This window comes from Pedomonas sp., from assembly GCF_036515995.1.
Lineage (GTDB): Bacteria > Pseudomonadota > Alphaproteobacteria > Sphingomonadales > Sphingomonadaceae > Pedomonas.
Map to the genome: position 1 here is coordinate 1 of NZ_DATBUP010000256.1, position 47,921 is coordinate 47,921.

Sequence of the window (47,921 nt, forward strand, 5' to 3'; positions counted from 1 at the left end):
GCTGCGGGCAACCCCGATCTCCACATCTTCCAGAATGGCGCGCACCTGCACGGGCAGGCGGTCCCAGATGCCCCCGGCCCTCAATCGATGCGCCAGCACCCCCGCCAGCCCCTCACGCCGCGCACAGCGCAGCACGTCCGACCACAGGGCCGGAGACAAGGACGCGCTGTCGCCGGGTGTCCGCAACAGGCGGCACAGCAGCAAGGCAGGCGTTTCAGCCATGACGCTTCGCCTGCCGGATCTCGCCGCTGTGCTCCCACATCTGCTCGACCAGCGCCGCCGCCGCCTCCAGCGAGGGGTAGGTGATCTCATAGGCCGGGCAGGCATCCAGCAGATCGGCCATGGCCAGAAACCCGGCCTCGCCCAGTGTCTGGTAGTTGGTGGAACTGGCAACCAGCAGAATGTGCGCTTCCGGCTTCTCAACCAGCCGGATCGCAGGCGTGCTGCCGGGCGTGAACGTGGGGAACACCACGCAGCGCGGGCGCGCCGGCTCGTCCATGCGGGCAATGGAGTCAGGCGGCGGCATCAGGTAGCCGAGCGTGCCTTTGGGCGTGCCGTGGTAGCGACGGCTGAACCGATCCGCCGGAGCGCGCTCCGCCATCACGTCGATCGAGCGGTTCTTGAGCGAGATCGGCCGGGGATAGGGCAGCGCCAGCCCCATGCGAGGCTCGATGAAGGCGAACTCATCTCCCAGCAGCCGCCAGCCGCCATAGGACAGGCCCGCCGCCAGCGTGCTCTTGCCAGAGCCGGACTCGGCGGAGAAGATGACGCATTCCCCGTCCCGCTCCACCGATGAGGCATGGAGAATGAGGTAGCGGTTCAGCCCCATCGCCGCCTGATAGTTCATGCCCATCTCGAACGCGACCTGCCCCTGCGCTTCGGGCAGCGGCGCGAACGGACCCATGATATCGGCCCGGATGTTGATTTGCGGCCGAACGAACCGACGCCACCAGGAGGTTGGCGCAACCGCCACCTCATACTCCGGGCAATGCTGCGGGTCGTTTTGCGGATACTCGCGGTAGAGATGACCCAATTCCGCCCAGACGCGGCGGAGCGGAGAAGTCAGCCGATACTGGATCGGACCGATGCGAACCGTCATGGCGTGTCTGTGACGCAAAGCCTGGACGCTTGGATACGCCATTACGTCCCGGATCCCCCCAATGCAGTCATGCTCATCGAGGGTCCTGCCGTCGTCACGGCTTCGACCAGCCCGACAGCCTCGAGCTCACGGAGCAGCCGCTCCACGGACGCTTCCACGCCCTCCTCGGCTTCCGTACCGTATCGCTCAGCAAGGACGGCAGGGATTTCGGCAATGCTGAGCGCGTTGCCGTCCAGCACGTCCAGCAGGGCCACGGAGGTGACGGGCAGCATATGCGTCTGCCCGGACGGCCGGAAGAACACTAGAAACAGGTCATCCACCGGGCGCACCAGGCAATCCCGGCTCAGAAAGGATTGGAACGCGATGGACATTCAGCCAAGGGTCACTGCCACCTGAAGACGGGGAAGGGCCTTCCGAAGCACCGGAAAACCCTGCGCACGGTCAGCGGCCGGCCGTGTTGATGCTCATGAGGCACGACGCGCCCGGCAGGTTGTTGGCCTCAACCTTCTTCAGGTACTTCGCATAGGCCTCGTAGCGCTCGTAGGCGTCGCCCGACGTACTCCGGGCCGCGGCCACCGACTGGAGATTGTTCACCTCGTCGGCATTCAGCATCTGGCCCGGGCCTTCGTAGCAGATGTTCTCGCTCCCGGAGGCCGAGTTGGCACTGACGTTGCCCAGTCCATTGCCAAGGCCGTTTCCATTGCCGGGCTTGTTGCCGCCCGGCCAGCCGGAATTCTGGTGTGCATTGGAGCTGGCACTCGCGTTGCCGGTTGCGCTGGCGTTGCCATTGCCCAGCCCGGTGGCCTGGCTGCTCGGCGTGGCGCAGGCGTCACCGTTGGAATCCACGTTCTGGGGAAACGGTACCCGGCAGTTCAGAACGGATGCTGCGGCACGTGCACTGGCCGGGGCGAGGGTGATGACAGCAGGCGCAGCCATGGCACCCAACTTCAGAAGATGGCGGCGCGACGCCACGTCAGCTTTTGTATTCTGATCGTTCATCCTACACCTTCATTCCGGCTTGGTACTCATGTGCTCATGCTACGCACTCTGTCGGCAGAGGCTATACATTAGATCTGTCACTCGAAGTATCAAGCACTTACAAGTTTCGTTCAGACGCATTCTGAGCAAAATTCGTACCACATCCTCAACCAACTGAATCCTGTCGCCATTTTTTTACAGCGATGCATGTCTTGCCGCAAAAATGTAAAGAAAACCGACAATGATCGGCAGAGCCGGCTTCAGCGAGAAAAATATGGACCCGATTACCAGACGTCTGCTTCAACGACTCCTCTTTGCAGGCGTTTCCGCCCTGGCTGCATTTTTAACGGTCATGATCGTGGCCGAGGACATGCTTGCCGCCGCCATCTGCTCCACGCTGGCAGGAATCGTGGTGATTGCCGTCGCCTATGACAACGAGGCGCGCGACCTTCAGGGCGCACTGCGGCGCGTGCGCAGCCTGAATGATGAACTCCACACCAAGCTGGGCCACGACACCGTCCGCCAGATTATCGAGGCGCTGGACGAGCCCCTGCTCGTCATCGAGCGCGACCTGACGGTCCACCGGGTCAACGAGAAGGCCCGCACGCTGCTCGGCGGCGTGTTCGAGGGCGAGGCCCTGCCCATGTTCCTGCGTCAGCCGGGTGCCGTCGAGGCGATTCGCAGCGTGGTCGAGAGCGGCCGGCCCACCGAGCGGGAAGTGCAGTTCCTGACGCCGGTCGAGGCGCACTATATTCTCGGCGCACGCCCGCTGGAGGGCGAAGACGGCCTGATTCTGGTCTGGATGCGGGACATCACCAAGGCCCGGCTGACCGACCGCATGCGCGTGGACTTCATCGCCAACGTCAGCCACGAACTGCGCACGCCGCTGGCGACGCTGATCGGCTTCATCGAGACGCTCCAGGGCCCGGCCGCCAAGGACGAAGCCGCCCGTACCCGGTTTCTCAAGATCATGTCGGACGAAGCCTCCCGCATGGCCCGCCTGATCGACGACCTGCTCTCGCTGTCCCGTATCGAGATGGACAAGCATGTACGCCCCTCCACGCCGCTGGACGTGCGCCCCCTTCTATCTCAGATGGGCCAGAGCTATGCCGTGCGCCTTGAGGCGGACAACAGGTTCATCAACCTGCGCATTCCGGAATCATTGCCGCGCGTGATCGCGGATCGCGATCAGGTGTTGCAGGTTCTCCACAATCTTATTTCAAACGCCATCAAGTATGGCCGCTCCGGCACCGGCATCACGTTGGAGGCCGCCATCCAGCCCGGCACGTTCCCGAGCGATCCGGTGCATGTACGGATCTCCGTCACGGACGAGGGCGAAGGCATTACCCCGGAGAATCTTCCCCGCCTTACCGAGCGCTTCTATCGTGTCGACAGCGCCCGCTCCCGCAAAATGGGCGGAACGGGCCTTGGTCTGGCCATTGTGAAGCACATTGTGGAAAGGCACCGGGGCGAACTGACGATCGAAAGTCGGCTTGGAGTTGGCACCACCGTAGCCTTCACCCTGCCGGTTCTGCCCGCCGAAGATAACGCGATCTCCGCCTGAAACCTGGCACCTCCGGGCGCACCGCCCCTCTCTTCTGTGACAGCCAAGCCTGCAGTTGTCATAAATCTGTAACATACTCTTGTCACAGGGCTGCAACACAAAGGTCATAGAGGGGTTCTCGTCGAGAGACGGTGCCGGACCCAAAAGGCAGGATGTGTGAAGGGTCACAGTCCACGGGTTGGGTGCAGTCACGAAGTTATGGTGCGGGGGCACACCCGACCAATTCAGGAGATCCGAAAGTGCTTAAACAGAGCCTGATGATCGCAGCCGCGACTGTGACGTTGACGGCGGCCTACGCCGGTTCGGCCGAAGCCCGCGACCAGATCCGCGTGGTCGGTTCGTCGACGGTCTACCCGTTCACGACCGCCGTAGCCGAGCAGTTTGCCCGCGCCAACCCCAAGTTCAAGGCCCCGATCGTGGAATCGACCGGCACCGGCGGCGGCATCAAGCTGTTCTGCTCCGGCATCGGCCCCAACACCCCGGACGTTGTGAACGCCTCGCGCCGCATCAAGGCTTCCGAAGTGAAGCAGTGCGCTGACAACGGCGTGACCAAGATCGTTGAAATCCAGGTTGGCCTCGACGGTCTGGTTCTGGCCCAGGCCAAGAACGGCCCGGCCATGGATCTGAGCCGCGCTGACGTTTACAAGGCGATTGCCGGCCAGCCGCTGGGCAAGAAGAACACCGCCCGCACCTGGAAGGACGTGAACGCCAAGCTGCCGGCCAACAAGATCGAGCTGATCGGCCCGCCGCCGACCTCCGGCACCCGTGACTCCCTCAATGAACTCATCATGCTGGCAGGCTGCAAGACCTTCCCGCAGATGAAGGAGATGGAGAAGGCCGACAAGAAGAAGGCCGAGGCTCTCTGCACCACCCTGCGCGAGGACGGCGCCTACATCGAAGCCGGCGAGAACGACAACCTGATCGTTCAGAAGCTGGTCGCCAATCCGAAGGCCGTCGGTGCGTTCGGCTACAGCTTCCTGGAAGAGAATCAGGACAAGCTGCGTGGCCTCAAGATCGACGGTGTCGAGCCGACCTACGCCAACATCCAGTCCTTCAAGTACCCGGCTGCCCGCCCGCTGTACATCTACGTGAAGGCGCAGCACGCCGGTCCGATCCCGGGCATCAAGGAATTCCTGGCTGAGTACAGCAAGGAAAGCACCTGGGGTCCGCGTGGTTATCTGGCCCGTCGCGGCCTCGTCGCCTCCCCGGATAAAGACCGCGCAACGGCTGCTCAGGCAGCCAAAACGCTCAAGCCGCTTGACCCGGCAAGCGTGAAGTAAAATACACACGCAAAGGGAGCGATCACAGATCGCTCCCTTTGTCCTTATGCTGAACTGGTGGTTTGTATGCCTTCATCCGCGCTCGTGCTTCTTCTCCTTGGCCTTGCGACCATCGGATTCCTTGTCTCTCGCGGCCGTGCCGCGCAGTTTCAATCAGACCACCGGAGCGTACACTCCCGGCCGAACTACCACGGCTGGTACAGCTTCATCTGGGTCTTCCTGCCTGCCGCCCTGCTCGTGGTGGCCTGGAGCATCCTGAGCCCCAGCTATATCGGCCCGGCCGTCATCAACAGCCTGCCCGCAGACGTGCAGCCCGAAGCCGGCATTGCCCGCGACATGTTCCTGAGCGAAGTGCAGAGCCTTGCAGAGGGCCGCTCCGAGTACTCATTCAGCCCCGGCGCGGAGCAGGGCGCGGCGCTCTACAAGGAAATGGCCTCCCGCGGGAACTGGGTCGTCGCCGCTCTGGCCGGCGCCCTGGCCCTGCTCGGCTTCTTCTTCGCCTTCACCCGCGTGAAGCCTGATTTCCGCGCTCGCACGCGCGTTGAACGCTTCATGATGGGCCTGCTCATCTTCGCCTCCATCGTCGCCATCATGACGACGCTGGGCATCGTGTTCTCGCTCCTGTTCGAGAGCCTGCGCTTCTTCGAGAAGGTTTCGCCCTTCGAGTTCCTGTTCGGCACCCACTGGAGCCCGCAGCAGGCGATCCGCGCCGATCAGGTAGGCTCGTCGGGAGCCTTCGGCGCCGTGCCGCTGTTCTGGGGCACCGCCTTCATCACCATCATCGCCATGACCGTAGCCGTTCCCATCGGCCTTTTGTCGGCGATCTATCTGACCCAGTACGCCAGCCCGCGCTTCCGCAAGTGGATGAAGCCGATCCTGGAGGTGCTGGCAGGCGTTCCGACCGTGGTCTACGGCTACTTCGCCGCGCTCACCGTCGCGCCGCTGATCCGCCAGTTCGGCTACATGATCGGCCTGCAGGACCCGTCTTCGGAAAGCGCGCTGGCCGCAGGCCTGGTGATGGGCGTCATGATCATTCCGTTCATGTCCTCCCTGTCGGACGACGCCATCACCGCCGTGCCGAGCGCGATGAAGGACGGCTCGCTGGCGCTGGGCGCCACGCCGTCCGAGACCATCCGCAAGGTTCTCATTCCGGCGGCTCTGCCGGGCATCGTCGGCGGCTTTCTGCTGGCGGTCTCCCGCGCCATTGGCGAGACCATGATCGTGGTGATGGCAGCCGGCCTTGCCGCCAACCTCACCGCCAACCCGTTCGAATCGGTGACCACCGTGACCACTCAGATCGTGGCGCTGCTCACGGGTGACCAGGAGTTTGACTCGGCCAAGACCCTCTCCGCCTTCGCGCTGGGCCTTGTCCTGTTCATTGTCACGCTGATCCTCAACGTCTACGCCCTCCGGGTCGTGAAGAAGTATCGGGAAGCTTATGAATAACGCCACCACGCCCGAACGCTCGGAGGGGAACATGACCGTTCAGCAACCGACCGACTGGAATTCGCCGGAGATGGTGGCGCGCATTCGCAAGCGCTACCGTTCGGAGAAGACGTTCCGGACCATGGGCCTCGTCGCCCTGACGTTCGCGGGCGCATTCCTGACCTTCCTGCTCTACACCATGATCAGCAACGGCCTGCCCGGCTTCCGGGCGACCGAGATCCGCCTCGACGTGGCCTATACCGAGCAGGCGCTGGGCTTGAGCGCGCAGGACGTGCAAGGCCCGGACGGCATGGAGATGCTGCGCAACGCCGACTACGGCCTGCTGGCTGGCGATGCCTTGGCGGCCAAGCTCGGCCTCTCCGATCCGGACGACATCATGCGCGCCGAGCGCCTGGTCAGCCAGGCCAGCGGTTCGATCCTTCGTGACCATCTGCTGGCCAACCCCGGCCAGTTCGGCCAGACCGTGCCGGTCTGGGTGCCGGCCTCGTCTGACTTCGACATGCTCAAGAAGGGCAACATCCGTCGTGACGCGCCGGAAGCGGAGCGTCGCATCTCCGACGAAATGCTCGGTTACTTCGAGAAGCTGGAAGCCGATGGCGACGTGCGCACGGCCTTCAACACCCGCTTCTTCACCGGCGCGGACAGCCGTGACCCCGAACTGGCCTCGGTGTGGGGCGCGACGGTCGGCTCGCTGCTGACCCTGTTCGTCACGCTCATCATCTCCTTCCCCATCGGCGTTCTGACCGCCGTGTACCTGGAAGAGTTCGCGCCGAAGAACCGCGTGACCGACTTTATCGAGGTCAACATCAACAACCTCGCTGCCGTGCCGTCCATCATCTACGGCCTGCTCGGCCTTGCCGTGTTCCTCGGCACCTTCGGCATGCCGCGCTCCGCTCCACTCGTGGGCGGCCTGACGCTGGCGCTGATGACCCTGCCGACCATCGTGATCGCCGGCCGCGTCGCCATCCGCGCCGTGCCGCCGTCCATTCGCGATGCTGCCCGCGGCATCGGTGCCTCGCCGCTCCAGGTGGTGTTCCACCACGTGGTGCCGCTGGCCATGCCGGGCATCCTCACCGGCACCATCATCGGCATGGCCCGCGCGCTGGGTGAAACCGCTCCGCTGCTGATGATCGGCATGCGCGCCTTCATCGTGGACGTGCCGAGCTCCCTTGACGACCCCGCAACAGTGCTTCCGGTTCAGGTGTTCCTGTGGTCTGACAGCATCGAGCGCGGCTTCGTGGAGAAGACCTCCGCTGCCATTCTGGTGCTGCTGGTCTTCCTGATGATGATGAATGGCCTGGCGATCTATCTGCGCCAGAAATTCGAGCGCCGCTGGTAGAACCAGCTGGGAAACCCGGGGGCGACCGCCATGTATGTAACGAACGAGACGCCAATGACGACTTCTAGCAACAGCGCCATCAAGATGACGGCCCGCGACGTCAACGTGTACTACGGTGAGAAGCACGCCCTGAAGGGCGTCTCCATCGACGTGCGCGCTGATGAGGTAACCGCCTTCATCGGCCCGTCGGGCTGCGGCAAGTCCACGTTCCTGCGCTGCCTAAACCGCATGAACGACACCGTGGCCGCCGCCCGCGTAACCGGCGACATTCAGTTGGACGGCGAGAACATCTACGACCGCAAGATGGACGTGGTGCAACTGCGCGCCCGCGTCGGCATGGTGTTCCAGAAGCCGAACCCGTTCCCCAAGTCGATCTACGAGAACATCGCCTACGGCCCGCGCATTCACGGCTTGGCCAAGTCCAAGGCGGACCTCGACGAGATCGTCGCCACCAGCCTGCGCAAGGCCGGCCTGTGGGACGAGGTGAAGGACCGCCTGAATGACAGCGGCACCGCCCTCTCCGGCGGCCAGCAGCAGCGCCTCTGCATCGCCCGCGCCATCGCGGTAAACCCGGAAGTGATCCTGATGGACGAGCCCTGCTCGGCGCTCGACCCGATCGCAACGGCCAAGATCGAGGAGCTGATCGAGGACCTGCGCGGCCGTTACGCCATCGTGATCGTGACGCACAACATGCAGCAGGCTGCCCGCGTCAGTCAGAAGACCGCTTTCTTCCACCTCGGCGATCTGGTGGAATACGGTCCTACTTCGGAAATCTTCACCAACCCGAAGAAGGACAAGACCAAGGACTACATCACCGGCCGTTACGGCTGAGCTGTCGCAACAGGGATAAGGAGAAGGGCGTCATGGGAAGCATGCACACCGTCAAGTCGTTCGACGAGGACCTGCGTCAGCTCCGGTCCTACATCTCGCAGATGGGCGGTCTGGCCGAAGCCCAGATCATGGGCGCCATCGAGGCCCTCTCCGGCCGCGATCCGGAGATGGCGCGCACGATCGTCGAGCGCGACCGCGCCATCGATGACCTGGAAGTGGAGGCCGAGCGCCACGCCATCATGACCATCGCCCGTCGTCAGCCGCTGGCGGACGACCTGCGCGAGGTCATCTCGGCACTGAAGATCGCGGCGCTGCTGGAGCGCATCGCGGATTACGCCAAGAACATCGCCAAGCGCGCCACCGTTCTGTCGCAGACCGAGCCGGTGCAGCCGATGGTCATCATTCCCGAGATGGGCCGCACCGTCACGCACATGCTGAAGGACGTGCTGGACGCCTACGGCTCGCGCGATGCCGACAAGGCCCGCGCGGTGTGGGAGCGCGACAAGAACGTCGATGACTTCTACAACAGCCTCTTCCGCTCTCTCCTCACCTACATGATGGAGAACCCGCAGAAGATCACGCCGTCGACCCACGTGATGTTCATCGCCAAGAACCTTGAGCGCATCGGCGACCACGCCACCAACATCGCGGAGATCATCTACTTCAACGTGACCGGTAACTACATGGAGACCGATCGCCCGAAGAGCGATGAGACTGCGTACACCATCGTTGGCAAGACGGCGGAGTAATCATGAAGCCCAAAGTCCTTCTGGCCGAAGATGACGCCAGCCTCACCGAGTTGCTGACTTACAATCTCGAGCAGGAGGGCTTTGAGGTCCTGCATGCGGCAGACGGCGAGGAGGCGATGGCTCTGGCACAAGAGCAAAATCCCGACATCGCCATCCTCGACTGGATGATCCCCTACCTCTCCGGCATTGAAATCTGCCGCCGGCTGCGCCGCCAGCCCGAAACGGCAAACCTGCCGATCATCATGCTGACGGCCCGGTCCGAGGAAAGCGACCGGATCCGCGGGCTGGAGACGGGCGCGGACGATTACATCACCAAGCCCTTCTCCCCGCGCGAGCTGGTCGCCCGCATCAAGGCGGTTCTGCGCCGCCTGCGGCCCGCCCTGACCGGCGCACCGCTGGCCTACAGCGGCATCGAGCTGGACACCACGACCCACAAGGTGGTGCGGGACGGCAAGGCCATCGCGCTGGGGCCCACCGAATTCCGCCTGCTGCGCCACTTCATGGAGCACCCGCGCCGCGTGTTCTCGCGCGAGCAGTTGCTCGATTCCGTGTGGGGCCACGACGTGGAGGTGGAACTGCGCACGGTGGACGTGCATATCCGCCGCCTGCGCAAGGCGCTCAATGTGGATGACCTGCCGGACGTGATCCGCACCGTGCGCTCAGCCGGATATGCGCTGGACAGCGGCGCCGATCAGGACGCCGGCCGCTAGAACAACGTCCAGGCAGATTTCAATCGACGCGGCAAGCCCGGCAGATCACTGCCTGCCGCGTCGATAGATTTTACACCTGGCCGAAACGTTTCAGCGCACTAGATTATCTAACCTTTGAATTTATTATATTTTTTGAAAAGCTGTCATTTCTGGCCCCAAATTTGCTTGTACAGAGTAACGGACCATCAGGCTTCCTGGGCGGGTAGCAGATGGGCCGGGTTGCCGCTGGGTGTGTTTCAGCGGACAGCAAGTATTGTAAATGGGGGTCAAAGCAGCCAGCCGGCAGCGGCTGGAGGCTTAGGAGATAGACATGACACGTCTCGATCAGAGCGCGAGCCGCCTTTCGTTACGAAACTCGATCCTGGTTTGGGTTGCGGGGATCGTTATCGGCTGGGGATGCGCTGTGGTTCTGTTCTACCAGCTGATCCGGGACTCTGCCGAGGATGGGCGGATTGCGGGTGCAGCCATGATTGCCGAATCTCGGGACGCTATGGGCGTGGCCGATATCGAGCCTGCCGCCGGACCGGACCAGTCTCTCCGCCGTATCGAACAGCCGGATAATGCGGGTTCCGCACGGGAAAAGCGTCAGTCTATGCCGGAGGGCAGCTGAAACGGCCCGTATCGAATTTGAAACGATAATCACTGAAAAACAAAAGAATAAGCAAGGGGCGCGTCAGCATCGCTGGCCGCCCTTCGCTTTTACATGCGCGTGTCAGAGGTGCCGGTGCCGTGAGCGCCCCGCCTCGCCTCAGGGCTTGATACCGTTGGCGAGCAGAATCTGACGAATGAAGCCGGCCGGAATGGCGTAGGCGATGCCGCTCGGGTCGGTAATCACCTTCTCCCGCGTGGACTTGATGAAGGTGGCATTCAAAATGCCCACCACTTCCCCTGTATTGGCGGCGTAGAGCGGGCTGCCGCTGTGGCCGGGATAGGCGACCATGTCGAGCTGATAGACCTCGTATCTCGGTGCCGTCACGAACGCGGCATCAAGGAAGCGGCTGTCCGGCTGCGGACTGATGTTCGGCGGCCGGGCCGAAACGATACCGGTCTGCGTGGCCGGATACAGCCCGAGCACCGTGCCGATGGGAAAGCCTGTAATGGCGATGGATGAGCCCTCCGGCAGCAACTCCGGATCTTCGCGCAGGGAGACCGCCGGCAGCGGTTCTCCCGACATGCGCAGCAGCGCCAGATCATGCGCCGGATCTTCTGCCACCACGGTCAGCGTACGCCGGTCGACTTCGCTGCCATTGCGCACCAGCGCGAACAGCGCCTGCTGGCCCTTGCCGGGGTCGATGCGAATGACGTGGGCGTTGGTGACGATATGGCGGCCGTCTCCCACCACGAAGCCGGTCCCGGCCAGATGGGAGGCGAGCGGGCGCATCACCCGGAAGGTGGTGATGCCGACCACGGACGGCTGCACCTTGCGCACCGCCTCCACCAGATCAGCGGATGCAGACGTGGCGAGCACGGCGCCGAACAGGGCCAGCGCCATGAGCAGAACCCTTTGCAGCGCGTGCGCTGCGGGCATGGATGGCCGCATCAATTAGACTCCGGCAGCAGCAGGTTGATTGACCAGATGTTTCAGGCTCAGATCAAACATAAGCAACTGCCAGAGCAGGCGGCTGTTGTCGCGCAGGCCCTTGATGTGGTCCTGCGCCGCCTGCTGGATGAAGTCCGGGTTGAACCAGCCGGTTTCGGTGACCGTTGCGCTGCCTGCCAGTGACAGGGCGGTTTCGGCCAGCGGCCCGCGGAACCAGCGGTCGATCGGCACCACGAAGCCCATCTTGGGCCGGTAGAGCAGATCATGCGGCACGTAAGGCTCCAGCGCCTTCTTGAACAGCCATTTGCCCTGCCCGTTGCGGATGCGCATGTTCGGTGCAATGCCCGCCGCCCATTCAAGCAACTGGTGGTCGAGCAGCGGCTCACGCGCCTCGAGGCTGACCGCCATGCTGGCGCGGTCCATCTTGGTCAGGATATCGCCCGGCAGCCACACCTTCATGTCCGCGTACTGGGCCTGACTCAGCGGATCATCCGCCGGAGCCTTGGCCATCACGTCGCGGTAGATGTCGCTGGCCCGATAGCCCTGCAGGGCGCGCCGGAACTCGTTGCTGAACAACAGGCGGCGCTGGTCGTCACGCACCACGGCGATAGAGTTGAAATAGGCCTCGGCCGTCGACAGGCCGAGCGACTGGAACGTGGTCTTGGCGCGCAGTGGGCGCGGTGCCCAGTCCATCTTCGGCCACACCCGGCCAAGGAAGCCGAACAGGGAGCGCCGCAGCCCCAACGGCAGCATGGCCCGCAGTCGCTCTTCGTTGGAGTGGAAGCGGTGCCGGCGGTAGCCCGCCAGAATCTCGTCGCCGCCGTCGCCCGAAAGGGCCACGGTCACGCTCTCGCGCGCCAGTTCGCATACCCGGTAGGTCGGCAGGGCGGAAGCGTCAGCAAAAGGTTCGTCATAGGCCAGCGCCAGCCGCTCGATCAGGCCGAAGTCGTCACTGGAGACCACCCGGTTGCGGTGGTTGGTGCCGTAACGCTGGGCCAGCCGCTCGGCATAGCCGGACTCGTCATACCCGGCGGCATCAAAGCCGATGGAGCAGGTGTTGACCGGCTGGTCCGACAGGCCGGCCATCATGGCAACGATGGCGCTGGAATCCACGCCGCCCGAGAGGAACGCGCCCAGCGGCACTTCCGAGACGAGACGGATCTTCACCGCCTCGCGCAGCCGCTCGATCAGCTCCTCGCCCAACTCCTCCGGCGTGCCGCTGTGCTGCTGCTTGAACGAGATGTCCCAGTACGGCTTGGGCTCCGGTACCGAACGCCCGCGCCGCAGGGTCAGGCTGTGCCCGGCGGGCAGCTTCTTCACGCTGCGCAGAATGGTCCGCGGGTCCGGCACGTAGCCGTAGGCGAAGTAATCCTCCACCGCCTGCTCGTCGATGGTGCGCGGCAGGCCCGGGTACGGCAGCAGCGCCTTCAACTCAGAACCGAAGATCACCACGCCGTCCGGCAGAACGCTGTAGTGCAGCGGCTTCACGCCCAGCCGGTCACGCGCCAGAAACAGGGTTTCGGTGCGCCGGTCGTAAACGGCGAAGGCGAACATGCCCCGGAAGTGCTGGAGACAGGCCTCGCCCCACTCCATCCAGGCGTAAAGGATCACTTCCGTGTCGGAATTCGTGCGGAACTGGTAGCCGCACTCCAGCAGCAGCGCGCGGGTTTCCTGAAAGTTGTAGATCTCGCCGTTGAAGCTGACGACAATCTGCCCGTCCGCCGTCAGCATCGGCTGCTGGCCGCTGGACAGGTCGATGATCGCCAGTCTCCGGTGACCGAGGCCGATACCGGGCTCCGTCCAGAGCCCGGCCTCGTCCGGCCCGCGGTGCGCGATGACGTCGGTCATCGTCCGCAGGATGTTCTTGTCGATGCGGCGATGTCCCCGCGTGTCGAATATGCCGCTGATGCCACACATGGCGACTACTGCCTCTTACCACTGCCGCTGAGAATGGACTGGAGGCTGGCCTCAACCGGTCCCAGACGATCTGCAAACGCCTGCATCGCGTCTGTTGCCCGAACGGCTGTTTCCTGACGCTCCGCAGATACAACGAGCGTGGCTGCCGAGAGGTCCCCGCCCAGAAGCTTGGCCTTCAGGCCCTCGATCTTGGCAACGTAGCGATTGCCGGTCAGCTTGCCGTTGACCCAGTACCACTGCCAGATATCACGCACCCGGCCGCGACCGTTAATCTGCATGGCTTCGGGTTGCGCCGCCACGCCGCCAATGACAAGGCTGCTCGGCAGGCTTGCCGCCCAGGTCCAGTTGTCGGCAGGGGCCACGGCCGTCTGCCCGTAGGCGACCAGTTCCGCATCGTCATGCTGCCGGCCAAAGGCGGCCACATAGAGGCTGACCGTCCGCTGGCCGTCCGTATAGGTCTGGAACAGCTCGGCATCCGCTCCAGCAAAGTGCGGCTTCCAGTCTGCAGGCGCAGACGTTGTCTGCCAACCTTCAACGTCCGGCGGGGTCATGGCGGTGTACACCACGTCCGCCGGGCGATTGTCCATCCAGTAGGCCCAGGCGGACCCGAGCACGGCGATGGCAAGCACAGCCGGCACCGCAGTCCATGCCTGACGCGGCGTGCCTGCCGCCACGCAGGTCAAGCCCTTGCCCTCCACGTCCACCGCCGGATCGTCGATCCAGCGATCGGAGAACAGGCGGCCGATCAGCAGCACGGCCACCATGACGATGGAGAAGAACACCCAGCCGTAAATGATGTGATCCACACCAACCGCATATTCGCTGTCGGTCAGGTGGGCGATGTAGATGATGCCGAAGGCCCGGAAGCCGTTGGCAATCACCGGCACGATCAGCGAAATGGCGATGATCGCCGCGCGCCGCCACGGGCTCTTGAAGGCGATGTTGGCATAGAGGCTGCCCACCGCCAGCATGGCGATGACGAACCGCACGCCGGAGCACGCCTGCGCCACCTCGAAATCCCCGGTCGGGATCGAGATGAAGATGCCGTCATGGTAGGTCGGGATCTCCAGCCACTCCAGCAGCGCGACAGAGAACTTGGCGGTGAAGTCCTGCAGCACCGGCATGATCTGGTCGCCGAACGGCACCAGAAACAGCAGGTAGAACAGCGGGAACAGGAGCGTGCGCGTTACCGCCACGCCCAGAACGGTGAGCACGCTCGCCTGAATCATGAAGATGACGGCAAACTGCTCGACAAAGGCGACGCGGGCCAGATCGCCCACCACCCAGAGCAGCGCCGCTCCCGCCAGAGGCACCAGCCCCCACCAGCACGGGCGCGGGCTGACGCGGGCCAGAATGTCCCGTCGCATCCAGACCAGCCAGATGACGATGGGCAGAATGAGCCAGGCGTGGCCGAAGGTCTCGTCATTCTCCCACTTCTCGACCATCGACATGGCCTCGGCGCGGAAGAGGAACAGCGTGGTGGCCACCACAGCCAGCCACGCCAACGCATAGGTTCGCCAGATCGGCGAGAAGCGGGTGCGGATCTTCTCCGGCTCCACGCCCTCGGCCTTGGCGTCTGCTGTTGTATCCAGGGTCAAGCCGCGTCTCCTCCGGATGCTCGGCTAAGGGGAACAACGGCAGGCCCGGCCTGCCGCTGGGGCGTCAGGTCAAGCACGTCATCAAGCAACGACAGGGACCGGTCCCAATCATACCGGTCGAGCACGAGAGTACGGGCCGCACGGCCAACGGCAGCGGCGCGAACGGGATCACGCGCCAGCGCGACCACGGCATCCGCCATCTGCTGCGCGTCGGCAGCGACAAGAAAATCCTGCCCCGGCGTGGCGGCAATGCCCTGCGCGGCGGCAGGGGTGGTGACCACCGCCTTGGCCATGGCCATCGCTTCCAGCACCTTGTTCTGCACGCCGCGCGCGATGCGCAGGGGCGCGACCGCCATGTCGCTGGCGGCAATGTAGGGGCGAACATCGTCCACCGTGCCGGTGACGGTGATGCCCGGCCGTTTGCCCAGCTTCTGCACTTCGGGCGTAGGCCGCGCGCCAACAATGGTGAAATGCGTCTCCGGCAGGATCCTGCGGACCAACGGCAGCACTTCGTCCGCGAACCACACCACCGAATCCACATTGGCCCAGTAGTCCATGGCCCCGGTGAACACGAGGTTGGGACTGCCCGGCAGCGTCATCGGCTTGAAGTCAGCGTCCGGCGAGAATTTCTGGTGATCAACGCCATTGAACAGCGCCCGCACGTCATGGGCGGCGGAACCGGCCACCGCCTTGAAGCTGGCAACCTCGGCATCGGTCACGAACAGGGAGACGTCCGAGCGGTAGGCCGCCGTGCGCTCCAGCCCCAGCACCTTCACCGCTTCGCGCTTGTAGAGCAGCGACATCGGCCAGGACTTGCTCTCGGCGTATTGCCGCCACTTGTCGGAATCCATGTCCACGAAGTCCATCACCAGCTTGCGGCCCGGCGTGATGAGCTTGGAGGCGAAGGGGAACATGGCCGAGGAATAGAGAAACACCCGGTCGACCTGATGGCGTGCGGCGATGTCCTGCGCCCACTGGGTTAGCGGCTGGGTCGGGTAGTAGCTGGCCGTGATCGATTCACCATCCAGCAGCCCTTTCAGACCCCGCACCTTGCTGGCAAGCGGGCTGATCGGCACGAAACAGCATTCACCCCCGACGACGGAGCGCAGAAAGTCCTGATGCTCCATGTCGGCCGGGTCGTCGATGAAGCAGCCCAAATGCACGCGAGCCCGTGTTGCGAGGTGCTTGAGGATATGCCACGACCGGATCTTGTCCCCCTTGTTGGGAGGGTAAGGAATGCGGTGGGCAAGAAACAGCACATCCATCGTCAAGCCAGACCTCTCGCAATGAAGGGACCGAAGAAGTTGGCAACCGGCAAGGGCAGGCGGCTCCACACCTCCGTCATCATCTTGTACTTCGGATTGAGCGGGTTGAGGTCCGGCATCGCATGGCCGTCGGCCAGCCGATACTCATAGACCAGCGGCGTCGGCTCGAAGCCCCAGTTCTTCTTGAAGTCGAAAGCGCCGGTGCCGACCTTGGACCGGCCGAAATCGAAGCTGGTGCAGCCCCGGTTCGCCGCATGCAGCATCAGCTGCCAGTACATGTGATCGTTGGCGCGCCACTTGCGGGCGTCGAACACGCCGCCGCCGTAGTAGGGCGCAACCTCGCCGTTGTAGTAAAGCGAAAGCACGGAGGACAGCGGCTGTCCGTCCTTGCACACGGTCAGCACGTCCGCATCCGGCCCGTAGGCATTCAGCAGCGCCTGGAACCACCGCTTCGGAAACACCGGCGTTCCGAGATTGCGCACGCTTTCTGCATAGACAGCGAAGTGCCGGTCAAAGTCCTGATCGATGCGGGTTTCCAGATCGAAGGTCAGGCTGCGACGTACCTCGGCCCGCTGCTTGCGCGGAATGGCCTTGAGGTTGTCCTCCTCCTTCGCGTGCAGCGGACGGCGGAAGGTGACGTAGGTTCCCGCCTTGGCCGTCCAATCAGGGCGCAGGCGGCTCTGATTGCGGTATTCCAGCGCCGGCACACCAAACTTCTGCGCCAACGCCCACGCCTCGGCATCCAGCGCCGCATGCGCTTCCGCATCCTCGGCCAGCGGCCCGCCGTAAACGGCAAAGGCATTGGAGACGAGCGACTTGCCGAACAGGGGCGAGCGCACGTGCGTCAGCGGCAGCACGCCGACGATCTCCTGTCCGCGCCGGGCGCGCAGGTACGGCGTGGCGTAGCCGTAAGCATCGTTGATGGCCTGCGCCCACTGCGTGAGATGGAACGGCGTGCCGCTCTCATGAGCGCGCACGAATGCGTTCCACTCCTCGGCGGCGCGGGGCTCGCGAACGTCGATCAGATCTACCTGCATCATGGATTACACCGCAACCGGACGAGACGAAACTTGAGGCAGGAACAGCGCATCCATCCGATCCCACGCGAAGTCGTCGGTGAGCCTGTCAAGCTTGGCGTACATGCGCGAGAGGTTGGTGTAGTGCCGGAAGCGGGAACGCATCGGCGCATCGGCCACGCGCGGCTGCTCCGGATCCACCTCCCACGGGTGGAAATAGAACACGGCAGGCTGCCCCTCTTCCCGATTGATCTTGCCGATGGCCCAGCGCGCCACACCGTAGGGCAGCAGACGGAAGAAGCCGCCGCCGAAGGAAAGCGTCCGCCCGGCCACCGGAACGGTGGTGATGGGAACCTCGATCAGAGGCGAGTCCGCAATCGGCCGGTAGGCGAAGCGGGGTGCATCCGGCCAACCGTAGTGATCGTGCCGGATCGGCGCGACGGAGGATGAATAGGCGTAGCCCAGCTCCGCCAGCACATCGAGCGCCCAGGCGTTGGCCTTTCCGATGGAAAAGCTCGGTGCACGGTAGCCGCGCACGGCAACGCCGCCCGCATCTTCCAGCAGCTTCTTGGAACGCTCCAGATCGGCCCGGAACTGGGATGCCGTGAAGCTGGTGACGCGATCATGCGCATAGCCGTGGGAGGCCAGCTCATGCCCATCCTCAACGATGCGGCGGATCAGCTGCGGCTGACGCTCCGCCACCCAGCCCAGCGAGAAGAACGTGGCGCGGATGCCCTTCTGCGCGAACAAGTCCAGCACGCGCCCGGTATTGTGCGCCACCCGGCTGGCGTAGCCGCCCCAGTCCTCGCGCCGGATGCAGCGCTCGAACGCGCCGACCTGAAAATACTCCTCCACGTCCACCGTCATGGCGTTGCGCAGGGAAGCCCCTGCCTTTGACACGCCAGGCCGGGCGGTCGTCTGGCCGCGATCGGTCTGCGTATCCTCTTGGCTGTCGGTAGAAGCGTTACTGAGCATCGGTCCCTGTCTTCGGATAGGCGTCGGAGGCAGTCTCTGCCCACTCGGAGAGGATATCCAGCATCTGCCGGATCGTCCGGTCATGCTGGCGCACATACCGCTCCAGCACTTCCAGACGCCGCAGCAAATGCGGATCCGTGCCATTCAAATAGGGCTCTGCTGCCGCCGCGGCCAGCTCCGCCCGCACCTTGGGCGGAACATTGGACCGCATGGGACCGACACCCGACAGGGGATCCACCTGCAGAACATGCTTGGGACCCGTGGTCGGCGTGTGATCCTTCTTGAGGTCGTCGATGACCTCGCGCACCACCTTCTCGTCGATCTCGTGCAGCTCTTCGAGCGAGCCGAACAGCAGCACGCGAGAACACAGGTTGTTGAGGCGGCGCGGCACGCCGCCCGAATACTCGTACATCAGGGAGAAGGCCTCGGGCGTGAACACCGGATCGTTCTGCCAGCCGCACAGCTTGAGGCGGTGGTAAACGTAGCCCGGCAGTTCTTCTTCCTGCATCGGCTCCAGATGGTGCGTGGCGATCACGCGCTGACGCAGTTGCTCAAGCTCGGGAGAAAGGGCGAGCTTGTCGCGGAATTCCGGCTGGCCGAGCAGGAAGATCTGCAGCAAGGCCCGGTTGCCCTCCTGGAAGTTGGAGAGCATGCGCAACTCTTCCAGCGCCGAGATCGGCAGGTTCTGCACCTCGTCCACGATGAGCAGCACCCGCCGCCCTTCCCGGTTCTGGGTGTGCAGGAACTCCTCGATGCGGCGCAGGATGTCGGACTTCTCCAGACCATCCGTGCCGATGCCGAAGGCGTTGGCCACCATCTTCAACGTGTTCTCGGCATCCAGCTGGGTGCTGACGATCTTGGCCAGCAGGAAGCGGGTCTTGTCGAGCGCATCGAACAGGTGGCCGACCAGCGTCGTCTTGCCCGCGCCGATATCGCCCGTGATGATGATGAACCCCTCACCCTGGTTGATGCCATAGGTGAGGTAAGCCATCGCCTTCTTGTGGGTCCGCGTATCGAAATAGAAGCGCGGGTCTGGCGTGAGCTGGAACGGGCGGCCGTTCAGCTTGTAAAACTCCATGTACATCCGCGCTTCCTCCCGCGTTCAACGCATTCGCTAGAAGCTGGCCCGCACCGAAAGGGTCAGAGTGTTGTCTTGCTGGCTGGAGCCGAAGCCGTCCACGGACCTGTGCAGCGTGTAGAAATCCGCCGCGGCCCGGATACGGTCGGACAGTCGCCAATGATAGCCGATCGAACCGCCATATACACTGTCCTGACGCTCGCGTGACAGTGCGTACTTCAGGTTGCTGTAGTACACGTTGCCACTCAACGAACGGCCGCCGCCCAGATCCCTGCTCATGCCCACCGTCAGGCCCCAGGTCACGTCGCTGCGACCCGACAGGGCACCGCTCGGCGGTGCGTCCGACCCGGCAGACTGGCCTGCATTCAGATAGTTCCGCCGGTCATAATAGCCAGAGATCGTCGCGGTCGTCCGGCCGGCACTATAGGACAACTGCGCCTGACCCAGACGTGAACGGAAAGTGGCGTTGGTGATCGTGCCCGGCAGCGGCAACAGGCCGAACTCGGTCGGGATCGTGATGATGCCCGGCCCGAGGCGGTAGTTGTTGTCCACCATGAAGGCGAAGGGCTGGCCACCCAGCTCGCCCGAGAACAACCGCCCAAACGTGTTGAGCGACTCCGAGTAGCGGGCGGTCAGCATCACGCCCTCGCGGATCTGGTACCGGAGTTCGCCGTTGATGACCGTGCCGCCGTACTGACGGCCGCCCCGGAGCGTCAGTTCCGTGCGACGCGAGGGCGTCAGGCGAACGCCGACGTCCCAGATTTCACCCTGGCGGTCGATGACCGCGCGGCGCGGCTCGTTGGGGTCGACCTGAAGCCGTCCCTCGCTGTCCAAAACGGGCAAGCCCGTTTCCGGATCGACCAGGATATTGTCCTGCTCGTCATAGATGTCTTCGTAGCCGATGCTGCCGAGCAGGGCGACCTTGCGATTGAGCGAATAACTGACATCGAACACGCCCGAGTAGATCCGCAGATCCTCGTTCAGGTCTTCCCGGTCATCCGTGCTGTAGGTGCCGCTCAGTGTCCAGATGAGGCGTGAGCCGGTGCTGTTGCGGTTCGACAGCGATACCCGTGCATCATGCATGGTCGCGTCCGAAGCGGGCGCCAGCGAATAGTTGAAGCCCGGAGGCGCTTCCTCGCCGATCTGGAGGCCGCGGCCCGCGTTATCCACGTCACTGTAGGAGAAGCGGTAGAAGGCATCGAAGATGGCGAAATTGCCCAGCTCCCGCGAGACGGTCGGCTGGACGTAGTAGGACCCCACCGTCGCCTGGTTCGGGTTGTTCTGATCCGGCCCGGTTGACAGCGGACCGCGCCAGTCCCGGAAGGTCTGGGTGACGACGGCGCCGGCCTGCAGGCTCAGGAACCGACGGATCAGCTCGGCCGTGCCGTTGGCATTCAGACGGTGCTGGCCCTTGTCGATCAGAGTGTCATCCCAGCTGAAACGACGGGTGAACTCGTAGTCGATCTGGGCCTTCACCCGGCGGGTGTCCGCCAGCACGCTCACGCCGGGCGCAACCGCCGTGATCATGTTGAAGCTGTCGTACTCGGTGTCGGAAATGCTGTGACGCAGCTCCGCCCGCGGCGTGATCTCGACACGGGCGTCCGCCGTCCGCGGCAGAGCAGCAGCCGATACCGACGCCAGCAGCGCCCCGATCAGCCCGATACGCCCCGCGCTCGCCAGACCGCCCTCTTTTTTCAGACCACGAACCGTCAGGACTTCGTTGGTCTTTTGCACGCAAAGCACCAGCCCAGTTCCCCCCATTGCAGCAACCATCCTGCCCCCCAGAGCTGTACGGTCAGGAGCCGTACGTGTAACCATACCCGTACCCGTAGTAGGCGCCGAACCGGCGGCCAGAGGCACTGAAGCGGGTCTTGTTCAACAACAGGTGCGTGTGTTCGCACGCCGAAACCAGCGCCAGACCATCGCGCAGCTGCTGCTCGCGGGTCCGCTCCGCCTCGACCACGAACATGGTCTGGCCCACATGCAGGGCCAGCACGCCCGCAGCGGACGACGCCAACGCCGGCGGCGAGTCGAAGATGATGATGCGATCACGGTAACGCTGGGCGATTTCCTCGATCATCGCGCCCATGCGCTCGGACGCCAGCAACTCGGTCGTCAGGTGATGCTGACGTCCCGCCGGCAGCACCGACAAATTCTCGATGTTGGTCCGGATCAGGCAGTCCGCCAGATCGAGGCTGGGATCCGCAATCACGTCGATCAGGCCCTTGCCGCCCTCGAGGCCGAGGGTGGAGAGCACTTCCGGCTTGGCGAAGTCCGCGTCCACCAGCAGCACGGTCACGTCCCGCTCCGAAGCGATGGAGAGCGCGAGATTGATGGCGCAGAACGTCTTGCCCTCGTTCGGCTGCGAGGAGCAGACCAGAATAAGGTTGCCGTTCTTGATCGCCGCCTCGCCCTTGGCGAAGGCGTTCAGCAGAAGCTGGCGCTTTACGAGACGGAACTCCTCGGCCGTCAGCGTGGACGGCGAGTCCGGCACCACGAACCCGGCGGCGCGCAGCGACTGGAGATCGATCTCGCCCCGGCGGCTCTGGCGACCAGAGGGGCGGCGCGTGGCAGGCCGCACACCGGCCGGGCCTGCCGCAACCTCCAGCGGTGCAACAGATACCGGAGCGGGGGCAGCGGCTGCCGCCGCAGCGGCCGCGGCCATGTCGACCACCGGCGCGGGGCCGGGAACGGGCTCCAGCGGAATGGCCTGGCTCGCCCCGCCCTTTGCGGTTTGCGCCTTTTCCAGACGCCGTGCCGCGCGCTCGAGAAGGGAGACGCCTTCGTCGCGGCGGCTCGTCTTGGGGGTTTCGTCACTCATCCCGTCTTGCCTTTCACATCCGCATTACGATGGCGCGCCCTAGATGACCGGGGCTTGCCTGCTGAACTCCAGGATCAGCAGCGCTACAAAGACGCCGGCCAGGCCGATGCAGCAGAAGGCGAACACACCGAGCCGGAGCCGGTCCTGCGCGCGCTGCTGGTCCGAGCTGATGGCACTGATGGCGCCGAGGACCGATACGTTGGCGAAGGCATTGCGCAGGCTGCCAACCGTGACGAACACGGTGTGGACCTGGCTCAGCAGGAACGCGAGGCCGATGCCGACACCCAGACCCGCAGCCAGCACACCTGCCAGCAGCAGCGGACGGTTGGGCGCCACCGGCTTGGACGGCACCTGTGGCGGATCGACGATGCGGAACTGCACCTTGTCCGTCTTGCTCTCAAGGTCGGAGGCGACACGCGTCTCTTCGCGGGAGCGCAGCAGTTCCTCGTACTTGGCCTTGATCACGCTGTAGTCACGGTTGAGCTTGGCGCGCTCGGCCTCGATGCCCGGCAGCGTCTCGGCGCGGCTCTGCAGCTCGTTCAGCTCCTGCTGATACTGCGAGCGCTGCGCCTGAAGCGTGGCGATCTCGGCGTCGCGGTCGAACAGGCGGCTGCGCAGATCGACGTACACCGGATTGGAAGCGCCGGCATCGCCGCCGCCGCTGGCCGGGCCGGCACCCTTGGTCTCTTCCTGATGCTGCTTGCGCAGACGACCGATGGTTTCGCGGGCCGAGACGATGTCCGGGTGCTTTTCCGTGTAACCGCGAGCAAGCGAATCGGTGATCTGACGTTCCAGCACCTCGATACGGCCGAGGGTGGTGGACGGATCGAAGCGCGGCGCGCCGCCCGAGCTGGCGATGCCGCCGCTCGGCAGGGTCGCCGGAATGCTGGCCAGCTGCGACGCCAGGGCGCGGCGGGCGCTTTGAGCCTGCTGGATCTTGAAATCCATGTCGCGCAGGTTGCGCTGGGTGCTTTCCAGACGCTGGCTGTAGTTCACGTCGGTCGGCAGCACGCCCATGTACTGGCGCTGGAATTCGGCCCGGCGCATTTCGGCTTCTTCGAGCTGCTTCTCGTATTCCTGAAGCTGGCGATCGATGAACTGCGCCGTCTCGTTGTAGCTCTCGCGGCTGCCTTCCATGTTCCCCTCAACGAAAATGTTGATGAGGTTGGTGACCACCCGTTTGGCAACGGCGGCGTTCTGGGCGTCCGTCAGGTCAGGGTTGCCGGATTTGTAGCTGAGGGTGAACAGGTCGCCGCCCTGCTCCTTGACCGAGATGTTCTTCATCATGTCGGCGATCAGGCGCTCCATGCCGGCCTCGTCCTCAACCGTCAGGTCGAGGTCGGAGCGGCGGATCACCTTTTCCAGGTTCGGACGGCTGACCAGCGTGCGGCGCACGATGTCCACCTGCCGGTAGATGTTGGCGTTCACCGTGCCGACCAGCCGGGGCAGAACGGTGTTCGTATCGACGAAGACGCGCGCGGTGGCTTCGTACTGGTTCGGGATGGCCGCAACGATGCCCCAGCCGACCAGACACACCAGCCACATGGCCGCAAGGCCATACCAACGTTTGCGCCAGACCATGTAAAGCATCGTCACGATCTGGTCGTAGATCGACGTCATCGCCTACTCCTCAGCTTTCCGCAGGCGTCTCTGCGCCCACTGCTGGCATGCACTCGCTAGATCCGAGCCGTGCGGTTCAAACCCGTTCCGGAAAAACTCGCCGTCCGCGACAAGACTATGCACTGACTGTGAATGTCCCGTTTACGCCCCGTACAAGGCGTCTACGTATGGACAGGTCGGCATCCGGTTACAGGCGGATCCCCCCGCCGCTCCGCTTGCCTGCACCAACTCGCCCGCCTGCTCCGACCGGGATCGCTCCCGGTGAAGCATGGCGGTCGCAGGCAAGAGCCTCTTGTCCGGCATCAGTCCGGATCAGAAGAAGCTCTCCGGAATGATGATCACGTCGCCCGGCTCGATCCGGACGTTCGACGCCGTGTCGCCGTCCTTGATCAGGCTTTCGAGCTTCACCCGGAACTCCTGCTGCTGGCCGGTCGCCTTGTCAAAGCGGACCAGACGCGCGCGATTGCCGGATGCGTAGTCGGTCAGGCCGCCGACTGCAATCATCACATCAAGCAGGGTCATGTTGGCGCGGTACGGAATGGCCTGCGGATTGGCCGCTTCGCCAACCACGCGTACCTGCTGCGCGAACGGACCCTGGAAGCCGGTCACGATGATCGAGACCAGCGGGTTCTGGATATAAGACTTCAGCTGCTCCTCGATGTCCTTGGCCAGCTGGGTCGGCGTCTTGCCGGTGGCGGGCAGGTCATTGATGAGCGGCACGGTGATGCGGCCGTCCGGCCGCACGGTCACGCCGGTGGACAGCTCGGGATTGCGCCACACGAAAATGCTGAGCGAATCCATCGGGCCGATGATGTAGTCCGGCCCCGGCCCCTCCGCCGGCGAGACGAACTGAGCAGACGGCAGCTCGCCCTTCGGGCCGGAGCTGCAGCCGGCCAATGCCAGCGCCATGCACGATACGAGACCGGCAACCTTCAAAGTCCCAGCAATTTTAAAAGTCGATGACGTCACTGTTGTTACCCCCTTGCAAACAGCAACCGCTCCAGCAGCGGCCAGCCACTTTGCCGGCGCAGACCTCACGCTATTCCGTAGAAGGAATTCACGAGGCTGCAAACTATGAACTCAGCGAACCCTGCGCAATGAGATTCGCCTAACTCAAATTGGTTAAAATTGTAGATGCCCGCCATGGGAAATAATTAGAACCTCTAGCATGGCTCCAGAAGACCAGGTTGATCCTGCGCCACCCTCAAACCAGCCGTTCGGCGGGTTCAGGATGACCAAGAAACCGCGTCGGACTTGCGGTTAAGCCATAAGCGCCCGCCAGAAAAACGCAAATGACATCACTGGGTTCCACAACGGGAACCTGAATTTTCTCTGCCAGGCGATCGAGCGGTGTGCAAAGGCATCCCACAACCGAGGCAGATTCCTCGGGTGGAGAATCATAGCGCGTAGCAACTACCACCGGGTAATTCCTCCGTATGACCTGTCCGAAGTTGCCGCTGGCCGCCAGCTGGTGATGCAGCCCGCCGTCCGTGATGAGGAACACTTCGCCATGGGACACCTTCCGGTCGATCACTTCCGTCAGATAAACACCGGCCTCGCCAACGATATAGCGGCCGAGCTCGATGGTGATTTCCGACCCGCTGATTTCCACTTCCAGCCGGTCGAGCCGTGCAGAAAGAGCGGTGCCCACCGCATTTAAATCGAGAGGCTTATCCGCCGGGGCATAAGGGATGCCGAACCCGCCGCCGATGTTGACGAAGCGCGGCGGCCGGGGCGCATGACGGGTCAGCTCCGCCGCCAGGGCCAGCGCCTTGTCCTGCGCGTCGATCAGCGCCTCGGCGGAGAGGTTCTGCGAGCCTGTGAAAATGTGGAAGCCTTCGAACTCAAGACCAAGTTCACCCAGCTCCGCCAGCATGACGGGCACGCGCTCCGCATCGACGCCGAAGGGCTTGGCTCCGCCGCCCATGCGCATGCCGGAGCCCTTCAGTTCGAACTCCGGGTTCACCCGCACGGCCACAAGGGCGGGCTGCTTCATCTCGCGGGCCAGGCGGGCGGCGCGGCGCATCTCTCCCTCGGATTCCAGATTGATGACCACGCCCGCCGCAATGGCACGGGCCAGTTCCCCATCGCGCTTGCCCGGCCCGGCAAAGCTGATGTGCCGGGGCTCCATGCCGCTGGCCAGCGCCACCTCGAGCTCGCCGCCGGAGGCGATGTCCAGCCCGTCCACCAGCGGAGCGATGAAGTTCACCACATCCGGCATGGGATTGGCCTTGATGGCGTAATGCAGATGCACCCGCTCTGGCAGGACCGCCCGCAGTTCAGCGATGCGCGCAGCGATGAGCGCGCTGTCATAAAGAAACAGCGGCGTGCGCCCGGCTTCGTGTATCCAATGCGTGACAGGGCGGCCGCCCACCGTCATCACACCGCTTGCCGTGACGCCGAAGCCCTGAGGCCAGTAACGCTGTTCTCCATGGGCAGGCGCGGTCATGCAGGTGTTTCCTCCACAGGATTGGTCATCATCTCGGTCAGGGCAGCGCTCAGGGCAGCACGATCCAGCTTGCCGTTGGCGTTGCGCGGCAGGCTGTCCCGCCAGAGAATTCGCCCCGGCACCATATAGGCGGGCATCTCGCGGCGGCAGTACTCCAGCACCGCCTGCGTCGGCTCCGGCTCATCGCCTGCGGGGGCCGCGATCACGGCAATGGCCTGCCCCAGGGTTTCATCCGGCACGCCGACCGCCACCGCCTCGGCAACGAGGCCACTGGCATAGAGCGCCTCTTCGATCTCGGTGGGGCTGACGCGGTAGCCGGAGGTCTTGATCATCTCGTCATTGCGGCCGACGAAGGTGAGAAAGCCTTCCTCGTCCCGCACCACCATGTCGCCGGACCACACCGCCATCTCGCCCGGTTGCGCCGTCTTCGCGCAGGCCGGCGCGGGCTTAAACCGCTGGGCAGTGCGCTCCGGATCGCCCCAGTAGCCCAGCGCCACGAAGGGGCCGACATGCACCAGCTCGCCCGGCTCACCGGGAGCGGTTTCCTGTCCGTCCGGCCGTACCGCCAGCACTTCGGCAAAAGGCACGGCCTTGCCGATGGAGTCGGGCCGCCGGTCGACCTCCAAGGGGTCCAGGTGGGTGGAGCGAAAGGCCTCGGTCAGGCCGTACATCAGGTACGGCGTGGCGTTCGGCAGCAGGGCGCGCAGCTTCTCCAGCAGGGTGCGCGGCATCCGTCCGCCGGAGTTGGTGAAGAAGCGCAAGGAGAGACGCGCCTCTTCCGGCCACTTGGCGGCGGCCAGCTGCATCCACAGCGGCGGCACGCCCGCAAGGCCGGTGATGCGGTGCTTCGCCACCTCCTTGGCCACATCCCCGGCGAACAGATAGTCCAGCAGCACCACGCTCGCGCCCGCCCGCAGCGAGGAGGTGATCTGGTTCAGGCCATAGTCGAAGCTGAGCGGCAGCACCGCCAGCACCCGGTCTTCCTCGGTAAGGTTCAGATACTGCGCAACGCTTGCAGCACCCGTCACGAGGCTGCGATGGGGCAGCACCACGCCCTTGGGACTGCCGGTGGAGCCGGACGTATAGAGAATGGCCGCAACGTCTTCCGCCGTGCGCGGGCGCGGCGTTACCACGGTACCCACATCTGCAGAGTTGATGAGAGCCGCCCAGCCGACAAGGCGCTCGTCCGCAGCATCAGCCGGACCTGCGCCGGTCAGCACCACGCGGCGCACCGTCTCCGGCACTGCGTCTGCTTCCGTCAGCGCACGCCAGCGCTCGGGCGAGGTGACGAGGATATCAACGGTGCAGTTGGAGAGAATGTAGCGGACCTGCCTGCCCTTCAGCACAGGATTGACCGGCACGAACACGCCGCCCGCGCGGCTTGCACCGAACATGGCGGCGACCGCCTCCACATCCTTGCCGAGATAGATGGCAACCCGCGCGCCCGTCTCCAGTCCGAGCGACAGGAACCCGCGGGCGGCCTTGCTCGCCAGCGCGTCGAAGGCGGCATAGCTCAGCGCCTGCCGCCGATCAGCAAGCGCGGGGCGCTCCGCCCAGCGGGCCGCCCCCTGCGACAGCAGGCCATCCACGGTTTCAGAAAGCGGGTTTCCAGACAGCAAGGTCATACGGCCCTCAGCGGCGACGTCAGTCGGATGACCGGCGTGTTGCCGCCGACCCGGTGCCACCGCGGACGCGGTAGGAGCGATGATCCGGTCAATTGCCACTTCCCCATGCTGAATGCCCATGCCGTACCCAATCGCCAGCCCTGTAGCCGGGCATGGGCCGAAAGCGAAGCGGCGTTATAGTCGGTTATCCTGCTGAACGACCAGCCTAATCCCCGTGCGTCCAGCCATTCCCCGGCGCCAGCCCAGAGGGCGGCAAAGGCCCGGGTGGCGCGATGCTCCGGCGGCACATACAGCCCCAGATCCCACGCACCCTGCCCTTGCGTGTCATAGAGTAGGTCGATCTCGTCTTCCCGGAAGGGCCGCTCTGTCAGCCAGAAAGCCCCCACCAGATCACCCTTGCGGTTGAAGGCCGCCAGGGCCGAGCAGCCCATCCCCAGCCGGTACTCCACCACATCGGGCGGTGTGCCGAGGTCGAGTTGACGGCATTCCGCCTCGCTCAGTGTGCGCACCGTGTAGCCGCGCGGCATGGCAGGCAAGGCGGCACGCGGAACGGCCGTGAAGATGTAGCGGTGAAAAGCGAGGCCCGGAATGAAGCCGCAGACTCGGGTGGTGCGCCACGACAGGGTGGCGCAACGCTCCAGCTGACCGCTCAGCCGCACGCTTTCGGTTGACGGTTTTTGAGCGGCAGGCGGTGCAAGGCGCGTCACGATACCTCCATCTCCGGCGAAACGCCCCTATTGAAGGATTTTTGCTGCGCTAAGGATGTTGTGCGTTCAAGCATCGTGCGAGTATAACCGCGCGGTTTCGTGGCGAAAGAATCCGAGGGCGATGATGCCTATGTCTCAGCTTATCGCAAAGTCCGATGCTGCCGTCGAGGCGCGCCTGCGCGAATTGCTCGCCAGCGTGCTGGGCCTTGGCGCGCGCGCCGAGGACCTGACGCCGGAGACCCCGCTGCTCGGCGCCCTGCCGGAGCTGGACTCCATGGCCATCGCAACGCTTCTGACGGCGCTGGAAGAGCGGTTCGACATCATGATCGACGATGAAGACGTGAGCGCGGACATCTTCGAGACGTTCGGCAGCCTCTCGGCCTTCCTCACCGAGAAGGTGGCGGCTTGAGCCGCCCCGGGTGGCCCGAGTACCAGCGTATCCCCGGCCCGGCAGGAGACATTCCTGCCATCTGGCGCGATTCCGCACCGAATGTTCCGGCGCAGCCCTTTGCTGTGCTGTTCGTGCCTCCCTTTGCCGAGGAAATGAACCGCACCCGGCGGCTCATGGCCCTTGCGGGCCAGCAGCTGGCGGCGCGCGGCATCGCCTCCCTGCTGCCTGACCTTCCCGGCACGGGCGACAGCCCCCTGCCGTTCCGCGAGGCGACATGGACCGGCTGGCTTGATGCCGTGCGCGCCTGCGCCGGATATCTGGCGGAACGGGGCCTCAGCGTTCGGCTGGTCGGCATCCGTCTCGGCGGCCTGCTGGCGGCCGATGCTTTGGCTCAAGGGCTGCCGGCCGAGTCCCTGCTTCTGCTCGATCCGGTGGAAGATGGGCGCATGCACATGCGCCACTGGCTGCGCATCAGGTCTGCCGCTTCGCTGGAAATCGGCCCGCGCATCACCCTCAGCTACCTCCAGACGCAACTCGACAGCGGCCAAACCGTAGAAGTTGCCGGATATGAGATGGGTCCGCAGCTGGTGAACCACATCAATACCCTCAAGCTTGCTCCCTTGCTGGAGTCGGCCGCGAACGTACCGGTGCAGCGGCTGGAGTTGACCGCCCCCGGCGCGGAAACCTTGCCTGTCGTCGACGGGCGGCGCACCCTTGCGGCCGAGGCCCCGTGGAACTCCTACGAGCCCGCCGAGCCCGTGGAGCTGGCCGCTGCGCTGATCGACATGGTGGAGACCCGGCCATGAGCCAGACCGCCCTGAGCCAGACCGCCACGATGCCGAACAACAAGCCTCTGATCTTCCCGTGCGAGGGCGACGCGCTGGTGGGCGTGCTGCACCCTTCTTCAGGGATTGTTGCTGCCAGAACCGGGGTCCTCATCGTCAGCGGCGGCGTACAGGTGCGCTCCGGTCCGCACCGCAGCCATGTGGAGCTCGCGCAAGCGCTGGCCGCCGACGGCCTGCCGACCCTGCGCTTCGACCGGCGGGGCGTTGGCGACAGCAGCGGCACGGATGTCGGCTTCGAGATGTCAGGCCCGGACATTCAGGCTGCAATCGACGCGCTCGTTGAGGAGACCGGCGTTGAGGGCTGCATCGGCTATGGTCTGTGCGACGGAGCTTCTGCGCTGGCGCTGCTGGCCCCGCACGAGCCGCGCCTGACCGGTCTGATCCTGATGAATCCGTGGACCATCGACCAGGAAGATCAGGAAAACAGCCTCGTCATGCACCATTACCGCCGGCGGATGCGCGATCCGCGGCAGCTCGGGCGGCTCCTGCGCGGGGAAATCGAACTGGGCCGGGCGATCCGGTCTCTAGGCCGCGTTGCGCTCGATCGCCTGCGCGCCCGGCCGCGTCCGGCAATCCTGCCGCTTTCCCATCGCATGGCCGCCAGCCTCAGCGGCTTCACCGGGCCGATCCATTTCATTCTCTCGACCCATGACCGCACGGCCGCCACGTTTCAGGCGGCGACGCACTGGCCGGCCTGGAAAGCCATTCTCGAGCGGCCGAACGTGACGATTCAGGAGATCGGCGGGGCGGATCACACCTGCAGCCCCCAAACCGCCAAGGCCGCCTTCCTTGCGGAATGCCGGAGTGCTGCGCGCCGCATGGCGGCCCTGGAGCGCGAGCTTGCCTGAAGTCAAGCACGAGCCGGCCTGAGGCGAAGCGGGCAATCCGTGGGGCCAAGGGCTCGACGTCGAGCGATGGGCGACTATTTCTCAGGAGTATTCTCGGGCGCATCCGGTTTGTCTTCCCGGATGGCCCAGACGAAAAGGGCATACATGGCAATGCAAGTGAGCGCGATGGCAATGGTGGTCATGCTTTCCTTCCCCTCCCGCTCTGCCCCGGCGGGGCTAAGCCATTGGATCGCAAATACGCTGTTGCAGCCAAGATAATGTTAGAATACCTGCGGAACAAGGGGCATGCAAACTCTGGCATGCTGGAAGTGATCGAGACAAACGGGCGCGGACCCGGCCGGGCCGGTGCGCCGGGATGGCTCCACGGGGAGAGAGCCGTTGGGTAGTCTATTCGTCGCCATCCTGGTGATGGCCACCGTTCCGCTGATCTTCAAACGCGCCTTTGTCGGTGTTCTGGCATGGTCGTGGCTGTCGTTCATGTACCCGCACCGGCTGGTGTACGGCTTTGCCACGCGCTTCCCGTTTCTGGACGTGGTGGCGGGCGCAACCATCCTCTCGGCCCTGTTCAGCCGGGACAAGAAGCGCTTCCCGGCTCACCCGGTGCTGGCGCCCTTCATCATGTATGCGCTGTGGGTGTGCCTGACGACGGTGTTCGCACAGAACCATGAGCTGGCAACGGAGAAGTTCAGCACCGTCATGAAGGCCATGCTCCTTGGCCTCATGGTGCCCATTCTCATCACCACCCGTCACCGCATGATGATGCTGATCCTGGCCATCGGCGGCTCCTTCGGCTTCTACGCCATGAAGGGCGGCGCGTTCACGCTGGCCACCGGCGGCCAGTTCAACGTCATGGGGCCGATCGGCACCTTCATTCAGGACCGCAATGACCTCGCGCTGGCGCTGGTCATGTCCATTCCTATCTTCCGCTTCATTCACCTCCACGCGCCGCACAAGCTGCTCCGGCTCGGCGGGTTGGGCGGCATGCTGGGCGCCTCCGTATCGGTCATCGGCTCGCAGTCACGCGGCGGCTTCATCGCCATCGCCATCGTCGGCCTGTGGCTCATCCTTACCTCCCGGCACCGGGCCGGGCTGCTGGCTGCCGCGATCGTCATGTCGGCCTTTACCGTCAGCTTCATGCCCGACACTTGGTGGGACCGCATGAACACGGTGCAGACCTACGAGGAAGACAACTCCGCCATGGGTCGCCTGCAGATGTGGCGCTACGGCATCGAGCTGGCGGACAACTATCCGCTCGGCATCGGCTTTCGCGCCTACCGGATGCGGGACGTGTCGGCAGGCCTGCTGCCGGAGAACATCACGCTGCGCGCCTCTCACTCCATCTACTTCGAGGTGCTGGGCGAGCACGGTTATGTGGGGCTGTTCCTCTTCCTGTTCCTGTATGCCGCGGCCTTCTTCAGCTTCGGGCACACGCGAAAACTGGCGCGACAAAACGGGCTCGACTGGGCGGGCGACCTATCGAGCATGATGCAGGCCAGTATCGTCGCCTATGCAACGGGCGGTGCCTTCCTTGAGGTGGCCAGCTTCGACCTGTCGTTCCAGATCGTCGGCATCGCCATGGCGCTGAGCATGATCGTGCAGGAAATCCTGAAGGAGCAGGCAGCCGCCTCTGCGCCACCTCCCAAAGCCTTTGGCCTGAACCGGCCGCGGCCTGCCGGGGTGCCGGTCGGCCAGCCGGTCCTGCCGAACCGGGGGCCGGCGGAGTGATCCGGCCCAACCAGCCTGAGCAGTCTAACCGTTTGTCAATCAACAGGTCTCATGCTTTACGCTGCCGCAGCGCAGCCGTTTGAGTTGTCCGCTTCCCTGCCAAGAGGTTTTCATGCCTGCCATCGTTCATCTGATTGCCGCCGCCCGCCCGAACTTCATGAAGGTTGCGCCGCTCTATCACGCGCTGGCAGCCAGCGGCGACTTCACGCCGAAGGTCATCCACACCGGGCAGCACTATGACTTCAACATGTCCGACGCCTTCTTCGTCGACCTCGGCCTGCCCGAGCCCGATTACCACCTGAACGTGGGCGGCGGCAGCCACGCCGAGCAGGTGGGCAACGTCATGATCGCCTACGAGAAGGTGGCGCTCGCCGAGCGCCCCGACTGGCTCGTGGTGGTAGGCGACGTGAACTCCACCGTTGCCTGCGCCATGACCGGCGCGAAGCTGTGGATTCCGGTGGTGCATCTGGAAGCAGGCCTGCGCAGCGGTGACCGCCGCATGCCGGAGGAGATCAACCGCCTCGCCACCGACGTGCTCTCGGACGTGCTGTGGACCCCGTCGCCCGATGGCGATGAGAACCTTGCCCGCGAAGGCATTCCGGCTGACCGCATCACCCGCGTCGGCAACATCATGCTCGACAGCTACGAGCTGCTGCGCGAGCGCATCGAGGCGGAGAACGCCCCGGCCCAGCATGGCCTGACGCCGAAGAACTACGGCATCGTTACCCTGCATCGCCCCTCCAACGTGGACCGGATGGAAACGCTGGAGCCGCTGGTCGCCCAGCTGGAGAAGGTGGCAAAGCAATTGCCGCTGATCTTCCCGGTTCACCCGCGCACGCGCAACAAGCTGAACGAGTTCGGCCTGTTCGGCCGACTGGAAGCGGCGGGCGTCAAGCTGGTGGATCCGGTGAGCTACCGCCCGTTCATGAGCCTGGTCAGCAACGCCCGCCTGTGCATCACCGATTCCGGCGGCGTGCAGGAGGAGACCACCTACCTGGACATTCCGTGCCTGACGCTGCGCGAGAACACCGAGCGCCCGGTCACCGTGACGGAGGGCACCAATCGTCTGGTGAAGCCGGAAGACCTGCTGACGGCGGTGGAAACCGTGCTGGATGGCAAGTGGCCCTCCGGTCGCCGCCCGGACCTGTGGGACGGCAAGGCCGCCCAGCGCTGCCTTGAAGACTTGCGCCGCCGCTCGGCGCTGCGGCAGGCAGCCGAGTAGGACACGCGCCTGACAACGCAAAAGAGGCCCATGTGCTGACGCGCATGGGCCCCTTCGTTTTTGGTCTGGCAGGCAGGATCGCTTACAGATCGCTCCGGGCAGACCACCAGGCGCGGTAGGCACTGGCGGAATCGAGCAGGTAAGCCAGCTTGCTGTGGCCGCAGCGGGTGAACAGCAGAGCCGCCAGCTCCACCTCCGGGCGGATGAACGGCGGGCGTGACGCGCCGGAATCCTTCACGGATTTATAGCGGGCAAGCGCGCTGCGGCGCTGCTGCTCGTGGTAATCCGCACTCAGCGGCTGCCACTGGATATCGGCATCCGGCAGCGGCAGGGGCGAAGCGATGTGCCCGGCATAGGCCTGCCATGGCACGGCGCGCACAACCTGCGGGAAGCGGTCCATCCACTTGTCATAGAGCTTGTGCCCGACGCACTCATCCAGCGGGAAGCGCTGGAAGGCGGCGGCCAGCTTGGGATCGAACAGCGGCATCAGATACTCGATGCGGCACAGGTCGTTGTTCTCATATAGGCCGGTGACCTGATAGCGCTCCTGCGTCGTCAGCATGAACCATTGCACGGCGCGGCCCGGGTCACGCCCCGCAAAGCTGCTGAGAATGCCCGCGATGCGATCCTCGAAGTAGCGGTTGAAGCGCTCCCGCTCCTCCCGCTTGAGCAGGGTGGAGCGCAGGCGCATGAACTTGCGCTCGACGTGGATGCGGGCGGCCTCGTGGTACTGCCGGTTGCGCAGCGCCTCCACCAGCTTGGGCGTGGTGTTCACATACCCCAGACAGACGCTGCCGCCGTCTCCCGCCCACACGAGACCGGGTCGGGTATCGGGAACGTCCCGGAAGCCTGCGTCCTGCTTGTACACCTTCTCGGTGTAATGGCTGATGTCATGCGGCATCGGCCTTGGCACTTCCGACATGGCATGGCGGGTGCCAAGGGCCTCAGCATACTGCTCGGCCAGAACCGCATCGAGCGAGCGCGGCCAGGTCAGGGTCAGGGTCCGCACGTCCATTTCCCGGCGGCACAGCTCGGTCACGATCATGCGGGAATCAAGCCCGCCGGACAGGAGCGCCAGCGCGCCCCGGTCTCCACGGGCGCGCAGATCAACCGCTTCCTGGAACAACTGGTAAAGCTCGTCCACCGCCTCTGGCGTGACCGGCTTGTCGTCCGGCACCTGATCCCACGCCCAGTCAATGACCGTGTGCGTGCCGGAGGAATCGGCCACCACGCGCTCGCCGCCGCGCAGCATGAAGATGCCGGCGTAGGGCGTGCGATTCTCGAAGCAGTAGTGGATGGTCACCCATTCATGCAGCGCACCGTTGTCCACGCGCTTGGGCACGAACGGCAGGGCATCGAAGATGCGCAGCGCCGTGGCAAAGACGAGACATCCGCCAACCTGCGCCCAGTAGAGCGTGCGCACGCCAAGCCGGTCGTTGGAGAGACACAGGCGGTGCGCGTTCAGATCATAGAGCGCGGCGGCATAGGTGCCGCGCGCTTCTAGGAACGGCGCGGCGTCGCCCTTGATGTGCGCTTTCAGCAGCGTTTCCAGATCCTGCTGGCGCGGCGCGGCGGGCGGTCCGGAAACCAGCGGCTCGCCAGCGGCAACAGCGGCATTGCCCTCATCCAGAAAGGCCGGTTCGCCAAAAGCGCCGATATCGATCTTGGCCAGCAGCAAGCCGGGCCTGTCGATCACCTGAGGCATGTCTTCCGGATGCCGCGACAGGGCTGAGATAAGTGCCCCGCGCCAGCTCTCGTCGATGGGCTGGCGGTCGTGACGGAACACACCGGCGAAGATCGTCATGAAGTGTTCACCCCGTTAACGGCTGAAGTGAGCGTTACGGTGTCAAAGAACGCTTTCGGAAAGGAAACGATCCAACAAATCGAACTGACCGCCCCGGGTAAAGCGGTTCTTGTGGGGGCTACGCACGTCCGGCAACCGCGGGTTGGTTTCCTTCGCGGCAATCCACGTCCGCAACTGCTCCGCCAGCACGTCCGGGTCGTTCGAGACGACGCCGAAGCCGCCCTCGCGCACGATATCGGCCGCCTCGCCGGTTTCCGAACCGATGGAGAGAATCGGCCGCTCGGCCCCGATGTACTCGAACAGCTTGCCGGGAATGATGCCATCGTCCGCCGGGTTGTTCCAGCGGCACATCAGGAGCACGTCGGTGCGGCGCTCAAGCTCCAGAACCTGCTGTCGGGCGATGGGCGGGGAGATGGTGACCTGCGCCTCCACCCCATGCTGGCGGGCGAGGCTTTGCAGGGAATCCGCTTGCTCGCCATAGAACAGCAGGCTCACCTTGTCCCTCAAGGCCCCGAGCTTCGCCGTGGCGGCGAACAGGGCCGAGGGATCGCGCTTGCCGATGTAGATCGACCCGGCGTGCATGATGGTCAGCTTGTGCGGATCAAGCGCGGGCACGTCCTCGAGGCCGACAAAGTCAGCCGGATCGAAGCCGTTCATCGAGAGCGTGGTGGGCTTGCCGTAGGTATCGATGAGCGTCTGACGGGTGGTGACGGTCAGCGCCACCAGCGCCTTTGCCTGGCCGAGCGTCTGCCGCTCCAGCCGACGCTCGATGACGGCGCGCATCCAGCTTTCCAGCCCGTAGGGGTTGCCCGCCCACTCGTCGCGCAGCTCCGCCACCCACGGTGCATCCAAAGCCTTGCCCAGCCGTGCCGCGATCATGTGCCCCGAATGGGGCGGGCCGCTGGAATAGATCAGATCCGGTCGCCAGCTGCGCGTCCATTCCAGCCCGGCGCGTGTGGCCGTCTCCACCCAGAACAGGTGCTTGTCGGGAATGAACATCAGATCCCAGTACAGGTCCGCCAGCTTCTGCCGAAACGGCAGGCGGCTGAGGCGCGGCCCGTCCTGCGCCTTGCCGCCAGCCGGCTTGCCGGCATCTCCCGCCACGCCCGCAGCCGGGGCCTTTGCCGGAGCGGGCTCTTGCACGGGCGGCACGCGGCCGAACAGGTGGTAGGCCGCCACGTCCCGCAGCGCCTTCACTTCGGGGAAAGGCACGAAGCGCACCGCATCTTCGGGCAGGCTGTGGCTCAGCACCTGCGGCTTGCCCGGATTGTGAGCGGCCAGCACGCGCACCTCATAGCCCTTCTCCATCCAGTACCGGGCGAGAGTCGGCGCGCGGGTGGAAGCCGTCGGGGCAAAGGGCGGGAAAAAGCCGGTGACAAGCAGAATACGGCGTCGGCCCGCTTCCGGCGCAAGTGCCGGGGGCGTAAAGGTGGTTTCAAGGAGTGTGTCGTTTTCCACCTGAGTGCCGCACCTGTTAAATTAATCCGGCGATCGGCTTCCTTATCAACCCGCCCTTGGGATGATCAAGACCGCAGCCAAGCTAAACCTGTAAAAAGCCAAGAAGTTCATGAAAAATGCTGCATGCCGACCTGAACGCACAAGTAGGATGAGCTATCTTTCTGTGCGATGAACCATAGGCTACAACGGGCCGAACGCCCCTGTCAGAGGTTGCTGCTCCCTATTATGCGCATTTTGCACGTCTTCGATCACTCGCTTCCCCTGCACAGCGGCTACACGTTCCGCAGCCGCTCCATCCTGCGTGAGCAGAACCGCCGCGGCTGGCAGACGTTTCATCTGACCACACCCCGTCATGTAAGGCCAGGACCCGATCCGGAAACCGCTGACGGCCTGATCTTTCACCGCACCCCGCCGATCAGCCCGGCGCTGAGCAAGCTGCCGGTGCTGCGCGAGATTGCGGAAGTGAACGCCACCACGCGCAGGCTGGCCGCGCTGGTGGAGCAGGTGAAGCCCGACATTCTCCATGCCCACTCCCCGGTGCTGAACGCCATTCCGGTGCAGCGCGTGGCCAGGAAATTCGGCCTGCCCTGGGTTTACGAGATTCGCGCCTTCTGGGAAGACGCAGCCGCCTCCCACGGCACGACGCAGGAAGGCAGCGCCCGCTACAAGGCAACCCGCTGGCTGGAAACCCGCGCAGCGCAGCAGGCGGACGCCGTTGGCGCGATCTGCCACGGCCTGCTGGGCGACCTGCGGGAGCGGGGCATCGACCCGGCCAAGCTGTTCCACGTTCCCAATGCGGTGGATGCGGAGCAGTTCACGCCGGGCCGTCCGCGCGACGAGGCCCTGGCCGCGCAGCTGGGCCTTCAGGGAGCGAGCATCATCGGTTTCATCGGCTCCTTCTACGACTACGAGGGGCTGGATGTGCTGCTGGCAGCCATGCCAGAAATGATCCGAGCGCGTTCCAACCTGCACCTGCTGCTGGTGGGCGGCGGCCCGATGGATGAAGCCCTGCGGGCGCAGGCGAAGGCGCTGGGCCTTGAGGGACATGTGCATTTCACCGGCCGGGTGCCGCATGCGGAGGTGGACCGCTACTACAGCCTCATCGACGTGCTGGTTTATCCGCGCAAGCGCATGCGCCTGACCGAACTGGTGACGCCGCTCAAGCCGCTGGAGGCCATGGCGGAGGGCAAGCTCGTCGCGGCTTCCGACGTCGGCGGGCACCATGAGCTGATCACCGACGGCCAGACCGGAACGCTGTTCCGCGCCGATGATCCGCAGGCGCTGGCCACCAGCGTGCTGGACCTGCTGGCGCACCCGGAACTTTGGGAGGAGCGCAGGCAGGTGGCACGGCGTTATGTCGCGCAAGAAAAGACCTGGTCGCGCACGGTGGAGAACTATGTGCCGGTGTATGAGCGGCTGGCGGCCAGACAGGCTCGCAGACTGGCCGCCTGAGCAGCAACGGAACGCAAGGCGGCCAGAGCCGCAGCGGCAAGAAGCAGGAAACAGGAACGGGGGCTGAGCCATGATCAACAAGACCAACTTCTGGATCGGTTTGGCAGCCGCCGTTCTGCTCGCCGCCGCGCTGCTCGGGGCCAGGGAGCATGTGGCCGCAGCGGCCGCCGAAGCGGGCCTGGGCACCACCTTCTTCGGGGCGCCGCTGGGCGATCCGCTGCTGATGGCCAGCATCGCCGTGGCTCTGGGCACGCTGGTGTGGATGATCATCGGCTGGGCCATGCCCCTCATCGGGCTGGAAACGCAGGTCGGCGCCGCTCTTGAAGACGGCGCGGATCCGGAAGAGTCCAGCTTCACCACCGTGAACGAAAAGCTGGGCGGCAGCCTGCTTCCCCAGTTTCCGGCGGAGCCGGGCACGCCGGTTGCGCCGACCGTGACCGGCCGGTCCCTGCTCAATCAGTTCGCCGACGCCTGGTTCTTCCGTCACCTGCCGGTGGCGGCGCTGGGCCTTGGCACGCTCATCGCGCTGATCAGCCTCATTCACGGCCAGACCGTATCCCCCGCCACCATAGACGGCGCGCTCTACGAGGCGCTGGATCTCGTCGCGCCGAGCAACACGGTGCTGGCACTCGGCTGCTTCGTCACGGCGGCAAGCGGCGCGTTCTTCTCCGCGCTGCTTTACTGGCTGACCTCCGGCGCGGTCGCCGCCCGGCTGGACCGCCTGATTGCCGCCATCCGCACCCGCCTGCTCGGCTCCAGCGCCTACCGGCTGGAGTATCGCATTGCCGAGGCCCTGGCACCGGTGGCGGACTCGCTTTCTGCTGCAGCCGAGAAGCTGGCGGACACCCAGTCACGCACCGCGCAGGCGGCCGTGGAAGATGCGTGCGCCCGCTTCCTGGAAGCGCTGGAGGGAGCAACCGGAACCCGCACCGCCGTGCTGGCAGAGAGCATGTCCGCTCTTGAGCGCAGCGCGAGCGGCCTGCTGGATGCCGTTGCCCAGACCGAGGCGCGGCTGAGCGCAGCGCACGAGGCCCACACCGCACAGGTGGCGGACGGCTACGCCTCCACCCTGCAGACCCTGCAACAGCAGCAGGCCGAGCAGGTAAACACGCTGCTGGGCGAGTTCCGTGTCATGGCGGGCGAGCTGCGCTCCATGACCGAGGCGGCGGTGAACAGCGTCACCGAACAGGTGAGCCAGACCCGCGACGCCACGCAGCAGGCCCTGAACATGCTGGTGCAGGAGGCGGGCGGCACTGCCGCCATCGGCCAGGCGGCAAACCAGATGGCTGCCGCCGCCAAGGCCAGCCGCGAGACGGTGGAGCGCTTCATCGCCCTTGCCGAGCGGATGCGCGACCTCAACCAGTCCATCGTTGCCGCACCGAGCGCACCGGTTGCCGACAGCTTTGCCGATGGCATGGCCACTCCGGCCGGCGCGGCACCGACGATCAAGCGGATTGACCCGCCGCTCACCAGCCCGGAGACCGCCAAGCGCCTGTCCTCCGCCATCCGCAACCTCAAGCAGGCCGTCGACGAGCCGATGCCGGAGCTTTGAGGCGGCCAACTGCCCCTACCCCAGCGGCGCGCCCTGGGGTGGGAATTCGGCGAGGACGGCGCGGGTGAGGGCCTGCACGGTTTCGGGATCTTCCGGGAAGCCGGCATCGATCCAGCGCTCGCGCACGAGGCCCATGGTGCGGGCGATGTCGGGGCCCTTCGGCACGCCCAGCTCCATCAGGTCATGCCCGGAGAGCGGCAGGCGCGGGGGGGCGTAGCTGCGGGCCAAGCCTGCCCAGTGGGCGGCAACGCCAAGCAGGCTGTCCGTGCCTTGCGCGGCGGCTTCCGCCTCGGCGGCGGGGGTGGTGGCCGCGCCGATCTCGCCCACCTGCTCGGCAAGCTTCAGGATCATCCGATCGATGAAGGTCTCCGAGCCCAGCCGGTAGATGGCGGCTTCGGCCTGCTGCTGGCTGGCCGGCATGTCGAACCGGCGCTCCGCCATGGCAAGGAGGCGCTTGCGCTCGGCGTTTGAGAGGCGCAGGCGGCGGCCGATGTCATCCAGCAGGTCCGCGTCCTCCGGCAGCAGCCGGGCGAGGCGGCGCAGGGCGCAGACGTCCCCCAGCGAGCGTTCCACCAGCACCAGCGCGCCCAGCTCCGCCACCCGTTCCGCCGTGATCTCGGGCATCACCGGGGCGAGCACGCCGTGGCGCACCATGAGCTCGACGGTGGGTGTGGGGTCGGTGACGGCAAGCAGGCGCAGCACTTCCTCGCGAATGCGCTCGCGAGAGAGGGCCATGAGGTCGTTGGCGCGGGCAACGCAGGCCTCGAAGCCTTCCGCATCGGGCGCGCCGCGGCCGAAGCGGGCGTGGAAGCGGAAGAAGCGCAGGATGCGCAGGTGATCCTCCGCAATGCGCTCCAGCGGCTTGCCGATGAAGCGGACGCGCCGCTCCTCAAGGTCGGCCAGCCCGCCGAAGTAGTCGAAGATCTCGCCGGTCAGGGGATTGGCGAACAGGGCGTTGATGGTGAAGTCCCGCCGGGCGGCGTCTTCCTTCCAGTCATCAGTGAAGGCGACGGTCGCGCGGCGGCCGTCCGTCGTCACGTCCCGGCGCAGGGTCGTCACCTCGAACGGCTGATGGTTGGCCACCGCCGTGATGGTGCCGTGCTCGATGCCGGTGGGAATGGCCTTGATGTTCGCCGCTTCCAGACGGCGCACGACCTCTTCCGGCAGGAAGCGGGTAGCCATGTCCACGTCCTGCACCGGCAGGCCGAGCAGCGTATCGCGCACCGCGCCGCCGACGATGCGGGTCTGGCCGCCCTCGGCATCAAGCGCGGCCAGCACCCTGCGGGCACCCTGACTGTCCAGCCAGGACTGATGCGGCAGACGGGTCATCTCGCTCACTCTTGATTGCGCTTCTCGAACCGGCCCTGAACGATCTTGCCGTTCTCCTCACGGGCCGGGATGTACTGATCACCGGGCGCGCCGGATTCCGTGAGGCTGGCCGCCAGCCCGAACCCGAGCAGTGTGGCGACGAGCAGGCCCGCCACCAGCGCGAACAGGCCGATCTGGCGCGGGCCGGACAGGCGGCCGCTGTAGCGCAACCATGCCCAGAACAGCAGGAAGGGCAGGAAAAACAGGCAAAGGCGAATGACCCAGATCACGATATCGCTCCTTGCGCGTTCTTCGTGGGCCCGGCGAGGCCAGGCTCGGATTTTGCATGGGGTAGCAGCACTTCAGCCAAATTTACAATGATTCCGGCTGTTGCGCCCCAAATGTAACGCGGCCCGTAGGGAATGGCATAGAAGAAACGGGGTACGCCCTGAAATACGCGCGATTCGCGAATCCGCCGCTCGGGGTCGATGAGGAAGGACAGCGGCACCTCGAAGGCGTCCGCCACTTCCATTTCCTGCAGGGTGAGCGAGAAGCCCGGCTGCACGATGCCCACCACCGGCGTGATGTTGTATCCGGTGCGGGTGCGATAGCAGTCCAGCGAGGTGATGATCTCCACCCGCTCGGGCTCCAGCCCCACTTCCTCCTGCGCCTCGCGCAGGGCCGCGGCGAAGGGCGTCTCGTCCGGCGTATCCAGACGGCCGCCGGGAAAGGCAATCTGCCCGGCATGCGCCCGCAGCGTCTCCACCCGCTGCGTGAGAAGCACGGTGGGGCCGTCCGGCCGGTTCACGATGGGAATGAGGACGGCCGCCAGCTTCAGTTCGGAATCCGCCAGCGGGAACGGCATGTCCGGGTTCAGCTCATGGTCGCCCCGGTGCGGCAGGGTGCAGTCCGCCGGCTGATGGCGAACCAGACGCTGACGCACCACCTCGATCGACACATCCGCAAGCAACGTCACACCTCTGCTCCCTTGGTCTCTCCCAGCGGGAAGAACACGCCATTGCTCCACAGGCCGAGCGTTTCGGCCTCGCCGCACTCATCCAGCGCCAGCGCCACCAGCTCGTAGAACACGGAGCGGCCGATCAGCGCTTCCAGCCCGCGCCGCACATGCAGATAGGGGCGCGGCTCGCCGGTTTTTCCGTCCACCTCGACCCGCAGGCGATTGTCAGGACCGGCGATCACGTAATCCTCGGTGTTCAGGCGGAAAGCGAGCGAGCGCCCCTCGCCTTCCCCCTCGCTGACCAGTTCAACCGCAACGAAGGGAGCATCCTCAACCGTGATGCCCAGCTTCTCGACCGGGGTGACGAGATAATATTTTTCGTCCTCGTCCCGCCGGAGAACGGTGGAGAACAGCTTCACCATGGCGGGCCTGCCGATGGGCGAGCCGTTGTACCACCAGCTGCCGTCGCGCCGGATCACCATGTCGATATCGCCGCAATGGTCCGGATTCCAGCGCTCTACGGGTGGCAGACGCTTGTCCGCCAGCGCGCGGGCAATATCTGCAAGGGACTGGCCCGGCTGGCTTGTCTGGTGGTCCGCCATGAAACGCCTCGCTCCGCTGGGTTATCGTTGGTGAGTTGCAACCGCCAAGTTTGGTCAGTGCCGGGGTTGTGGTCAGTGATCGTTCCCGCTCTTATATAAGAGCTTGTCCTCTTGTTGGAACCGCGTGGATGCTCAACCAGTTCGCCCAGCCCTCCTCTGCCCCCGACGCCCAAGCGGAGCGCCGGCTGGCGGACCTCTCCGCCCGCATACTGGCCGCACGCGAAGCGGTGGAGGGCACCATCATCGGCCAGCGGCAGGTGGTGGACCTGACACTGACGACGCTGCTCGCCGGAGGACACGCCCTGCTGGTGGGCGTGCCCGGCCTCGCCAAGACCCGGCTGGTGAAAACGCTGGGGCAGGTGCTTGGGCTCGACACGCGGCGCGTTCAGTTCACGCCTGACCTGATGCCGACCGATATTCTGGGGTCCGAAGTGCTGGAGACCGCCAGCGACGGCAGCCGCGCCTTTCGCTTCGTGAAGGGGCCGGTGTTCTGCCAGCTTCTGATGGCGGACGAGATCAACCGCGCCAGCCCGCGCACCCAGTCCGCGCTGCTGGAGGCGATGCAGGAAATGCAGGTGACGGTGGCGGGCCAGCGCCATGGCCTGCCCCAGCCCTACCATGTGCTGGCAACGCAGAACCCCATCGAGCAGGAGGGCACCTACCCGCTGCCCGAGGCGCAGCTCGACCGCTTCCTGTTCCAGATTTTGATCGACTATCCGGCGCTGGACGATGAGCGCGCCATCCTGCTGGCGACGACCGGCGGCATGGAAGCCGCCCCGCCGGTGCTGTTCTCTCCGCAAGAACTGATGGAGGCGCAGAGCCTCATCCGCCGCCTGCCCGCGCCGGAACAGGTGGTGGAGAGCATCCTGCGCGTGGTGCGCGCGACCCGGCCCGGCCCCGAGCGGCCGGACATCGCCTGGGGCGCAGGCCCGCGCGCGGCGCAGGCCCTGCTGGCAGGCGCACGGGCGCGGGCGTTCCTGATGGGCCGGGCGGTGCCACTGCTGGAAGACGTGGAGGCGCTGCTCTCTCCGGCGCTCGGCCACCGCATTGCGCTGACCTATGGCGGACGGGCGCGGGGGCTGACGGTCGATGACATCATCGGCGGCGCCGTCCCGCTTCTGGACGCCTGATCGCTCCTCATGGCGGCGGATCGGCATCGCCACACCCTCGATACGAATGCCCTCTGGGTGGATGCGGAGCGGGCGGCTGCGCTGCTGGGTCCGCTGTCGCTGCAGCGCCCGGAGATGGGCCGCCTCGGCTGGCGGCAGGGTCCGCACCCGCGCCGCCGGGCAGGTCAGGGCAGCGAGTTCTGGCAGTATCGGCCGCTGGAGGCGGGCGAGGCGGTGGACCGGGTGGACTGGCGGCGCTCCGGCCGCAGCGATTCGCTCTACGTGCGCACCCATGAGCGGGAGCTGCCCGCCCGCCTTGCACTGTGGGCCGATCCCGCCCCCAGCATGGACTATGCCAGCGCGCCGCGCGCGGCCGCCACGCGCCTGCCCGAGAAACGCCAGCGGGCGCTGGTGATTGCGGCGGCCCTTGCCCTTGCCGCCGAGGAGGGCGGGGAGGCCTGCGCCGCCCTCAGCCTCGCCCGGCCCGCCAAGGCGCGGCAGGTGCTGGAGCAACTGAGCGCCGAGGCTTCCGGCACCCTGCACAGCGCGCCCCTCGCCCCCGGCGACACGGTGGTGCTGCTCAGCGATTTTCTGGAGCCGGACCGGATCGGGGCCATCGCGCCGCTGGCCTCACAGGGCGCGGGCGGGGTGGTGGTGCATGTGGCCGACCCGGCCGAGGCGGACTTTCCGTTCGAGGGGCGCATGGAGCTGGTGGACGTGACGCCGCAGGCGGAGCCCCGGCTGATCGATGCCAGCGCGCAGACCCGCGCCCGGTATCTCGAAGCGTGGTCCCACCACGTGAACGCCATCGAGGGCGCGGCCCGCACCGCCGGCTGGCACTACCTGCTGCACCGCACGGACACGCCGGTTCAGGAGGCGGTCACGGCCATTGCCGCGCTGATCGGCGGGGTCGGAGTTGGGGGCGGTGCGCGCAGATGATTTCCCCAGCTTCTTTTTCCCTGGGTCCCTTCACGCTTGCGGCCCCGGCCGTGCTGGCAGGCCTTGCGGCCCTGCCGCTGCTGTGGTGGCTTATCCGCCGCCTACCGCCGCCGACGAAGCGCGTGGTGTTCCCGGCGGTGCGGCTGCTGGGGCCGGTGGTGGAACAGCCGCCGCCGCAGGCCCGCCCGCCGTGGTGGCTGGTGGTGCTGCGCCTTGGCGCGGTGACGGCTATTCTTCTGGGGCTGGCCGGGCCGCGCTGGGACCCGACGCCGGATACGCCCGCCCCCGAACGCCTCCTGGTGGTGATGGACAACGGCTGGCAGTCCGCCCCGGGCTGGCCGGAAATGGTGGCCGCCGCCCGCACGCGCATCGAGGCGCTGGAGGGGGATGAGGCCCGCGTCGCGCTGGCCGCCACTGCCGTCTCCGCCGCCAACCGGCCGATCCGGACGCCGGACTGGGTGACGCCAAAGACGGCGCTGGCCCTGCTGGAGCAGATGACCCCCGAGCCGTGGCCCGCCAACCGGGAGGCTGCCGCCCGTGCGCTTGCCCGCCTTGCGCCCGGCAGCGCGGACGAGGCGCTGTGGGTGACGGGCGGCTGGGGCGTGGAAGGCGCGAAACCCTTGGCGCAGGCGCTGGAGCGGGTGGCAGGGGCGCGGCTGCTGGTGGTGCCGGCCCGCATGTTCGCCATTCGCCAGTACGAGGGCACGGCAGATGGCTGGCGGGTGCAGATGGTGCGCCCCTCGGGCCTGCCGGAGGAAACCGTGCGGCTGCTGGCGATTGACACCGCAGGCAGGCCGCGCGCCGAAGCGCCGGTGAGCTTTCCGGCGGGCGAGACCACCGCCACGGTCAACCTGAAGGTGGCGGTGGGAGACCTTGCCCGCATCAGCCGCCTGACAGTGGACGAGTCCCGCTCTGCCGCCACGACGGCGCTGGTGGATGCGGCCAGCCTGCACCCGCGCGTGGCGGTGCTTTCGGGCGAGCGGCGGGGCGAGCCGCGCCCGTTGCAGTCCGCCGCCTACTATGTGCGCCGGGCGCTGGAGCCCTACGCCAGCGTGGAAGCGGTGGCGGCGGAGAACATGACCCGCACCGAGGCCAACCTGCGCGTGTTTCTCGACCTGCCGGTCACCACACAGGCGCAGGCGGATGCCATGCTGCGCTGGGTGCGGGAGGGCGGCATCGCCATCACCTTCGCCGGGCCGCGCATTGCGGAGAACGGCACCAGGCTCGCGCCGGGCCAGCTCCTGACCGGCACCCGCGCCGTCGGCACCCGCCTGTCATGGGACAAGCCGCAGAAGCTGGGTGGCTTTGCGCCCAATGGCCCACTGGCGGGCATGACGATCGACCCGGAAGTGACCATCACCCGGCAGGTGCTGGCCGCCGACCCCTCCGCCCCCGGCCTGATGCGCTGGGCATGGCTGGAGGACGGCACGCCGCTGGTCACCGCCCGCATCGTGGGCGCCGGCGCGCTGGTGATGGTGCACGCCAACGCCGATCCGCGCTGGACCAACCTGCCGCTCTCCGGCCTGTTCGAGCAGATGCTGCGCCGCTTCCTGCCGCTGTTGGGCCGGGCCAGCCAGCCGGGCGGCGCGCCGCAAGGCAGCTTTGCGCTGGAGACCGCGCTGGATGCGGACGGCGCGCTGGCAAACCCGCGCCAGCCCCGGCAGGTGGCGCCGGAAGTCTGGGACAACGCCGCCGCCAGCCCCCTCACCCCGCCGGGGCTCTATCGTGCCGGGACAGTCACCCGGGCGCTCAACCTGATGCAGGGCAATGGCCCGATCTCTCCGCTGTTCCGCTTCGAGCCGGTGGTGCCGGAAGCCGGGCTGCCCGTTGCCAGCGCGGACGGGGTGCGCGCACCGGTCAATCTGGCAACGCCGCTGCTGATCCTCGGCCTCGTGCTGGCGGCGATCGACGGCTTCCTCAGCCTTGCCCGCCTTTTGAACCTGCGCCTGCCCCGGCCGTCAGCCGCCCGGGCTGCGGCATCCGCTACCGCCGTTGCCCTTGCGCTGATGGCCCTGCCGCACCCGGCCGGGGCGCAGATCTTCCCGCCCGGCCTGCCGCTGGAGGACCGGCCGGGCTCGCCTCCGGCCGCAGCGGTGGAGCCGGTACTGCTGGGCCATGTGGCGACCGGTAATGCGCTGCTGGACAGCCGCGCCCGGGACGGGCTGGCCATGCTGACGCGGATTCTGGGCACTCGCACCGCCGTGCGGGCCGGGCCGCCGCAGCCCGTCAATCTGGAGCGGGACGAGCTCGGCACCTACGCCATGCTCTATTGGCCGCTGACCGGCGCGAAGCCGCTTTCCCCGGAGGCCGCAGCGCGGCTGGCCGCCTACCTTTCCACCGGCGGGCTGCTGGTGGTGGACCTTGGCAGCAACCCGCCGCCGCCCTCTGCCGTGCGCGCCGTGCTTCAGCCGCTCGGCCTGCCGCGCCTTGCCCCGCTCAACAGCGACCATGTGCTCTCCCGGAGCTTCTACCTGCTGGACCGCTACCCCGGCCGGGTGCAGGGGCAGGCCGTGTGGGTGGAAGCCGCAACCGAAGGCGGCACAGAAGGCGGGGGCGATGGCGCGGTGGCAAGCGTGGTGATGGGCAGCGCGGACTGGGCGGGAGCCTGGGCCAGCCCTGACGGGGTGGAGCCGCGCCAGCGGGAATGGGCGCTGCGCTTCGGCGTGAACCTGGTGATGTACGCGCTGACCGGCACCTACAAGGCCGATCAGGTGCATGTGAAGGCGATCCTCGATCGCCTGCCGGAGCGCAAGCGATGACGGCGTGGGCGCTCGATCCGCTGGTGCCCGGCTGGGCGCTGTGGCTGCTGGTCATCCTGCTGGCCCTGCCCGGCCTTGCCGCCCTGTGGCACAGGCGCTGGGCGGCGGGCCTCTCCCGGCTGGCGGTGGCGGCGGTTGCCTTCGCCATCCTCGCCCAGCCGATCAAGCGCATCGAGGAGCGGCGGCACGAGCCTGACGTGGCCGTTGCCATCGTCGACACCTCCGACAGCATGGCCATCGGCGACCGGCGGGCCGAAGCGCAGGCGGCCATCGAGGCGCTGCGCGCAGCATCAGGCCCGGACCTGCACTGGCGGGTGGTGGAGACCGCCGGACGGCCCGCGG

The 47,921-nt window shown here is 65.8% G+C and carries 42 protein-coding genes and 1 pseudogene; 19 read left to right on the forward strand and 24 right to left on the reverse strand.

From position 1 onward, the window contains the following. From VIG90_RS17950 to VIG90_RS17965, 4 genes and pseudogenes are all read right to left on the reverse strand, one after another. A pseudogene (locus VIG90_RS17950) lies at positions 1–222 on the reverse strand (hypothetical protein); the annotation flags it as partial. Then, positions 215–1,099: an HprK-related kinase A gene (locus tag VIG90_RS17955; RefSeq protein WP_331594895.1), complete on the reverse strand. Its 885-nt coding sequence runs from the start codon at positions 1,097–1,099 to the stop codon at positions 215–217. The gene VIG90_RS17955 and the pseudogene VIG90_RS17950, both read right to left, overlap by 8 nt. Before the next feature lie 41 nt (positions 1,100–1,140). Further along, on the reverse strand, positions 1,141–1,428 hold the full coding sequence (locus VIG90_RS17960) for an HPr-rel-A system PqqD family peptide chaperone (RefSeq protein ID WP_331594896.1): 288 nt from the start codon (positions 1,426–1,428) through the stop codon (positions 1,141–1,143). Between the two features lie 112 nt (positions 1,429–1,540). Further along, positions 1,541–2,098, reverse strand: a complete 558-nt coding sequence (locus VIG90_RS17965; RefSeq protein WP_331594897.1) for a hypothetical protein — start codon at positions 2,096–2,098, stop codon at positions 1,541–1,543. A 331-nt stretch (positions 2,099–2,429) separates the two neighbouring features. Between VIG90_RS17965 and VIG90_RS17970 the strand changes: the two genes are divergently transcribed. The 8 genes from VIG90_RS17970 (at position 2,430) to VIG90_RS18005 (ending at position 10,606) form a co-directional block, all read left to right on the forward strand. Continuing rightward, positions 2,430–3,641, forward strand: a complete 1,212-nt coding sequence (locus tag VIG90_RS17970) for an ATP-binding protein (RefSeq protein ID WP_331594898.1) — start codon at positions 2,430–2,432, stop codon at positions 3,639–3,641. Positions 3,642–3,898: 257 nt separating this feature from the next. Beyond that, positions 3,899–4,921, forward strand: coding sequence for a substrate-binding domain-containing protein (locus VIG90_RS17975; protein WP_414695524.1), 1,023 nt, complete (start codon positions 3,899–3,901; stop codon positions 4,919–4,921). A gap of 66 nt (positions 4,922–4,987) precedes the next feature. Continuing rightward, positions 4,988–6,367, forward strand: a complete 1,380-nt coding sequence (gene pstC / locus VIG90_RS17980) for a phosphate ABC transporter permease subunit PstC (protein ID WP_331594900.1) — start codon at positions 4,988–4,990, stop codon at positions 6,365–6,367. Between the two features lie 31 nt (positions 6,368–6,398). Further along, entirely contained in the window at positions 6,399–7,706 is a 1,308-nt protein-coding gene (gene pstA / locus VIG90_RS17985) for a phosphate ABC transporter permease PstA (RefSeq protein WP_331594901.1), read from the forward strand. A gap of 54 nt (positions 7,707–7,760) precedes the next feature. Beyond that, positions 7,761–8,537: a phosphate ABC transporter ATP-binding protein PstB gene (gene pstB, locus VIG90_RS17990; RefSeq protein ID WP_331594902.1), complete on the forward strand. Its 777-nt coding sequence runs from the start codon at positions 7,761–7,763 to the stop codon at positions 8,535–8,537. A 32-nt stretch (positions 8,538–8,569) separates the two neighbouring features. Next, on the forward strand, positions 8,570–9,286 hold the full coding sequence (phoU, locus tag VIG90_RS17995) for a phosphate signaling complex protein PhoU (RefSeq protein ID WP_331594903.1): 717 nt from the start codon (positions 8,570–8,572) through the stop codon (positions 9,284–9,286). 2 nt (positions 9,287–9,288) lie between these two features. Next, a complete protein-coding gene (phoB, locus tag VIG90_RS18000; RefSeq protein WP_414695522.1) occupies positions 9,289–9,996 on the forward strand; it encodes a phosphate regulon transcriptional regulator PhoB in 708 nt (235 codons plus the stop codon). A 310-nt stretch (positions 9,997–10,306) separates the two neighbouring features. After that, the gene (locus VIG90_RS18005) at positions 10,307–10,606 is read left to right on the forward strand and encodes a hypothetical protein (protein WP_331594904.1); all 300 of its coding nucleotides are present in this window, start codon (positions 10,307–10,309) and stop codon (positions 10,604–10,606) included. Between the two features lie 138 nt (positions 10,607–10,744). Here VIG90_RS18005 and VIG90_RS18010 read toward each other — a convergent pair whose 3' ends face one another. The 14 genes from VIG90_RS18010 to VIG90_RS18075 form a co-directional block, all read right to left on the reverse strand. Next, positions 10,745–11,536, reverse strand: a complete 792-nt coding sequence (locus tag VIG90_RS18010) for a serine protease (RefSeq protein WP_331594905.1) — start codon at positions 11,534–11,536, stop codon at positions 10,745–10,747. 3 nt (positions 11,537–11,539) lie between these two features. Then, positions 11,540–13,453, reverse strand: coding sequence for an XrtA/PEP-CTERM system amidotransferase (locus VIG90_RS18015; RefSeq protein ID WP_331594906.1), 1,914 nt, complete (start codon positions 13,451–13,453; stop codon positions 11,540–11,542). A 5-nt stretch (positions 13,454–13,458) separates the two neighbouring features. Continuing rightward, a complete protein-coding gene (gene xrtA, locus VIG90_RS18020) occupies positions 13,459–15,051 on the reverse strand; it encodes an exosortase A (RefSeq protein ID WP_331594907.1) in 1,593 nt (530 codons plus the stop codon). Further along, a complete protein-coding gene (locus tag VIG90_RS18025) occupies positions 15,048–16,316 on the reverse strand; it encodes a TIGR03087 family PEP-CTERM/XrtA system glycosyltransferase (protein ID WP_331594933.1) in 1,269 nt (422 codons plus the stop codon). The genes xrtA and VIG90_RS18025 overlap by 4 nt, the downstream gene beginning before the upstream one ends. A 2-nt stretch (positions 16,317–16,318) precedes the next feature. Next, positions 16,319–17,356: a FemAB family XrtA/PEP-CTERM system-associated protein gene (locus VIG90_RS18030; RefSeq protein WP_331594908.1), complete on the reverse strand. Its 1,038-nt coding sequence runs from the start codon at positions 17,354–17,356 to the stop codon at positions 16,319–16,321. Between the two features lie 3 nt (positions 17,357–17,359). Then, positions 17,360–18,199 (reverse strand): XrtA system polysaccharide deacetylase, encoded by an 840-nt coding sequence (locus VIG90_RS18035; RefSeq protein WP_331594934.1) that lies wholly within the window; start codon positions 18,197–18,199, stop codon positions 17,360–17,362. A gap of 97 nt (positions 18,200–18,296) precedes the next feature. After that, a complete protein-coding gene (locus VIG90_RS18040; RefSeq protein ID WP_331594909.1) occupies positions 18,297–19,391 on the reverse strand; it encodes an XrtA/PEP-CTERM system-associated ATPase in 1,095 nt (364 codons plus the stop codon). 30 nt (positions 19,392–19,421) lie between these two features. Continuing rightward, positions 19,422–21,119, reverse strand: a complete 1,698-nt coding sequence (locus tag VIG90_RS18045) for a hypothetical protein (protein ID WP_331594910.1) — start codon at positions 21,117–21,119, stop codon at positions 19,422–19,424. Positions 21,120–21,180: 61 nt separating this feature from the next. Next, entirely contained in the window at positions 21,181–22,206 is a 1,026-nt protein-coding gene (locus tag VIG90_RS18050; RefSeq protein ID WP_331594911.1) for an XrtA-associated tyrosine autokinase, read from the reverse strand. A 39-nt stretch (positions 22,207–22,245) separates the two neighbouring features. Then, entirely contained in the window at positions 22,246–23,826 is a 1,581-nt protein-coding gene (locus VIG90_RS18055) for an XrtA system polysaccharide chain length determinant (RefSeq protein ID WP_331594912.1), read from the reverse strand. A 312-nt stretch (positions 23,827–24,138) separates the two neighbouring features. Beyond that, positions 24,139–24,735 carry an XrtA/PEP-CTERM system exopolysaccharide export protein gene (locus VIG90_RS18060; protein ID WP_331594935.1) on the reverse strand — a complete coding sequence of 199 codons (597 nt, stop codon included), beginning with the start codon at positions 24,733–24,735 and terminating at the stop codon, positions 24,139–24,141. Positions 24,736–25,030: 295 nt separating this feature from the next. Then, positions 25,031–26,275 (reverse strand): pyridoxal-dependent decarboxylase, exosortase A system-associated, encoded by a 1,245-nt coding sequence (locus VIG90_RS18065; protein ID WP_331594913.1) that lies wholly within the window; start codon positions 26,273–26,275, stop codon positions 25,031–25,033. Next, the gene (locus VIG90_RS18070; RefSeq protein WP_331594914.1) at positions 26,272–27,900 is read right to left on the reverse strand and encodes an acyl-CoA ligase (AMP-forming), exosortase A system-associated; all 1,629 of its coding nucleotides are present in this window, start codon (positions 27,898–27,900) and stop codon (positions 26,272–26,274) included. The genes VIG90_RS18065 and VIG90_RS18070 overlap by 4 nt, the downstream gene beginning before the upstream one ends. After that, positions 27,897–28,607: a hypothetical protein gene (locus VIG90_RS18075; protein ID WP_331594915.1), complete on the reverse strand. Its 711-nt coding sequence runs from the start codon at positions 28,605–28,607 to the stop codon at positions 27,897–27,899. The genes VIG90_RS18070 and VIG90_RS18075 overlap by 4 nt, the downstream gene beginning before the upstream one ends. 130 nt (positions 28,608–28,737) lie before the next feature. On the opposite strand from VIG90_RS18075, the gene VIG90_RS18080 reads away from it, so the two are divergent. The 5 genes from VIG90_RS18080 (at position 28,738) to wecB (ending at position 33,638) form a co-directional block, all read left to right on the forward strand. Continuing rightward, a complete protein-coding gene (locus tag VIG90_RS18080) occupies positions 28,738–29,016 on the forward strand; it encodes an acyl carrier protein (protein ID WP_331594916.1) in 279 nt (92 codons plus the stop codon). Further along, entirely contained in the window at positions 29,013–29,804 is a 792-nt protein-coding gene (locus VIG90_RS18085) for a hypothetical protein (RefSeq protein ID WP_331594917.1), read from the forward strand. Before VIG90_RS18080 ends, VIG90_RS18085 begins: the two co-directional genes overlap by 4 nt. Next, on the forward strand, positions 29,801–30,691 hold the full coding sequence (locus VIG90_RS18090) for a hydrolase 1, exosortase A system-associated (protein ID WP_331594918.1): 891 nt from the start codon (positions 29,801–29,803) through the stop codon (positions 30,689–30,691). Before VIG90_RS18085 ends, VIG90_RS18090 begins: the two co-directional genes overlap by 4 nt. Before the next feature lie 378 nt (positions 30,692–31,069). Next, positions 31,070–32,416: a putative O-glycosylation ligase, exosortase A system-associated gene (locus VIG90_RS18095; RefSeq protein WP_331594919.1), complete on the forward strand. Its 1,347-nt coding sequence runs from the start codon at positions 31,070–31,072 to the stop codon at positions 32,414–32,416. Positions 32,417–32,528: 112 nt separating this feature from the next. Continuing rightward, positions 32,529–33,638 (forward strand): non-hydrolyzing UDP-N-acetylglucosamine 2-epimerase, encoded by a 1,110-nt coding sequence (gene wecB, locus VIG90_RS18100; RefSeq protein WP_331594920.1) that lies wholly within the window; start codon positions 32,529–32,531, stop codon positions 33,636–33,638. An 82-nt stretch (positions 33,639–33,720) separates the two neighbouring features. Here the strand turns inward: wecB and VIG90_RS18105 are convergent, their stop codons facing one another. Together VIG90_RS18105 and VIG90_RS18110 are read right to left on the reverse strand one after the other, a co-directional pair. Beyond that, positions 33,721–35,442, reverse strand: coding sequence for an asparagine synthase-related protein (locus tag VIG90_RS18105; RefSeq protein WP_331594921.1), 1,722 nt, complete (start codon positions 35,440–35,442; stop codon positions 33,721–33,723). A gap of 42 nt (positions 35,443–35,484) precedes the next feature. Next, on the reverse strand, positions 35,485–36,900 hold the full coding sequence (locus VIG90_RS18110; RefSeq protein WP_331594922.1) for a glycosyltransferase: 1,416 nt from the start codon (positions 36,898–36,900) through the stop codon (positions 35,485–35,487). Between the two features lie 225 nt (positions 36,901–37,125). Between VIG90_RS18110 and VIG90_RS18115 the strand changes: the two genes are divergently transcribed. Further along, positions 37,126–38,352, forward strand: a complete 1,227-nt coding sequence (locus tag VIG90_RS18115; RefSeq protein ID WP_414695523.1) for a TIGR04063 family PEP-CTERM/XrtA system glycosyltransferase — start codon at positions 37,126–37,128, stop codon at positions 38,350–38,352. 70 nt (positions 38,353–38,422) lie between these two features. After that, on the forward strand, positions 38,423–39,904 hold the full coding sequence (locus tag VIG90_RS18120; protein WP_331594923.1) for a hypothetical protein: 1,482 nt from the start codon (positions 38,423–38,425) through the stop codon (positions 39,902–39,904). Positions 39,905–39,919: 15 nt separating this feature from the next. Here the strand turns inward: VIG90_RS18120 and VIG90_RS18125 are convergent, their stop codons facing one another. The 4 genes from VIG90_RS18125 to VIG90_RS18140 are packed head-to-tail and all read right to left on the reverse strand — an operon-like array spanning position 39,920 to position 42,772. After that, the gene (locus VIG90_RS18125) at positions 39,920–41,233 is read right to left on the reverse strand and encodes a CCA tRNA nucleotidyltransferase (protein ID WP_331594924.1); all 1,314 of its coding nucleotides are present in this window, start codon (positions 41,231–41,233) and stop codon (positions 39,920–39,922) included. 5 nt (positions 41,234–41,238) lie between these two features. Next, positions 41,239–41,502, reverse strand: a complete 264-nt coding sequence (locus tag VIG90_RS18130) for a hypothetical protein (protein ID WP_331594925.1) — start codon at positions 41,500–41,502, stop codon at positions 41,239–41,241. Next, entirely contained in the window at positions 41,499–42,188 is a 690-nt protein-coding gene (locus tag VIG90_RS18135) for a CoA pyrophosphatase (protein ID WP_331594926.1), read from the reverse strand. The genes VIG90_RS18130 and VIG90_RS18135 overlap by 4 nt, the downstream gene beginning before the upstream one ends. Beyond that, on the reverse strand, positions 42,185–42,772 hold the full coding sequence (locus tag VIG90_RS18140; protein ID WP_331594927.1) for a DUF1285 domain-containing protein: 588 nt from the start codon (positions 42,770–42,772) through the stop codon (positions 42,185–42,187). The genes VIG90_RS18135 and VIG90_RS18140 overlap by 4 nt, the downstream gene beginning before the upstream one ends. 128 nt (positions 42,773–42,900) lie before the next feature. On the opposite strand from VIG90_RS18140, the gene VIG90_RS18145 reads away from it, so the two are divergent. The 4 genes from VIG90_RS18145 to VIG90_RS18160 all read left to right on the forward strand — a co-directional run. After that, positions 42,901–43,902, forward strand: coding sequence for a MoxR family ATPase (locus VIG90_RS18145; protein ID WP_331594928.1), 1,002 nt, complete (start codon positions 42,901–42,903; stop codon positions 43,900–43,902). A 9-nt stretch (positions 43,903–43,911) separates the two neighbouring features. Further along, positions 43,912–44,820: a DUF58 domain-containing protein gene (locus VIG90_RS18150; RefSeq protein WP_331594929.1), complete on the forward strand. Its 909-nt coding sequence runs from the start codon at positions 43,912–43,914 to the stop codon at positions 44,818–44,820. Beyond that, positions 44,817–47,579, forward strand: a complete 2,763-nt coding sequence (locus VIG90_RS18155) for a DUF4159 domain-containing protein (protein ID WP_331594930.1) — start codon at positions 44,817–44,819, stop codon at positions 47,577–47,579. Before VIG90_RS18150 ends, VIG90_RS18155 begins: the two co-directional genes overlap by 4 nt. After that, positions 47,576–47,921: hypothetical protein (locus tag VIG90_RS18160; RefSeq protein ID WP_331594931.1), on the forward strand; the 346-nt coding region annotated here is incomplete at its 3' end. The genes VIG90_RS18155 and VIG90_RS18160, both read left to right, overlap by 4 nt.

Bases quoted from the DNA above. Each gene is read 5' to 3' on its own strand.
- VIG90_RS17955 (WP_331594895.1), bottom strand. From the start codon at position 1,099: ATGACGGTTCGCATCGGTCCGATCCAGTATCGGCTGACTTCTCCGCTC.
- VIG90_RS17965 (WP_331594897.1), bottom strand. From the start codon at position 2,098: ATGAACGATCAGAATACAAAAGCTGACGTGGCGTCGCGCCGCCATCTT.
- VIG90_RS17970 (WP_331594898.1), top strand. From the start codon at position 2,430: ATGATCGTGGCCGAGGACATGCTTGCCGCCGCCATCTGCTCCACGCTG.
- VIG90_RS17975 (WP_414695524.1), top strand. From the start codon at position 3,899: ATGATCGCAGCCGCGACTGTGACGTTGACGGCGGCCTACGCCGGTTCG.
- pstC (WP_331594900.1), top strand. From the start codon at position 4,988: ATGCCTTCATCCGCGCTCGTGCTTCTTCTCCTTGGCCTTGCGACCATC.
- pstA (WP_331594901.1), top strand. From the start codon at position 6,399: ATGACCGTTCAGCAACCGACCGACTGGAATTCGCCGGAGATGGTGGCG.
- pstB (WP_331594902.1), top strand. From the start codon at position 7,761: ATGACGACTTCTAGCAACAGCGCCATCAAGATGACGGCCCGCGACGTC.
- phoU (WP_331594903.1), top strand. From the start codon at position 8,570: ATGGGAAGCATGCACACCGTCAAGTCGTTCGACGAGGACCTGCGTCAG.
- phoB (WP_414695522.1), top strand. From the start codon at position 9,289: ATGAAGCCCAAAGTCCTTCTGGCCGAAGATGACGCCAGCCTCACCGAG.
- VIG90_RS18005 (WP_331594904.1), top strand. From the start codon at position 10,307: ATGACACGTCTCGATCAGAGCGCGAGCCGCCTTTCGTTACGAAACTCG.
- VIG90_RS18010 (WP_331594905.1), bottom strand. From the start codon at position 11,536: ATGCGGCCATCCATGCCCGCAGCGCACGCGCTGCAAAGGGTTCTGCTC.
- VIG90_RS18015 (WP_331594906.1), bottom strand. From the start codon at position 13,453: ATGTGTGGCATCAGCGGCATATTCGACACGCGGGGACATCGCCGCATC.
- VIG90_RS18025 (WP_331594933.1), bottom strand. From the start codon at position 16,316: ATGGATGTGCTGTTTCTTGCCCACCGCATTCCTTACCCTCCCAACAAG.
- VIG90_RS18030 (WP_331594908.1), bottom strand. From the start codon at position 17,356: ATGATGCAGGTAGATCTGATCGACGTTCGCGAGCCCCGCGCCGCCGAG.
- VIG90_RS18035 (WP_331594934.1), bottom strand. From the start codon at position 18,199: ATGACGGTGGACGTGGAGGAGTATTTTCAGGTCGGCGCGTTCGAGCGC.
- VIG90_RS18040 (WP_331594909.1), bottom strand. From the start codon at position 19,391: ATGTACATGGAGTTTTACAAGCTGAACGGCCGCCCGTTCCAGCTCACG.
- VIG90_RS18050 (WP_331594911.1), bottom strand. From the start codon at position 22,206: ATGAGTGACGAAACCCCCAAGACGAGCCGCCGCGACGAAGGCGTCTCC.
- VIG90_RS18055 (WP_331594912.1), bottom strand. From the start codon at position 23,826: ATGACGTCGATCTACGACCAGATCGTGACGATGCTTTACATGGTCTGG.
- VIG90_RS18060 (WP_331594935.1), bottom strand. From the start codon at position 24,735: ATGGCGCTGGCATTGGCCGGCTGCAGCTCCGGCCCGAAGGGCGAGCTG.
- VIG90_RS18065 (WP_331594913.1), bottom strand. From the start codon at position 26,275: ATGACCGCGCCTGCCCATGGAGAACAGCGTTACTGGCCTCAGGGCTTC.
- VIG90_RS18070 (WP_331594914.1), bottom strand. From the start codon at position 27,900: ATGACCTTGCTGTCTGGAAACCCGCTTTCTGAAACCGTGGATGGCCTG.
- VIG90_RS18080 (WP_331594916.1), top strand. From the start codon at position 28,738: ATGTCTCAGCTTATCGCAAAGTCCGATGCTGCCGTCGAGGCGCGCCTG.
- VIG90_RS18090 (WP_331594918.1), top strand. From the start codon at position 29,801: ATGAGCCAGACCGCCCTGAGCCAGACCGCCACGATGCCGAACAACAAG.
- wecB (WP_331594920.1), top strand. From the start codon at position 32,529: ATGCCTGCCATCGTTCATCTGATTGCCGCCGCCCGCCCGAACTTCATG.
- VIG90_RS18105 (WP_331594921.1), bottom strand. From the start codon at position 35,442: ATGACGATCTTCGCCGGTGTGTTCCGTCACGACCGCCAGCCCATCGAC.
- VIG90_RS18115 (WP_414695523.1), top strand. From the start codon at position 37,126: ATGCGCATTTTGCACGTCTTCGATCACTCGCTTCCCCTGCACAGCGGC.
- VIG90_RS18120 (WP_331594923.1), top strand. From the start codon at position 38,423: ATGATCAACAAGACCAACTTCTGGATCGGTTTGGCAGCCGCCGTTCTG.
- VIG90_RS18125 (WP_331594924.1), bottom strand. From the start codon at position 41,233: ATGACCCGTCTGCCGCATCAGTCCTGGCTGGACAGTCAGGGTGCCCGC.
- VIG90_RS18140 (WP_331594927.1), bottom strand. From the start codon at position 42,772: ATGGCGGACCACCAGACAAGCCAGCCGGGCCAGTCCCTTGCAGATATT.
- VIG90_RS18145 (WP_331594928.1), top strand. From the start codon at position 42,901: ATGCTCAACCAGTTCGCCCAGCCCTCCTCTGCCCCCGACGCCCAAGCG.
- VIG90_RS18150 (WP_331594929.1), top strand. From the start codon at position 43,912: ATGGCGGCGGATCGGCATCGCCACACCCTCGATACGAATGCCCTCTGG.
- VIG90_RS18155 (WP_331594930.1), top strand. From the start codon at position 44,817: ATGATTTCCCCAGCTTCTTTTTCCCTGGGTCCCTTCACGCTTGCGGCC.